The sequence below is a fragment of the Stenotrophomonas sp. STEN046 genome, from assembly GCF_056759755.1.
This window is the reverse complement of the sequence record NZ_JBRRDR010000007.1, coordinates 1-55,152: the sequence shown is the minus strand read 5'-3', so window position 1 is coordinate 55,152 and position 55,152 is coordinate 1. Positions and strand designations below refer to the sequence as shown.

52 protein-coding genes (1 of these 52 only partly in view) are annotated in these 55,152 nt (G+C 66.6%); 19 read left to right on the top strand and 33 right to left on the bottom strand.

What is annotated here, in order from left to right:
* From xerC to ACVOLJ_RS05535, 6 genes are all read right to left on the bottom strand, one after another.
* Positions 1-557, bottom strand: the 5' portion of a protein-coding gene (gene xerC, locus ACVOLJ_RS05560) for a tyrosine recombinase XerC (RefSeq protein WP_475278352.1). 325 nt of this gene lie to the left of the window's left edge; only the first 557 of its 882 coding nucleotides appear in the window; it begins with the start codon at positions 555-557; its stop codon lies off the left edge, out of view.
* Positions 558-570: 13 nt separating this feature from the next.
* A complete protein-coding gene (locus tag ACVOLJ_RS05555) occupies positions 571-1,245 on the bottom strand; it encodes a DUF484 family protein (RefSeq protein WP_475278353.1) in 675 nt (224 codons plus the stop codon).
* Positions 1,242-2,093 carry a diaminopimelate epimerase gene (gene dapF / locus ACVOLJ_RS05550; RefSeq protein WP_475278354.1) on the bottom strand — a complete coding sequence of 284 codons (852 nt, stop codon included), beginning with the start codon at positions 2,091-2,093 and terminating at the stop codon, positions 1,242-1,244. Before dapF ends, ACVOLJ_RS05555 begins: the two co-directional genes overlap by 4 nt.
* Positions 2,086-2,322: an LPS translocon maturation chaperone LptM gene (gene lptM, locus ACVOLJ_RS05545; protein ID WP_475278355.1), complete on the bottom strand. Its 237-nt coding sequence runs from the start codon at positions 2,320-2,322 to the stop codon at positions 2,086-2,088. The genes dapF and lptM overlap by 8 nt, the downstream gene beginning before the upstream one ends.
* Before the next feature lie 100 nt (positions 2,323-2,422).
* Positions 2,423-2,845, bottom strand: a complete 423-nt coding sequence (locus ACVOLJ_RS05540; RefSeq protein ID WP_481563660.1) for a YbaN family protein — start codon at positions 2,843-2,845, stop codon at positions 2,423-2,425.
* A 55-nt stretch (positions 2,846-2,900) separates the two neighbouring features.
* Positions 2,901-5,033: a S9 family peptidase gene (locus tag ACVOLJ_RS05535; RefSeq protein WP_481563659.1), complete on the bottom strand. Its 2,133-nt coding sequence runs from the start codon at positions 5,031-5,033 to the stop codon at positions 2,901-2,903.
* 181 nt (positions 5,034-5,214) lie between these two features.
* On the opposite strand from ACVOLJ_RS05535, the gene ACVOLJ_RS05530 reads away from it, so the two are divergent.
* Positions 5,215-6,402, top strand: coding sequence for a pyridoxal phosphate-dependent aminotransferase (locus tag ACVOLJ_RS05530; RefSeq protein WP_475278358.1), 1,188 nt, complete (start codon positions 5,215-5,217; stop codon positions 6,400-6,402).
* Positions 6,403-6,731: 329 nt separating this feature from the next.
* Here the strand turns inward: ACVOLJ_RS05530 and ACVOLJ_RS05525 are convergent, their stop codons facing one another.
* Both ACVOLJ_RS05525 and ACVOLJ_RS05520 read right to left on the bottom strand, forming a co-directional pair.
* Complete coding sequence (locus tag ACVOLJ_RS05525) at positions 6,732-8,828, bottom strand: prolyl oligopeptidase family serine peptidase (RefSeq protein ID WP_481563658.1); 2,097 nt, start codon at positions 8,826-8,828, stop codon at positions 6,732-6,734.
* Positions 8,829-8,897: 69 nt separating this feature from the next.
* The gene (locus ACVOLJ_RS05520; RefSeq protein ID WP_481563657.1) at positions 8,898-9,215 is read right to left on the bottom strand and encodes a hypothetical protein; all 318 of its coding nucleotides are present in this window, start codon (positions 9,213-9,215) and stop codon (positions 8,898-8,900) included.
* Between the two features lie 126 nt (positions 9,216-9,341).
* Here ACVOLJ_RS05520 and ACVOLJ_RS05515 point away from each other — a divergent pair, with 126 nt between their 5' ends.
* Positions 9,342-9,944, top strand: coding sequence for a lipocalin family protein (locus ACVOLJ_RS05515; protein ID WP_475278361.1), 603 nt, complete (start codon positions 9,342-9,344; stop codon positions 9,942-9,944).
* Between the two features lie 66 nt (positions 9,945-10,010).
* Here ACVOLJ_RS05515 and ACVOLJ_RS05510 read toward each other — a convergent pair whose 3' ends face one another.
* The 3 genes from ACVOLJ_RS05510 to ACVOLJ_RS05500 form a co-directional block, all read right to left on the bottom strand.
* Entirely contained in the window at positions 10,011-10,700 is a 690-nt protein-coding gene (locus ACVOLJ_RS05510) for a methionine ABC transporter permease (RefSeq protein WP_475278362.1), read from the bottom strand.
* Positions 10,697-11,704 (bottom strand): methionine ABC transporter ATP-binding protein, encoded by a 1,008-nt coding sequence (locus ACVOLJ_RS05505; RefSeq protein WP_475278363.1) that lies wholly within the window; start codon positions 11,702-11,704, stop codon positions 10,697-10,699. The genes ACVOLJ_RS05510 and ACVOLJ_RS05505 overlap by 4 nt, the downstream gene beginning before the upstream one ends.
* Before the next feature lie 164 nt (positions 11,705-11,868).
* Positions 11,869-12,765: a DMT family transporter gene (locus tag ACVOLJ_RS05500; protein ID WP_475278364.1), complete on the bottom strand. Its 897-nt coding sequence runs from the start codon at positions 12,763-12,765 to the stop codon at positions 11,869-11,871.
* A 141-nt stretch (positions 12,766-12,906) separates the two neighbouring features.
* Here ACVOLJ_RS05500 and ACVOLJ_RS05495 point away from each other — a divergent pair, with 141 nt between their 5' ends.
* Positions 12,907-13,389 (top strand): YajQ family cyclic di-GMP-binding protein, encoded by a 483-nt coding sequence (locus ACVOLJ_RS05495; RefSeq protein ID WP_475278365.1) that lies wholly within the window; start codon positions 12,907-12,909, stop codon positions 13,387-13,389.
* 35 nt (positions 13,390-13,424) lie between these two features.
* Here the strand turns inward: ACVOLJ_RS05495 and ACVOLJ_RS05490 are convergent, their stop codons facing one another.
* The 3 genes from ACVOLJ_RS05490 to ACVOLJ_RS05480 form a co-directional block, all read right to left on the bottom strand.
* Positions 13,425-14,522, bottom strand: a complete 1,098-nt coding sequence (locus tag ACVOLJ_RS05490; protein WP_475278366.1) for a helix-turn-helix domain-containing protein — start codon at positions 14,520-14,522, stop codon at positions 13,425-13,427.
* 166 nt (positions 14,523-14,688) lie between these two features.
* Entirely contained in the window at positions 14,689-15,816 is a 1,128-nt protein-coding gene (locus tag ACVOLJ_RS05485; RefSeq protein ID WP_481563656.1) for an NAD(P)-dependent alcohol dehydrogenase, read from the bottom strand.
* A 17-nt stretch (positions 15,817-15,833) separates the two neighbouring features.
* A complete protein-coding gene (locus ACVOLJ_RS05480; RefSeq protein ID WP_481563655.1) occupies positions 15,834-17,300 on the bottom strand; it encodes a benzaldehyde dehydrogenase in 1,467 nt (488 codons plus the stop codon).
* Between the two features lie 194 nt (positions 17,301-17,494).
* On the opposite strand from ACVOLJ_RS05480, the gene ACVOLJ_RS05475 reads away from it, so the two are divergent.
* Both ACVOLJ_RS05475 and ACVOLJ_RS05470 read left to right on the top strand, forming a co-directional pair.
* Positions 17,495-18,061 (top strand): DUF1415 domain-containing protein, encoded by a 567-nt coding sequence (locus ACVOLJ_RS05475; RefSeq protein WP_475278369.1) that lies wholly within the window; start codon positions 17,495-17,497, stop codon positions 18,059-18,061.
* A complete protein-coding gene (locus ACVOLJ_RS05470; protein ID WP_475278370.1) occupies positions 18,058-18,858 on the top strand; it encodes an SDR family oxidoreductase in 801 nt (266 codons plus the stop codon). The genes ACVOLJ_RS05475 and ACVOLJ_RS05470 overlap by 4 nt, the downstream gene beginning before the upstream one ends.
* Before the next feature lie 127 nt (positions 18,859-18,985).
* Here the strand turns inward: ACVOLJ_RS05470 and ACVOLJ_RS05465 are convergent, their stop codons facing one another.
* Entirely contained in the window at positions 18,986-21,016 is a 2,031-nt protein-coding gene (locus ACVOLJ_RS05465) for a M3 family metallopeptidase (RefSeq protein WP_481563654.1), read from the bottom strand.
* Positions 21,017-21,186: 170 nt separating this feature from the next.
* Here ACVOLJ_RS05465 and ACVOLJ_RS05460 point away from each other — a divergent pair, with 170 nt between their 5' ends.
* On the top strand, positions 21,187-21,591 hold the full coding sequence (locus tag ACVOLJ_RS05460) for a hypothetical protein (RefSeq protein WP_475278372.1): 405 nt from the start codon (positions 21,187-21,189) through the stop codon (positions 21,589-21,591).
* 101 nt (positions 21,592-21,692) lie between these two features.
* On the opposite strand, the gene ACVOLJ_RS05455 is transcribed toward ACVOLJ_RS05460, so the two are convergent.
* Positions 21,693-22,805 carry a PLP-dependent cysteine synthase family protein gene (locus tag ACVOLJ_RS05455; RefSeq protein WP_475278373.1) on the bottom strand — a complete coding sequence of 371 codons (1,113 nt, stop codon included), beginning with the start codon at positions 22,803-22,805 and terminating at the stop codon, positions 21,693-21,695.
* A 126-nt stretch (positions 22,806-22,931) separates the two neighbouring features.
* Here ACVOLJ_RS05455 and gloA point away from each other — a divergent pair, with 126 nt between their 5' ends.
* The gene (gene gloA, locus ACVOLJ_RS05450; RefSeq protein WP_475278374.1) at positions 22,932-23,450 is read left to right on the top strand and encodes a lactoylglutathione lyase; all 519 of its coding nucleotides are present in this window, start codon (positions 22,932-22,934) and stop codon (positions 23,448-23,450) included.
* Positions 23,451-23,520: 70 nt separating this feature from the next.
* Complete coding sequence (locus ACVOLJ_RS05445; protein ID WP_475278375.1) at positions 23,521-23,949, top strand: VOC family protein; 429 nt, start codon at positions 23,521-23,523, stop codon at positions 23,947-23,949.
* 94 nt (positions 23,950-24,043) lie between these two features.
* Here ACVOLJ_RS05445 and ACVOLJ_RS05440 read toward each other — a convergent pair whose 3' ends face one another.
* Together ACVOLJ_RS05440 and glmS are read right to left on the bottom strand one after the other, a co-directional pair.
* Positions 24,044-24,475 (bottom strand): CBS domain-containing protein, encoded by a 432-nt coding sequence (locus tag ACVOLJ_RS05440; RefSeq protein WP_475278376.1) that lies wholly within the window; start codon positions 24,473-24,475, stop codon positions 24,044-24,046.
* Positions 24,476-24,933: 458 nt separating this feature from the next.
* Positions 24,934-26,772 carry a glutamine--fructose-6-phosphate transaminase (isomerizing) gene (gene glmS, locus ACVOLJ_RS05435; RefSeq protein WP_475278377.1) on the bottom strand — a complete coding sequence of 613 codons (1,839 nt, stop codon included), beginning with the start codon at positions 26,770-26,772 and terminating at the stop codon, positions 24,934-24,936.
* Positions 26,773-26,986: 214 nt separating this feature from the next.
* On the opposite strand from glmS, the gene ACVOLJ_RS05430 reads away from it, so the two are divergent.
* The 7 genes from ACVOLJ_RS05430 to ACVOLJ_RS05400 all read left to right on the top strand — a co-directional run bounded on the left by ACVOLJ_RS05430 (position 26,987) and on the right by ACVOLJ_RS05400 (position 34,816).
* Positions 26,987-28,264: an efflux RND transporter periplasmic adaptor subunit gene (locus ACVOLJ_RS05430; RefSeq protein WP_481563653.1), complete on the top strand. Its 1,278-nt coding sequence runs from the start codon at positions 26,987-26,989 to the stop codon at positions 28,262-28,264.
* A 24-nt stretch (positions 28,265-28,288) separates the two neighbouring features.
* Positions 28,289-29,011 (top strand): ABC transporter ATP-binding protein, encoded by a 723-nt coding sequence (locus ACVOLJ_RS05425; RefSeq protein ID WP_475278379.1) that lies wholly within the window; start codon positions 28,289-28,291, stop codon positions 29,009-29,011.
* Positions 29,012-29,021: 10 nt separating this feature from the next.
* A complete protein-coding gene (locus tag ACVOLJ_RS05420; protein ID WP_481563652.1) occupies positions 29,022-30,326 on the top strand; it encodes an ABC transporter permease in 1,305 nt (434 codons plus the stop codon).
* 21 nt (positions 30,327-30,347) lie between these two features.
* Positions 30,348-31,562, top strand: a complete 1,215-nt coding sequence (locus tag ACVOLJ_RS05415; RefSeq protein WP_481563651.1) for an ABC transporter permease — start codon at positions 30,348-30,350, stop codon at positions 31,560-31,562.
* Between the two features lies 1 nt (position 31,563).
* The gene (locus ACVOLJ_RS05410) at positions 31,564-31,971 is read left to right on the top strand and encodes a PDZ domain-containing protein (protein ID WP_481563650.1); all 408 of its coding nucleotides are present in this window, start codon (positions 31,564-31,566) and stop codon (positions 31,969-31,971) included.
* Positions 31,972-32,111: 140 nt separating this feature from the next.
* Complete coding sequence (locus ACVOLJ_RS05405; RefSeq protein WP_481563649.1) at positions 32,112-33,458, top strand: sigma-54-dependent transcriptional regulator; 1,347 nt, start codon at positions 32,112-32,114, stop codon at positions 33,456-33,458.
* Positions 33,455-34,816 (top strand): sensor histidine kinase, encoded by a 1,362-nt coding sequence (locus ACVOLJ_RS05400; protein WP_481563648.1) that lies wholly within the window; start codon positions 33,455-33,457, stop codon positions 34,814-34,816. The genes ACVOLJ_RS05405 and ACVOLJ_RS05400 overlap by 4 nt, the downstream gene beginning before the upstream one ends.
* A 111-nt stretch (positions 34,817-34,927) precedes the next feature.
* Here ACVOLJ_RS05400 and ACVOLJ_RS05395 read toward each other — a convergent pair whose 3' ends face one another.
* Entirely contained in the window at positions 34,928-35,461 is a 534-nt protein-coding gene (locus ACVOLJ_RS05395; RefSeq protein WP_481563647.1) for a GNAT family N-acetyltransferase, read from the bottom strand.
* Positions 35,430-36,797: a bifunctional UDP-N-acetylglucosamine diphosphorylase/glucosamine-1-phosphate N-acetyltransferase GlmU gene (gene glmU, locus ACVOLJ_RS05390; protein ID WP_481563646.1), complete on the bottom strand. Its 1,368-nt coding sequence runs from the start codon at positions 36,795-36,797 to the stop codon at positions 35,430-35,432. Before glmU ends, ACVOLJ_RS05395 begins: the two co-directional genes overlap by 32 nt.
* Positions 36,798-36,878: 81 nt before the next feature.
* Between glmU and ACVOLJ_RS05385 the strand changes: the two genes are divergently transcribed.
* Complete coding sequence (locus ACVOLJ_RS05385; RefSeq protein ID WP_475278388.1) at positions 36,879-37,262, top strand: GtrA family protein; 384 nt, start codon at positions 36,879-36,881, stop codon at positions 37,260-37,262.
* 4 nt (positions 37,263-37,266) lie between these two features.
* Here the strand turns inward: ACVOLJ_RS05385 and ACVOLJ_RS05380 are convergent, their stop codons facing one another.
* The 10 genes from ACVOLJ_RS05380 to ACVOLJ_RS05335 all read right to left on the bottom strand — a co-directional run bounded on the left by ACVOLJ_RS05380 (position 37,267) and on the right by ACVOLJ_RS05335 (position 46,723).
* A complete protein-coding gene (locus ACVOLJ_RS05380; RefSeq protein ID WP_481563645.1) occupies positions 37,267-39,483 on the bottom strand; it encodes a hypothetical protein in 2,217 nt (738 codons plus the stop codon).
* A 74-nt stretch (positions 39,484-39,557) separates the two neighbouring features.
* On the bottom strand, positions 39,558-39,980 hold the full coding sequence (locus tag ACVOLJ_RS05375; protein WP_005411127.1) for a F0F1 ATP synthase subunit epsilon: 423 nt from the start codon (positions 39,978-39,980) through the stop codon (positions 39,558-39,560).
* A 113-nt stretch (positions 39,981-40,093) separates the two neighbouring features.
* Positions 40,094-41,500, bottom strand: coding sequence for a F0F1 ATP synthase subunit beta (atpD, locus tag ACVOLJ_RS05370; RefSeq protein ID WP_089237045.1), 1,407 nt, complete (start codon positions 41,498-41,500; stop codon positions 40,094-40,096).
* A gap of 38 nt (positions 41,501-41,538) precedes the next feature.
* A complete protein-coding gene (gene atpG / locus ACVOLJ_RS05365) occupies positions 41,539-42,402 on the bottom strand; it encodes a F0F1 ATP synthase subunit gamma (protein ID WP_475278390.1) in 864 nt (287 codons plus the stop codon).
* 95 nt (positions 42,403-42,497) lie between these two features.
* A complete protein-coding gene (gene atpA, locus ACVOLJ_RS05360; RefSeq protein ID WP_089237049.1) occupies positions 42,498-44,045 on the bottom strand; it encodes a F0F1 ATP synthase subunit alpha in 1,548 nt (515 codons plus the stop codon).
* A 44-nt stretch (positions 44,046-44,089) separates the two neighbouring features.
* Positions 44,090-44,617 (bottom strand): F0F1 ATP synthase subunit delta, encoded by a 528-nt coding sequence (locus tag ACVOLJ_RS05355; protein ID WP_475278391.1) that lies wholly within the window; start codon positions 44,615-44,617, stop codon positions 44,090-44,092.
* Between the two features lie 2 nt (positions 44,618-44,619).
* Positions 44,620-45,090 (bottom strand): F0F1 ATP synthase subunit B, encoded by a 471-nt coding sequence (locus tag ACVOLJ_RS05350; protein ID WP_025877365.1) that lies wholly within the window; start codon positions 45,088-45,090, stop codon positions 44,620-44,622.
* 113 nt (positions 45,091-45,203) lie between these two features.
* Complete coding sequence (gene atpE / locus ACVOLJ_RS05345) at positions 45,204-45,506, bottom strand: F0F1 ATP synthase subunit C (RefSeq protein WP_089237053.1); 303 nt, start codon at positions 45,504-45,506, stop codon at positions 45,204-45,206.
* A gap of 64 nt (positions 45,507-45,570) precedes the next feature.
* Positions 45,571-46,359, bottom strand: a complete 789-nt coding sequence (atpB, locus tag ACVOLJ_RS05340) for a F0F1 ATP synthase subunit A (RefSeq protein WP_475278392.1) — start codon at positions 46,357-46,359, stop codon at positions 45,571-45,573.
* 31 nt (positions 46,360-46,390) lie between these two features.
* Positions 46,391-46,723, bottom strand: coding sequence for a hypothetical protein (locus tag ACVOLJ_RS05335; RefSeq protein WP_032952006.1), 333 nt, complete (start codon positions 46,721-46,723; stop codon positions 46,391-46,393).
* Between the two features lie 497 nt (positions 46,724-47,220).
* Between ACVOLJ_RS05335 and ACVOLJ_RS05330 the strand changes: the two genes are divergently transcribed.
* The gene (locus ACVOLJ_RS05330; protein WP_475278393.1) at positions 47,221-48,039 is read left to right on the top strand and encodes a hypothetical protein; all 819 of its coding nucleotides are present in this window, start codon (positions 47,221-47,223) and stop codon (positions 48,037-48,039) included.
* Positions 48,040-48,259: 220 nt separating this feature from the next.
* On the opposite strand, the gene lpdA is transcribed toward ACVOLJ_RS05330, so the two are convergent.
* The 3 genes from lpdA to ACVOLJ_RS05315 form a co-directional block, all read right to left on the bottom strand.
* Positions 48,260-50,068, bottom strand: coding sequence for a dihydrolipoyl dehydrogenase (gene lpdA, locus ACVOLJ_RS05325; RefSeq protein WP_481563644.1), 1,809 nt, complete (start codon positions 50,066-50,068; stop codon positions 48,260-48,262).
* A 108-nt stretch (positions 50,069-50,176) separates the two neighbouring features.
* The gene (aceF, locus tag ACVOLJ_RS05320) at positions 50,177-51,877 is read right to left on the bottom strand and encodes a dihydrolipoyllysine-residue acetyltransferase (protein ID WP_481563643.1); all 1,701 of its coding nucleotides are present in this window, start codon (positions 51,875-51,877) and stop codon (positions 50,177-50,179) included.
* Positions 51,878-52,044: 167 nt separating this feature from the next.
* Positions 52,045-52,560: a DNA-deoxyinosine glycosylase gene (locus ACVOLJ_RS05315; RefSeq protein WP_481563642.1), complete on the bottom strand. Its 516-nt coding sequence runs from the start codon at positions 52,558-52,560 to the stop codon at positions 52,045-52,047.
* A gap of 186 nt (positions 52,561-52,746) precedes the next feature.
* Between ACVOLJ_RS05315 and ACVOLJ_RS05310 the strand changes: the two genes are divergently transcribed.
* Together ACVOLJ_RS05310 and glpD are read left to right on the top strand one after the other, a co-directional pair.
* Positions 52,747-53,382, top strand: a complete 636-nt coding sequence (locus tag ACVOLJ_RS05310; protein ID WP_475278397.1) for an OmpW/AlkL family protein — start codon at positions 52,747-52,749, stop codon at positions 53,380-53,382.
* A gap of 184 nt (positions 53,383-53,566) precedes the next feature.
* Positions 53,567-55,045, top strand: coding sequence for a glycerol-3-phosphate dehydrogenase (gene glpD / locus ACVOLJ_RS05305; RefSeq protein ID WP_481563641.1), 1,479 nt, complete (start codon positions 53,567-53,569; stop codon positions 55,043-55,045).
* The last annotated feature ends 107 nt before the right edge of the window (positions 55,046-55,152 follow it).

Here is a 55,152-nt window from a genome sequence, read left to right as displayed (position 1 = left end):
GCCAGCAGTGCCTCGCGCGCCTGCCGTCCGACCGGGACCCGACGCTGGCGGTTGCCCTTGCCGGTCACGTTGACCAGGCCGCTGGCGAAATCGAGGTCCCGCCAGATCAGCGCGCACACTTCGCTCAGGCGCAGGCCGGAGGAATAGAACAGCTCCAGCAGCGCGCGGTCACGACGGCCGAGCTCGCCTTCCGGTTCCAGCTCGACCAGCTGCACCGCTTCGTCGGCATCCAGTACCTGCGGCAGGCGCCGCGGCGCACGCGGCGCCTTCAGCGTTGCCGCCGGGCTGGCCTCGATGCGGCCATGCTTGAGCAGCCAGGCATAGAAGCTGCGGCAGGCCGACAGCCGGCGCTGCAGGCTCTTGGCCGACAGGCCGCGGCGATGTTCATCGGCAACGAACTGGCGCACGGCATCGGCATCAAGCGCTTCCACCGCCACGCCACGCGGTTCGGCCCACACGGTCAGGGCATCCAGGTCGCGCCGATAGGCGTCGAGCGTATGCGCCGACATCCGCCGCTCCACCTGCAGGTGCTGCAGGAACGCCTGCACCGCGCTCATCGTCGTGTCCTGTTCAGTCCGCGAAACGCTTCAGTCCAGTAACCAGGGCTTCGCCCATCATGCGCAGGAACAGCGTTCCCATGCCGGGGTAGAAGCGGTTCGGATCGTGGCTGCCGACGGCAATCAGCCCCACGCCCGGCAGTGGCAGCAGTGCGGTGGTCTGCACTTCCTCGCTGCGCGCGCCGTACAGCACGGCGTTCTTTTCAGCCTGCAGGCGGCCGCAGATCGGCTCGCCATCCTTCAGGCAGTCGCGGAACGGGCCAAGCGTCGCATCGTCGGCGGCCAGCACCTGCAGCCATTCGGCCTGCTCCAGGCCGGCCACCGGCGCATGCACCACCAGCCGCACCAGATCGCCGGCGAAATCTTCCTGCAGCGATGCAGCCATCGCCCGCAGCGTGTCAGCCGCGTTGTCCTGCTTCATCAGGGCCAGGGTCAGCTGGTGGGTACGCACCGCCAGCCGTTCGTTGACCTGGGCGGTGGCGCCCAGGTCGGCCAACCGTCGCGCCAGCTCGCGGTTCTTCTCACGCAGCACGTCCAGCTGGTAGCTGGCCAGCGATGCGGTGGGACCGTCATCGCGTGGCACCACCAGGGTCAGGGCCAGGTCCGGGAACTGCTTGAGGAAGCCCGGATGACGCCGCAACCACGCGGCCACTTCATGGGCACCGAGCTTGTCGACGGTCTCAGTCATGCGATCCACTCCCCTTCGAAGACGAATGCGGTCGGGCCGGCCATCACCACCGGCTGGCCATCGCCCGGCCACTGGATGCGCAGGTCACCGCCGGGCAGGCTGATGCGCGCATCGCGCTGCAGGCGGCCGCGCTGCATCAGGGTGACAGCGGCAGCACAGGCGCCACTGCCGCAGGCCAGGGTTTCGCCGACGCCGCGCTCGAAAACGCGCAGGCGCGCATGCGCCGGGCCCATCACCTGGGCGAAGCCCACGTTCACCGATTTCGGGAACGACGCATGCTGCTGCAACAACCCGCCAACGCGTTCGACCGGTGCGGCATCGATCAGGCCGACTTCGATCACCGCATGCGGGTTGCCCATCGACACCGCGGCGAAACGCACGGTCTCGCCCTGCAATGGCAGCAGGTATTCATCGCGCGGGTGGGCGAAGCCCACCAGCGGCACCTGTGCCGGTTCGAACGCCGGCACGCCCATCGCCACCGCGAACTGGCCATCGCCCAGTACGTCCACGGCGTGGCTGGACAGCGGGCTGTCGATGACGAAGCGATCGCCCTGCGCACTGCCCTCGCGCACCAGCCAGGCGGCGATGCAGCGCGCGCCGTTGCCGCACTGCTCGGAGTTGGAGCCGTCGGCGTTCCAGATGCGGTAGGACGCCACCGAGCCTTCCGCACGCGGCGGCTCGATGGTCAGGATCTGATCGCAGCCGACGCCGGTATGGCGGTCGGCCAGGCGGGCGGCCAGTTCCGGGGTGGGCGGCGGGGTGCCGTCGCGCAGGTCGATCACTACAAAATCGTTGCCTGCGCCGTGCATCTTGCTGAAGCGCAGGCCGTTGGAACCGGCCTTACTCATTCCCGTCGTCCACCTTCTTGACCGGGTCCGGGGTGACCGACGGGCTGCCGTCGTTCACGTCCTGGGTGGCAGCGGGGGTGGCGTCGTCGGCCGCCGGTTCGACGGTCTCTTCCACCGGCACCGGCTTCTGCGGCAGCACCAGCGGGCCCTTGTTGCCGCACGCGGCGAGGAACAGCAGCGAGGCCGCTGCCAACGGAATCAGGATGACATTGCGATGGGGGATGCTCATGCCCCGAGTATAGCCATTGACGGCTGAGCGGTTGGTGCAGGGATAGCGCCGCGCGGAGCGCTCACCGGGCATGGCCCGGCGCTACCGTGCGTGAGGGACGTTATCCGGGCGGCGGCAACGGCCGGGTCCACAGCCAGGCCGCCACCACGGCCATGCTGCCGATCGAGAACCACTTCACCCAGGCGATCGGCACGCACCACAGCATGATGCCGGCGCAGACGGCCATGGTGATCGTGGCCATCCACTTGCCATGGCGGCTGACCGCACCGTGTGCCTGCCAGTTGGCGATGGCCGGGCCGAAGCGCGGGTGCTGCAGCAACCAGGTGTGCAGGCGCTCGGAGCCGCGCGAGGCGGCCCAGGCCGAGATCAGGATGAATACGGTGGTCGGCAGCCCGGGAACGAAGATGCCGACGATGCCGGTACCCAGGCTGACGTAGGCCAGCAACCACCACGCCCAGCGGAAGCGCACCGGCCGGACCGGCGCAGGCGATGCTTTGGCAGCGGGAGGGTCGGGCTGGCTCATCGCACAAGGATACCCAGAGCGGTGGCGGCAGCGGTATCACCGCCGCCACCGTGCGTCATTCCGCCGCAGCGGCGCCGGCCGGGTCCTGGATGCCCAGCTGCTGCAGCACGAACGCGTAGGACTCGGACAGTTCGCGGTAACGCTGGAAGCGCCCGGACTTGCCGCCGTGGCCAGCCTCCATGTCGGTACGGAACAGGATCGGGTGATGGCCGCTGTTGTCGTCACGCAGCCTGGCCACCCACTTGGCCGGCTCCCAGTACTGCACCTGCGAATCCCACAGGCCGGTGCCCACGAACAGCGCCGGGTAGGCCTGCTTCTTTACGTTGTCGTAGGGCGAGTAGGACAGCATGTAGTCGTAGAACGGCTTCTGCTCCGGGTTGCCCCACTCGTCGTACTCGTTGGTGGTCAGCGGGATGGTCGGGTCGAGCATGGTGGTGACCACATCGACAAAGGGCACCTGCGCCACCAGCACGCGGTAATCCTGCGGCGCCTGGTTGGCGATGGCGCCCATCAGCAGGCCACCGGCGCTGCCACCGGAAGCGGCCACGCGATCCTTGGCGGCCCAGCCCTGTGCAACCAGGCCACGGGTGACGTCGATGAAATCGTTGAAGGTGTTCTGCTTGTGCAGCAGCTTGCCGGTCTCGTACCAGTCACGGCCCATTTCCTGGCCACCACGGATGTGCGCGATGGCGTACACCACGCCACGATCGAGCAGGCTCACCGCGGTCTGGTTGAAGTACGGGTCCATCGACATGCCGTAGCTGCCGTAGGCGTACTGGAACAGCGCGCCCTTGCCGTCCTTCTGGTAGCCCTTGCGGTAGACCAGCGACACCGGCACCTTCACCCCGTCGCGCGCGGTGATCCACACACGGTCGGTTTCGTACTGGGATACGTCATAGCCGATCACCGGCTGCTGCTTCAGCTGGCGACGCTCGCCGGTGGCGGTGTTCAGTTCGTACACCGTGGTCGGCGTGGTCATCGAGGTGTAGGCGTAACGCAGCCAGGGCGTATCGGCTTCGGTGTTGTCGCCCAGGCCCATCGAGTAGGCCGGCTCGTCCGCCTTGACGTAGTCGTTGCGGCCGTCCTTGAACAGCAGGCGGATACGCTCCAGGCCTTCGGAGCGTTCGGCGATGGCGGTGTAGGTATCAAACAGCTCGAAGCCTTCGATGAACACCGCATCGTCGTGCGCGATCCAGTCCTGCCACTGCGTGCGCGATGTGGCATCGGTAGGTGCGGTGACCAGCTTGAAGTTCTTGGCACCATCGTTGGTGCGGATCACCCAGCGGCCATCGTAATGGTCGGCGTCATATTCCACGTCGCGCTGGCGCGGGGCCAGCACGGTGAAATGGGTCGGATCGCTGGCGGGGGCGTAGCGCTCCTCGGAAGACACGGTGCTGTGCACGCCGATGGTGATGAAGCGGTCATCGCGGGTGCGGCCGATGCCCATGTAGAAGCTGTCGTCCTCTTCCTCATAGACCACCGTGTCGGCGCTGGCCGGGGTGCCCAGCACATGCTTCTTCACGCGCACGGTCAGCAGGGTTTCCGGATCGTTCTCCACGTACAGCACGGTGCGGTTGTCATCGGCCCAGACCAGGTCGCCGGAAGTGCCGGTGATGGTGTCGGGCAGCACCTGGCCGGTGCGCAGGTCCTTGAACCGGATGACGTACTGGCGACGACCGACATCGTCATCGGCCCAGGCCAGCAGATGGTTGTCCTGGCTGACATCCATCGAGCCGACGCTGAAATAGCCCTTGCCGGCGGCCATCGTGTTGACGTCCAGCAGGACTTCTTCCGGTGCTTCCATCGCCCCCTTGCGGCGCGCGTGGATGGGATAGTCCTGGCCGGTCTGGTAACGGCTGTAGTACCAGTAGCCGCGCTCGCGCGCCGGCACGCTGGAATCGTCCTGCTTGATGCGGCCGACGATCTCCTTGTACAGCGTGTCTTCCAGCGGCTTCAGCGGTGCCAGCAGCTGGTCGGCGTAGGCGTTCTCGGCCTGCAGGTAACCCAGCATGGCCTTGTCTTCGCGCTTGTCGTCGCGCAGCCAGTAATAGTCATCGTTGCGGGTCGCGCCGAAGGGCGCCTTGACCACGTGCGGGCGCTTCTCAACGTCCGGCGGAACGGGCGGGGTGGCGGCGGTGGCAGTGCTGGTCATCAGGCTCGCAAGCAACAGGCAGAGGGTAGGTTTCATGAGATAAGGCTCCTTGATCGGCAATGCAATGGCGTCCTTTTCCTGAGTCTGGGTGGCGGAAGGCCAGCGGGCAACCCTGCCGGTGGTGCCGCCGCTGGCCGGCAACCCGATTCACCCCGAAGATCGTGAGGTTGCCGGCCAGCAGCCGGCACTGCCAGGACCGGCGGCGTACCATGGCGGCATGAGTACCCTGCCCCACACGCCGGGCTACAGCCGGCGCAGCCATGAAATCGCCCCGTTCCACGTGATGTCCCTGCTGGCCCGCGCACAGGCGCTGGAACAGGCCGGCCATGATGTGATCCACCTGGAGATCGGTGAACCGGACTTCACCACCGCCGAGCCGGTGGTACGTGCCGGCCAGGCCGCACTGGCCGCCGGCCACACCCGCTACACCGCCGCACGCGGCCTGCCTGCGCTGCGCCAGGCGATCAGCGGCTTCTACCGCAGCCACTACGGGCTGGACATCGACCCAGAACGCATCCTGGTCACCCCGGGCGGCTCCGGTGCATTGCTGCTGGCCAGCAGCCTGCTGGTCGATCCGGGCCGTCATTGGCTGCTGGCTGATCCCGGCTATCCCTGCAACCGCCATTTCCTGCGCCTGGTGGAAGGCGGCGCACAGCTGGTGCCGGTCGGCCCGGAAACGGCGTACCAGCTGACCCCTTCGCTGGTGCAGCAGCACTGGAATGCTGACAGCGTCGGCGCGCTGGTGGCGTCGCCGGCCAATCCCACCGGCACCGTGTTGTCAGCCGATGAGCTGGCTGCGTTGTCGGCCGCGCTGCGCGCACGTGGCGGCCATCTGGTGGTCGATGAGATCTACCACGGCCTGACTTACGGGCTGGATGCAGCCAGCGTGCTGCAGGTCGATGACAGCGCCTTCGTGCTGAACAGCTTCTCCAAGTACTTCGGCATGACCGGCTGGCGGCTGGGCTGGCTGGTGGCTCCGCCGGCGGCCGTGCCCGATCTCGAAAAGCTGGCGCAGAACCTGTACATCAGCGCATCGAGCATTGCCCAGCACGCCGCACTGGCGTGCTTCAGCGAGGAAGCGATGGCGATCTTCGAACAACGCCGGCAGGCCTTCCAGCAGCGCCGCGACTACCTGCTGCCGGCCCTGCGCGCGCTCGGTTTCCGTATCGATGTGGAGCCGCAGGGCGCGTTCTACCTGTACGCCGACGTCAGTGCCTTCACCGATGACGCGCAGGCGTTCTGCAACCACTTCCTGGAAACCGAGCACGTGGCGTTCACCCCGGGCCTGGATTTCGGCTTCCACCGTGCCAACCAGCATGTGCGGCTGGCCTATACGCAGGAAGTGCCGCGACTGCAGGAGGCGGTGGCGCGCATTGCGCGTGGGTTGCAGCGCTGGGGGGCCTGATCGCCCGCGCGAACGGCATCCACGCATGGCGTGGATCTACTGCTGACAGGCTGCAGGAGGCGGTGGCGCGCATTGCGCGTGGGTTGCAGCGCTGGGGGGCCTGATCGCCCGCGCGAACGGCATCCACGCATGGCGTGGATCTACTGCTGACAGGCTGCAGGAGGCGGTGGCGCGCATTGCGCGTGGGTTGCAGCGCTGGGGGGCCTGATCGCCCGCGTGAACGGCATCCACGCATGGCGTGGATCTACTGCTGACAGGTAGATCCACGCCATGCGTGGATACGTGGCCGGTAACGAAAAACGCCGCCCGAAGGCGGCGTTTTTCATTCCTCACTTACCGCCCAAGCGTTCCCACAGGAAGCTGTAGGCCAGTGCGGACATGTGCGCGGCCTGCGCATTGTTGGCTGCACCGCCGTGGCCACCTTCGATGTTCTCGTAGTAGGTCACGTCCTTGCCGGCGTCGATCATCTTCGCCGCCATCTTGCGGGCATGGCCCGGGTGCACGCGGTCATCGCGGGTGGAGGTAGTGAACAGCACCGGCGGGTAGGTCTTCTTCGCGTCGAACAGGTGGTACGGCGAGAAGGTCTTGATGAACTCCCAATCGGCGGTGTCCGGGTTGCCGTACTCGGCCATCCACGAGGCGCCGGCCAGCAGGTGGCTGTAGCGCTTCATGTCCAGCAGCGGCACCTGCACCACCACCGCCCCGAACAGTTCCGGGTACTGGGTGAGCATGTTGCCGGTGAGCAGGCCACCGTTGCTGCCGCCCTGCACGCCCAGGTGCTTGGCCGAGGTGATCTTGCGGGTGACCAGATCCTGCGCCACGGCGGCCATGTCTTCATAGGCCTTGTGACGGTTCTGCTTCAGCGCCGCCTGGTGCCAGCGCGGGCCGTACTCGCCACCGCCACGGATGTTGGCAACCACGTACACGCCGCCCTTCTCCAGCCAGGCGCGGCCCATGCCGCCGGAATAGGCCGGGGTCAGCGAGATCTCGAAGCCACCGTAGCCGTACAGCAGGGTCGGGTTGGAACCGTCCAGCTTCATCGCCTTGTCGTGCACCACGAAGTACGGCACGCGGGTGCCATCCTTGCTGGTAGCGAAGTGCTGTTCGATGACCTTGCCATCGGCGTCGAAGAACGCCGGCATGGTCTTGAGCACTTCCGGCGCCTTGCCGATATCGGCGATGGCCAGCGTGGTCGGGGTCAGGTAGTCGGTGGCGGTCAACCACACCGCATCACTGTCGTTGCTGTCGACCGCGCTGACACCCAGGGTGCCGAACGCTGGTGCGCCGACGAAGTCGCTCTTCTGCCAGCCCTTTGCGCCCGGGGTCAGCACCGACAGGCGGTTCTTGACGTCGTCCAGCACGTTCAGCACCAGGTGGTTTTTCGTCCACGAAGCGCTGGCCAGCGAGGTGGTCGCGGTCGGGGTGAACAGCACCTCGAAATCGCGCTTGCCGGCCAGGAAGTCGTCGAGCTTGGTGGCCAGCAGCGAACCGGAGGCATAGGTCTTGCCACCGACGGTCCAGGCGTCGCGCAGCTCCAGGGTCAGCCACTGCTTGTGCAGGCCCTTCTCGGCCGAGTTCGGCGCATCGATCTTGGTCAGCGTGCCATCGTCGCCACGCAGGTAGACCTCGTTGTTGTAGAAGGCCAGCGTACGGCTGACCAGGTTGCGTTCGAAGCCGGGGGTGTCATCGTGCATGGCCGCGATGTACATGTCTTCCGGCTTGCCTTCATACACCACGCTGGCCGAGGCCATCGGCGTACCGCGCTTCCACAGCTTGGCCACGCGCGGGTAGCCGGAGGTGGTCATCGAGCCGGCACCGAAATCGGTGTAGACGAACACGTTGTCGCGGTCGATCCAGCTCAGGCCGCCCTTCGATTCGGGGCGGAAGAAGCCGTCCTTGATCCAGCTCTTGCTGGCCAGGTCGAATTCGCGGGTGACATCGGCGTCGGCACCACCACGCGACAGCGCGATCAGGCAGCGGCTGTAATCCGGACGCAGGCAGTCGGCGCCGTGCCAGACCCAGTTTTCGTTCTCGGTCTTGTTCAGCGCATCCAGGTCGAGCACGGTCTCCCACTGCGGCGAGGCCTTGCGGTACTCGGTCAGGGTAGTGCGCCGCCACAGGCCGCGCTCGTGCTGCTTGTCCTTCCAGAAGTTGTAGTAGTAATCGCCGATCTTCTGCACGCCGGGAATCTTGGCGTCGGAATCGAGCACCTCGCGGATGCTGCTCTCCATCTGCTTGAAGGCCGGGGTCTGCGCCAGGCGCGCCTCGGACTTGGCATTCTGTTCCTTGACCCAGGACAGCGGCTTGTCGCCGGTGACGTCCTCCAGCCAGGCGTAACGGTCGGTGTCTTCAGCAGCCACGGCGGTCCCCACCGAGGCAGCGGTCATCATGCCGGCCAGCAGGCAGGCGGAAGCGAATCGGGACATTGCAGCTCCAGGCAGTCATTAGCCGTGGAACGCTAGCATGGATCACCGCGGCCGCCCCTGTGTCGAAGGTCAGGCTGCGGCAGCGCGCGCCTTGCGGGTACGGGCTGCCGGCAGGCGCCGGGCCTGACCGCTGCGGCGGCGCAGCCGGCGGGCCAGCGCCCGGATCGGCAACGGGCAGCGCAGCAGCGCCCACCAGGCCGCCAGCGGCATGCCCACCAGCCACAGCGGCAACCAGCCCAGCCAGGCACTGCTGCCACGCGCAGCCGGCCACACCAGCACCACCGCCAGCCCGGCCAGGGCGATCTGCGGCACAACCCGCAACAGGCGCGGATCGGCGCCTTGGCTGACGCGTTCAGTTGGCGAACGATGGCGGGAACGTGTGCGCATGTGGATTCTCCGGTGGTCGATGGCGGCCAGCTTGGCTGCGGTGCTTCTCATCGGCTGCGACACCATTGACGGATCGCGTGCACACAGTGACCATGCGCTGGCAAGCCCACTGGAGCCCGCTCCCGCATGTCCTCGATCCGCCCGTTCTGCGCTGTGATGCTGGCCCTATCCCTGGGCGGTCCTGCTTTGGCTGCCAGCGATCCACCGTCGCCGCGCACCACGGCGGCTGAATCCACCGATGCCGGCGCAGCGATCGACCTGCAGCGCTTCATGGGTACCTGGTACGTGATCGGCCGCGTGCCGAACTTCATCGAACGCGGCCATGTGGCCAGCGTCAACCAGTACGAGCTGCGCGAAGACCACAAGGTCGCCATCACCTACCGCTACCGCGATGGCTTCGGTGAACCGCTGCAGGAGCTGCGTGCACGTGCCAGCGTCGATCCGGACAGCGGCAACCACGGCTGGCGCACCTGGTTCTACCGGGTCGTGCCGACGCATTCGCGCGTGCTGGAAGTGGCCCCGGACTATTCCTGGGCGCTGATCGGCTACCCGGGCCGCGAAATGGCCTGGATCTTCGCGCGCACGCCGGACATGGACAAGGCGCTGTACAAGGATCTGGCCGAGCGCCTGCGTGACGAGTACGGCGTGAACACCGACAAGCTCAAGCGCGTGCCGCAGCACGCTGACCAGGTCGGCAAGCTGGGCTACGAAGTGCCGAACGTGCGTTGATCGTACGTTGGATTGCCGGCCAGCGGCCGGCACGACCCGAATGATGCCGGGCGCCGCCCGGCATACTTATCTGCGGCTGTAATGCGCGACCAGGCGGTCGCCCAGCATCTGCAGCAGCTGCACCAGTACCAGCAGCACCACTACCGTCACCAGCGCCACATCGGTGCGGTTGCGCTGGTAGCCTTCGCGCAGCGCCAGATCACCCAGGCCGCCGGAACCGATCGCACCGCCCATAGCAGTGAATCCGACCAACGCGACGGTGGTCACGGTGGCCGCTGCAATCAGGCCCGGGCGCGCTTCGGGCAGCAGTACCCGGCTGACCAGCTGCCAGGTGGTGGCCCCCATCGACTGCGCGGCCTCGACCACGCCGCGGTCGACCTCACGCAGCGCGGTCTCGACCAGCCGCGCGTAGAACGGTGCGGCGCCGATCACCAGCGCCGGCAACGTGCCCAGCACACCGATCGACTGGCCCATCAGCCACAGCGATACCGGAATCAGCACCACCATCAGGATGATGAACGGCACCGAGCGCAGCAGGTTCACCACCACCGCCAGCACCGCATAGGCCAGCGGGCGACGGCGCATCTGCGGGGCACCGAAAAGATAGAGCAGCACGCCCATCGGCAGGCCGATGGCCAGGGTCAACGGCAGCGAGCCGGCCATCATCAACAGCGTCTCGATGGTCGCCTTGCCGATGTCGGCCCACTTGTCAGCGTCCAGGTGGCGGAAGAAGCCGCCGGCGGTTGCAACGATCATCGACGCAGTTCCTCAACGTGCACGCCGGCAGCCACGAACGCGGCCTGCGCGGCGGGCTGGTCGCCGCCCACCAGGGCAACCACCAGCTGGCCATACGGGGTGTCCTTGATCCGGTCGATACGCCCGGACAGGATGTTGTAATCGACCCCGGTCTGCCGCGCGACGCTGCCAAGCAACGGCTCGTAGGTATCGGCACCAAGGAAGGTCAGGCGCACGACGCGGCCACCGACCGCATCGAAATCGCGGTGCAGCGCGCCCTCGTCCAGATGTTCCGACTCGCTCACGAAACGGCGCGTGGTCGGGTGCTGCGGGTGCAGGAACACCTGGGTGACCGGGCCGGTCTCGACCAGATCGCCGGCATCGAGCACGGCAACGCGATCGCAGACACGGCGGATCACATCCATCTCGTGGGTGATCAGCACGATGGTCAGGCCCAGCTCGCGATTGATCTTCGACAGCAGCGCCAGCACCGAGGCCGTGGTCTGCGGGTCAAGCGCGCTGGTGGCCTCATCGCACAGCAGGATCTGCGGGCGCGTGGCCAGTGCACGGGCGATGCCTACGCGCTGCTTCTGGCCGCCGGACAGCTGCGCCGGGTACTTGTCTGCATGGGCCTCCAGGCCGACGGTCTGCAGCAGTTCGGCCACGCGGGCGTCCACGTCGGCCTTCGGCGTACCGGCCAGCTCCAGCGGGAAGGCAACGTTGCCGGCCACCGTGCGCGAGGACAGCAGGTTGAAATGCTGGAAGATCATGCCGATGCGCCGGCGCAGCGCGCGCAGCCCATCCGGGTCCAGTGCGGTGACATCCTCGCCGCCGATCAGCAGACGGCCACCGCTGGGCTCTTCCAGGCGGTTGATCAGGCGGATCAGGGTGGATTTGCCGGCGCCGGAATGACCGATGATGCCGAACACCTCGCCGGCCTCGATGGTCAGGTCCAGCGGCTGCAGCGCGCTGACCGCGCGGCCGCCAACGGCATAGGATTTGTGCAGGCGCTGGAACTCGATCACGGGAGCGGCTCACCGGCAGGGCGATGGAAGGGGCGTGCAGCCTACCAGCGCCGACGCTCGCGCGCAGGCGCCATGGGCGAGAATGTTATTCCTTTTGGTTCTAAGGACGCTGTGAACACAGCATCGGCTGCCGCCGGCCGGCGCTCGGCGCTACCGCGCCGGGCTCACGGATGGTCCAGCGGCTTCGGTGGCTGCTGCCGGTTCACCCGCTCCCGATGCAGCAGGTACAGGCCAGAGGCGACAATAATCGCCGCGCCCGCCCAGGTGTAGCCATCCGGCAGCTGGCCCCAGAATGCCAGGTCCCAGCCGATTACCCAGACCAGTCCGCTGTACTCGAGCGGGGCGATCATCGAGGCCTCGCCCAGCTGGAAGGCCTTGGTCAGGGCGATCTGGCCCAGCGCGCCGGCCAGGCCCATGCCGGCAATCAACGGCGCATGCGCCAGCTGCAGCGGCACCCAGCCGGGGATTGCCAGCAGGCCAGCGCCGATGGCCATGATCACCAGGAACCAGACCACCATCGACTGTGACGTATCGGTGCGGGTCAGCAGGCTGACGGTGATCGCAGCGATGGCATAGGCGGTTGCGGCGGCCAGCACCATCAATCCCGGCACTGAAATGAAACCGTCCACACCCGGGCGCAGCACCACCAGCACGCCCACCAGGCCGATGCCGATGGCGACCCAGCGCCGCGGCCCCACCCGCTCGCCCAGCAACGGCACCGACAACGCGGCAATCAACAGGGGCGCGACGAAATAAATGGTGTAGGCGGTGGACAACGGCAGATCGCGCAGGGCGAAGACGAAGCAGCCGATCATCGCCATGCCCAGCCCGCCACGCAGCAGATGCAGGCCCCAGCGGCGCGGAATCAGCGAGCGCGGGCCCGCACTGGCCAGCACCCAGACCAGCACGAAGGGCAGCGACGCCGCGCCGCGCAGGAAGGTCACCTGCAACGAGGGATAGCTGGCCGCCAGCTGTTTCATGCCGGCGTCCATCAGTGAGAAACAGGCGACGGCGGCCACCATCCAGGCCACCGCGTGCGAAGGGGAGCGTTGCAGGTTCATGCCCCATTATCGCCGACCGCACCCGCCTGTAGCGTCGAACCCGGCTCGGCTGCCGCCTGCAGCGTCGCCGGGCATGGCGCGGCGCTACGAAGGGACCGGCGCGATAGAATGGCCGCCACTGAATTCTGCGGAGCAACGCCCATGCCTTCTTTCGACGTCGTGTCTGAAGTCGACACCCACGAGCTGACCAACGCACTGGACCAGGCCAACCGCGAGCTCGCCACCCGCTTCGATTTCAAGGGCGTGGATGCCAAATTCGAACGCGAGGGCGAGGTGATCACCCAGATTGCCCCGAGCGAATTCCAGCTCAAGCAGATGAACGACATCCTGCGCGCCCGCTTGTCCGCGCGTGGCATCGACACGCTCAGCCTGGAGTTTGGCGACATCGAGACCAACCTGGCCCAGGCCCGGCAGAAGATCACCGTCAAGCAGGGCATCGAGCAGAAGATCGCCAAGAAGATCGCGGCCGCGCTGAAGGAAGCGAAGCTGAAGGTGGAAAGCCAGATCAACGGCGACAAGCTGCGTGTGCAGGGCAAGAAGCGCGACGACCTGCAGGACGCCATCGCCGTGCTGAAGGCGGGCAAGTTCGAGCTGCCGCTGCAGTTCAACAACTTCCGCGATTGATGGATGCCGCCGGGCATGGCCCGGCGACCTGCCGGTCAATCGCGCAGCAGCTTGTACAGCGTGGTGCGCGAAATACCCAGCTGGCGTGCGGCCAGGCTGAGATTGCCGTCCGCGGCCTGCGCCGCACGGCGCGCCGCCTCGCGCTGCTGGTCACGCAGCAGCGGCGCACCCACGTTGTGCAGGGCGGCCCGCTGCATGGCCTGCCGCGATGCGGTGCGCGGCGCCCGCAGATGCTGCAGGTAGACCGCACTGCCCTCCCCCAGGCGCACCCGATGCGGCGCACCCGGTTGCAGCAGGCGCCGCCGCTGCGCCGCACTGGCTCCGGCAAACAGCATGTCCACGCCCAGCAAGGGCAGCGGCCCACGCCGTGGCAGGCCCAACAGGCGCCGCGCAACGCGGTTGGCCGCGCGCAGCTGGCCATCTTCCTGCACCGCAAGCAGCCCCTGCAGGGGTGACGCCAGCCAGCGCGGATCGTGCTGCACGGCCAGCAGGTGCACATCGGTGAGGGTGTGGAAGAGGCGATTCTCGCTGGCCAGTGCGGCCTGCCGGAAATAGCCCTGCAGCAACGACGGATCGCGCTCGCCCAGGCCGGTGATGTCGATCACCCCGCAGACCCGGCCGTCGAGATCATGCAACGGCTCACTCAGGCAGAACACCGGGGCGAAACGCTGCAGGTAGTGCTCGTTGCCACGCACCAGCGCAGGCAGGTCGTCGGCCAGGCTGAGCGCGGGCGCGGTGGTGCCGATCTCGGTTTCGCCCAGCCGCCGCCCGACCTGGATCGGTCGCAGCAGAGGCGCATCTTCCAGGCCGTGTGCCTGCTGCGCGATCACCATGCCATCGCGGTTGGCGCAGAACATCGTCCAGCCCCGCCCACCGAACGCGGCCCAGAGCTGTTCCAGTTCCGGCTGTACGCAGCGCGCCAGACGGCGATCATCAGGATGGGACAGCCGGCGGCCATCGCCCAGCAGCGGCCGGTAATCCGGTTCCTGCCCCGGCTGCAGGCCGGCTGCGCGCGAGCGTTGCCACGACTGCTGCAACGGCAAGGGCAGCAGGGCCAAAGACTGCGCATCGCCCTCGGCGAAGGCGGCGCGTGCCGCCACCAGCTGCTGTTGCCCGACTGTCGTGGCCATCATCGGCGCAGATTACACCTGCCAGCGGCAACATCGCGTCATGTCACGACAACGGAGCGTTCCCGTTGCCGTGAGGGATGCATCCACGCAGGGCGTGGATCCACAAGCGGCAGGGGAACCTTCGTCGGGGGGTGCCCGGCCCACCCCAGCCCCCCACCCCACCCTGCCCTTACGCCGCGATGCGCAGGATCGGTTTCAGCGTGATGCCACGGGTGCTGTCTTCGGCCGCCTGGTTGATCTGTTCCAGCGGATAGAACTTCACCAGCTTGTCGAACGGGAAACGACCCTGCTGGAACAGTGTCACCAGCTGCGGAATGAACACCTGCGGCACGCTGTCGCCCTCGACGATGCCGCGGATGCTGCGGCCGCCGAGCAGCAGGTTGTTCACATCGAAACTGGCGGTGGTGCCCAGCTTCGGCGCACCGACCACGCCCATCATGCCAAGCCCGCCGAGCGCTTCGATCCCGGCGGAGAGCACCTCCGGGCGCCCGGTCGATTCCAGCGCGAAATCGGCACCACCGCCGGTGATCGCGCGCACCGCTTCGACCACATCGGTGTCGCGGCTGTTGATCACGTGGGTGGCCCCCAACTCCAGCGCCAGCTCCAGTCGCGAGGGCACCACGTCAATGGCGATGATGGTGGTGGCGCCGGCGACCTTGGCCGCCATCACCGCACTCAGCCCGACCGCACCAGCGCCATAGCTGGCGAAGCTGCTGCCAGATCGCACCTGCAGCGAATTGAGCACGGCGCCTGCGCCGGTCTGGATGCCGCAGCCCAGCGGGCCGAGCAGTTCCAGCGGTGCATCGTCGGGCACCTTGATCGCGTTGATCTCGCGCGCCAGCGCATAGGTGGCAAACGAGGACTGCGCGAAGAAATGGTCATGCAGCGGCTGGCCCTGCGCGTCGGTGATGGCGGTCTGGCCATGGCCATCGTCGCCGCCGAAGTTGAGCGCGAAGAAATCGCGGCAGTACGCGCCGTGGCCGCCGCGACAGGGATTGCAGTGACCGCAGGCACCATAGGTCAGCACCACGTGGTCGCCTGCCTGCAATGCCTTCACGTTGGGGCCGACGGCTTCGACGATGCCGGCACCTTCGTGGCCAAGCACCGCCGGCAACGGCACCGGATAGTACTGGTCACGCACGATCAGGTCGGTATGGCACAGGCCGGTGGCCACCACCTTCACCAGCACTTCGTCGTCCTGCGGCCCACGCAGCCGCGCCTGCTCGATCACGAACGGTTGTTCCTTGCCGCGTACCACCGCGACGGTGATGTCGCGCGCATCAAGACTGCTGCTCATCGTTGTGTGCTCCTCGATCAGATCGGATAGGCCGGGGCTTCGCCCTTGACCGTCAGCCATTGCCATTGGGTGAATTCTTCTGCGTTGGCCGGGCCGCCGATGCTGCTGCCATTGCCGGATGCGCCCACGCCACCAAACGGATTGATCACTTCATCGTTCACCGTCTGGTCGTTGATGTGCAGCAGGCCGGTACGCAGCCGCTCGCCGAGCTTCAGCGCGCGCCCGACGTTGCTGGAGACAATGCCCATCGACAGGCCGTACTCGCTGTCATTGGCCAGTTGCACTGCGTGGTCGTCATCATCGAATGGCACCACCACTGCCACCGGCGCGAAGATCTCTTCGTTGAAGGCGGGATTGCCGGCGCTCACGTTGCCCAGCACGGTCGGGGCGAAGAACAGCGCCTGGTGGGTGCCGCCGGTTTCCAGCGTGGCACCGGCCTTCACCGCCGCATCGACCACGCGTGCGGCATGGTCGCGCTGCGCCGCGTTGATCAACGGTCCCAGCGCCACGTCCTCGCGCGCCGGGTCGCCGACCTTCAGCGATTGCGCCTTGGCCACCAGTTTCTGCAGGAACGCCTGGTGGATGCTGCGCTGGACCAGCACGCGGCCGGTGGCCATGCAGATCTGGCCCTGGTGCAGGTACACGCCCCAGGCCGTATTGGCGACGGCCAGCTCCAGATCGGCGTCATCCAGGATGATCAGCGAGTTCTTGCCGCCCAGTTCCAGCGAGACCTTCTTCAGGTGCTTGCCCGCCGCCTCGCCCACCTTGCGCCCGGCCGCGGTGGAACCGGTGAACTGGATCATCGCCACATGCGGATCGCTGGTCAGCGCCGCGCCTGCCGCGCCATCGCCGGGCAGCATGTGCAGCACGCCCTCCGGCAGGCCTGCCTGTTCGAACAGGCGCGCGATCACCACCCCGCCGCAGACGGCGGTGCGCGGGTCGGGCTTGAGTACCACCGCGTTGCCCAGTGCGATCGCCGGTGCCACCGCGCGCATCGCCAGGTACAGCGGGAAGTTGAACGGCGAGATCACCCCGACCACGCCGAGCGGACGGCGCCGCGCCAGATTCAGCCGGCCCGGCTCGGACGGCAGGATCTCGCCGACGCTGCGCGCGGGCAGCGCGGCGGCCTCGTGCAGCGCCTTGATGGTCACCTTGGCCTCGAAACCGGCCTTCAGGCGGGTCGAGCCGCTTTCGCGGACCAGCCATTCAACGAGGGTATCGATGTTCTCCTCGGCCAGCCGCGCGGCCTTGCGCAGCACCTCGGCGCGCTGTTCATACGGTGCGGCGGCCCACGCCTGCTGTGCCTGCGCGGCGGCGGCCGCCGAACGTGCCACCTGGGCCGGGTCCGCCAGGCCGATCTCGCCGAGCGGCTGGCCGGTGGCCGGTTCGATCACCGGCTGGCGCTGTGCGCTGGCGCGCCAGTGCCCGTCGAAGCAGGCGCCGGACCAGAGCTCGGTCGGCAACCATGGGGAAGATGCAGTCATGTGGAGTCCTCCTGTGTCGTGCGGTCATTGCACGCCCGCCGCGCGCGGGCGGCAATCGGCCATCGGTGCGGTCGTGGCAAGGGATTGAATCAACGAGGGTTTCCAGCTTGGCCGGTGTCCAGTTCGTGGACAGTGAACGGTGCGTCGGTGTCCACGCGCCTACAATGGCCGCCCTGCCAGCCGATGCGCCCGCCATGACCGACACCACCCTGCCTACCGATGATCCGATCGCCGCCACCCGTCTGTGGCTGGAGCGCATCGTCATCGGACTGAACCTGTGCCCGTTCGCCAAGGCGGTGTACGTGAAAGACCAGGTGCGCATCGTGCTCAGCGACGCCACCACGCCCGAGGCGCTGGTGGAGGAACTGGCCGAAGAACTGGTGCTGCTGCGCGACACCCCCGCCGAGCAGATCGACACCACCCTGATCGTACATCCGCAGGTGTTGACCGACTTCCTGGAGTACAACGATTTCCTCGACAACGCCGATGCGGCGATCGAGGCGTTGGACCTGCAGGGCATCCTGCAGGTGGCCAGCTTCCATCCGGACTACCAGTTCGATGGCGTGGCCGCCGATGACGCCAGCAACTACACCAACCGCGCCCCCTTCCCTACCCTGCACCTGCTGCGCGAAGACAGCGTGGCGCGTGCGGTGGATGTCTACCCGGACCCGGACGTGATCGTCGAGCGCAACATCCAGACGCTCGATCGCATCGGTGTGGAAGGCTGGCACCGCCGCCTGCGCGGCGACGACCTGTCATGAGCACGGTGCCGCCGATAGCGGCCTGGCCGGCAGCGCCGCTGCACGGCAAGGTGGTGCTGGTCACCGGCGGCGCCAACGGCATCGGCCGCGGCATCGCCCAGGCGGTGCTCGGCGCCGGTGGCCGCGTGCTGATCGGCGATCTCGATGAGGAGGCGGGCCACGCCTGCCTGCACGAATGGCAGCGCGGCCAAGATGCCGCCTTCCAGCGCGTGGACATTGCCGACGAAGCCAGCGTAGGCGCGTTCATTGCCGACGCGCTGCAGCGTTTCGGGCGCATCGATGGACTGGTCAACAACGCCGGCATCGCCGGACCCCACGGCACGCTGCTGCAGGAGATGGACTGGGAAGAGTGGCAACGCCGCCTGTCGTCGCTGCATGGTGCGTTCCTGTGCAGCAAGCATGCCTTGCCGGCACTGTCGGCCGGTTCAGGGGCGATCATCAACATCGCCTCGACCCGCGCCTGGCAGTCCGAAGCACACAGTGAGGCCTACGCGGCTGCCAAGGGCGGGCTGCTGGCCTTCACCCATGCGCTGGCCATCAGCGCCGGTCCGGCGGTGCGGGTCAACAGCATCAGCCCGGGCTGGATCAGCACCGACGCCTGGCAGGCACCCGCACGCCGGCACGCACCGCAGTACTCGGCCGAAGACCACGCGCAGCATCCGGTGGGGCGTGTTGGCCAGCCCGAGGATATCGGCGCGCTGGCGGTGTACCTGCTGTCGTCGCTGTCCGGCTTCACCACCGGCCAGGATTTCATCGTCGACGGCGGCATGACCCGGAAGATGATCTACGCCGATTGAAGGCGGGACGCCCCGGTAGAGGCCAACCTTGGTTGGCCTGGGCCTTTCGCCAACCAAGGTTGGCGCCTACCAGGGCGTTACGCCGTCTCCAGTAGATCCACGCCATGCGTGGAGGGCGGTAACGTGTTTACGCCATGCCCGAATGCCGCAGCAGCGCGTCGATCTGCGGCGCGCGACCGCGGAAGGCCCTGAAGTTCTCCGCCGCCGGACGGCTGCCACCACGCGACAGGATCTCATCGCGGAAGCGTGCGCCGGTTTCAGCCAACGCCTGCGGGGCTTCTTCGAATGCGGCATACGCATCGGCACTCAGCACTTCAGCCCACTTGTAACTGTAATAGCCGGCCGCGTAGCCGCCGGCGAAAATGTGGCTGAACTGATGCGGGAAGCGATTCCAGACCGGCGGATGGTTCACCGCCACTTCCGCGCGCACCCGGTCCAGCAGTGCCAGCACATTATCCTGCGCCGGCTCGAACTGGCTGTGCAGCAGCATGTCGAACAGGCCGAACTCCAGCTGGCGAACCGTCGCCATGCCGCTATGGAAATTGCGCGCGGCGAGCATGCGCTCGTACAGCGCGCGCGGCAGCGGCTCACCACTGTCCACGTGTGCGGTCATGCCCTGCAGGTGGTCCCATTCCCAGCAGAAGTTCTCCATGAACTGGCTGGGCAGCTCCACCGCATCCCATTCCACGCCATTGATGCCGGCCACGCCCAGCTCACCGATACGGGTCAGCAGCTGATGCAGGCCATGGCCCATTTCGTGGAACAGGGTGGTCACTTCGTTGTGGCTGAAGGTGGCCGGCTTGCCATCGGCACCGCGGCCGAAGTTGCAGACCAGGTACACCAGCGGCGTCTGCACGCTGCCATCGGCGCGCGCGCGGCGGTTGCGGCAGTCATCCATCCATGCGCCACCACGCTTGCCTTCGCGCGCGTACAGGTCCAGGTAGAACTGGCCCACCAGCGCACCCTGCGCATCGACCAGGCGGAAGAAACGCACATCCTCGTGCCAGACCGGCGCGCTGTCTTCCTGCACCTGCAGGCCATACAGCTGCTCGATCACCGAGAACAGGCCGCCAAGCACCTTCGGTTCGGTGAAGTACTGCTTCACTTCCTGCTCGGAATAGCTGTAGCGGGCCTGCTTCAGGCGATCGGCGGCGAACGCCAGGTCCCAGGCCTGCAGTGTGTCGATGCCCAGCTGTTCACGGGCGAACTGTTCCAGCTCGGCGCGGTCCTTGCCGGCGAACGGCTTGGCGCGCGCGGCCAGGTCACGCAGGAAGGCCAGCACTTCGGCCGGGTCCTGCGCCATCTTGGTAGCCACCGAATAGTCGGCGTAGGACGCAAATCCCAGCAGCGCGGCCAGTTCGGCGCGCAACGCTAGGATGCGGTCGATGTTGCCGCCATTGTCGAGCGCGTCGTCGCCGAATTCGGACGCACGCTGCGCACTGGCGCGATACAGGATCTCGCGCAGGTCGCGGTCCTCGCCCCAGGTCTGTACGGGCAGGTAGCACGGCATCTGCAGGGTCAGTTTCCAGCCCGGGACACCGTCTTTTTCCGCCGCCGAACGCGCCGCTGACTTCACATCATCGGGGATGCCGGCCAGACGTGCCGGGTCTTCGACAATCAAGGACCAGGCATCGGTGGCATCGAGGACGTTCTGCGAGAATTTCGCCGACAGCGCCGACAGTTCTTCCTTGATCGCCGCGAAGCGCTGCTGTGCCTGTGGGTCCAGTTCGGCACCGCCCAGGCGGAAGTCACGCAGGGTGTTTTCCAGCACCTTGCGGCGGGCGTCATCGAGTCCGGCAGCGTCGGCACTGGCGGCCAGTGCCTGGTACTGACGGTACAGCGCCAGGTTCTGGCCCAGCGCGCTGGCGAAGCGGGTGACGCGCGGCAGATTGCTGTTGTAGGCCTCGCGCAGTTCCGGTGTGTTGACCACACCCTGCAGGTGGCCCACCACGCCCCAGGCACGCCACAGGCGCTCGGTCGCGTCATCCAGTGGGGCCACGAAGGTCTGCCAGCTGACCGGCTGCACCTGCTCGGCGGCACTGACGGCCGCTTCGGCCTGCGCCAGCAGCACATCCAGCGCCGGTGCCACGTGCCCGGGCTGGATCGCCTCGAAGCGCGGCGGTCCGGAAAAATCGAGCAGGGGGTTGGCAACGGTCACGGCAGGTCTCCAGGATACGGGCCCGGCAAGGCGGGCAGCCTGGTGGATATGGCGCTGGCCCGGCCGGCAGTCAAGGGGGCCGGCGCCTTCGTTCACGTCGGCCTTACGGCAGCCGGTCGAAGCTGGCGGCGCGGGGGAGACCGCAGCGGAACGTGTCGAGGAGGCCCCACATGGAAGGTCTGGCTCCAGTTGCATCCGCAGTACGTTCACCATCGCTGGCGCTGTCGGCCAGCACCACCGAACTGGCCTGGATCGCCGCGCTGTGCGATGCCGGCGACGACGCCCCGCGCCACCTGCAGCAACTGCAGGCATTGCAGCACCAGGGCGGGCAGTTCACCGACGCGCAGGAGTGGTATCCGTTCGAGGTGATCGAACGCGGTGCCAGCCGGTTGCAGCTTGGCCACGAGCGCGAGTTCGTGATCTGCGTGCTGCTGTGGCTGCAGGCCCTGGCCCAGGGCCGCGCCAGCAGCCTGGACCCACGCCTGCACCTGGATGACCGTGCCGTGGAGATCGAGGGGCTGCCCGATGCCCTGCGTGATGCGGTGCTGGACGCGTTCATGGCCGCGGGGTATTGAGCGGCCGCTGATCGGCCGCTGCGCTCGCCGGGCATGGCCCGGCGCCCCCCTGCGGTGGGTTCCGATAGCGCCGGGCCGTGCCCGGCGGATGGTTGGCGAACCTACAGCGCTTCCAGGCTGCACCACGGCAGATCGGGCAGGCCCTGGCCGGCCACGGCCGCGGCCACCTGCACATCGGCCGATTCCACATCGATGCCCTGCCGCCCATACCAGGCCGGGTCGTAATAGCTGTGCGCATAGCGGTCACCGCTGTCGCACAGGATGCTGACGATGCTGCCCTGATGACCGGCCTGGCGCATCCACTGCGCGGCCTGCAGCACGCCGATGAAATTGGTGCCGGTGGAGCCACCGACACGGCGCCCCAACTGGCGGCTGACGTGACGCATGGCAGCCAGGCTCAGCGCGTCAGGCACTTTCACCATCGCATCGACGCTGGTCGGAATGAAGCTCGATTCAACGCGCGGCCGGCCGATGCCTTCCACCCGCGAACCACCGCTGCAGGTCAGCTCGCGCCAGCTGTTCTCGCCGGCCACGGCCGCCTGGTAGCCGTCGAAGAACACCGACACTTCCGGATCGGCGCACAGGATGCGGGTGTCGTGCCGGCGGTAGCTGACGTAGCGCCCCAGGGTCGCTGCCGTGCCACCGGTGCCGGGGCTGCATACGATCCATTCGGGGATCGCACTGGGCTCTTCGGCCATCTGCTTGAAGATCGATTCGGCGATGTTGTTGTTGGCGCGCCAATCGGTGGCACGCTCGGCGTAGGTGAACTGGTCCATGAAGTGGCCGCCGGTTTCACGGGCCAGCTTTTCCGAGTCACAGTTGAGGTCACAGGCACGCTCGACCAGATGGCAACGGCCGCCATGGAACTCGATCGCCGCGATCTTCTCCGGCGAAGTGGTGGCCGGCATCACGGCAATGAACGGCAGTCCCAGCAGGCGCGCGAAGTAGGCTTCGGACACCGCGGTCGAGCCACTGGATGCTTCGATCACCGGCCGTCCTTCACGCAGCCAGCCATTGGCCAGCGCGTACAGGAACAGCGAGCGCGCCAAGCGGTGCTTGAGGCTGCCGGTGGGATGGCTCGATTCATCCTTCAGGTACACGTCGATGCCGTCGAACCCGGGCAGCGCCAGCGGAATCAGGTGGGTATCGGCGGAGCGGTTGAAATCGGCTTCGATCTTGCGGATGGCCGCGGCCACCCATTCACGCTGCGACATGGCGGGCAATGCTCATCAGAACGGAACGGTGCGATCCGCCCATTGTACGTCGCAGTGCCGTCAGCTGCCGGGTCGTAGAATGGCACGCATCCGGCCGGTAGCGGCCTTGTCTGAAGGACCTCCCCCATGACCATTCCCGCCCTGCGCGATGTCCCCGGCGTCGCCGCCCAGGCCCCGGCCGAAACCACCGGCTTCGTGTTCAACCACACCATGCTGCGGGTGAAGGATGCCACCGCCTCGCTGGACTTCTACACCCGCGTGCTGGGCTACCAGCTGATCGACAAGCGCGACTTCGCCGAGGCCCAGTTCAGCCTGTACTTCCTGGCCTACGTGCCGGCCGGCGCCGTGGTACCCGAAGACGACGACGCCCGCCGCCTGTGGATGGCCGGCCTGCCGGGCGTGCTGGAGCTGACCCACAACCACGGCACCGAGGCCCAGGACGGCGCGGTCTACCACGACGGCAACAGCGACCCGCGCGGCTTCGGCCACATCTGCGTGTCGGTGCCGGATATCGAAGCGGCCTGCCAGCGCTTCGAGGACCTGGGCGTGACCTTCCAGAAGCGCCTGAGCGACGGCCGCATGAAGAACCTGGCCTTCATCAAGGACCCGGACGGCTACTGGGTCGAGATCATCGCCAACGCCTGACCGGCCGCGCCAGGCGCTCGCCGGGCATGGCCCGGCGCTACCACAGCGGTCCCCTTCTGAAGAGGTACGCATGGAAACGATGGAACTGCACCGTGGGCGACTGATCGACCACATCCAGCTGGTGGTGCGCGATCTGGCCGCCAGCCGCCGCTTCTACCAGGCCGTGTTCGATACGATCGGCATTCCGATCGCCGGTGAAGGCGAGGACTACTTCTGGGCCGATGAGCTGTTCATTTCCAGCGCCAGCAGCGAAGCCGCGGCCGGGCAGTTGACCGGCCGCCACCACCTGGCCTTCCAGGCCCGCGATACCGCCACCGTCGATGCCTTCCACACAGCGGCCATCGCCGCCGGCGGCAAGGACAACGGCGCGCCGGGCGAACGCCCCTACCATCCCGGTTACTACGGCGCCTTCGTGATTGATCCGGATGGCAACAACATCGAGGTCGTCTACCACGGTCCGGCCAGCTACAGCGCCGATTCGGTGAAGGTGAGCTTCTGATTCACGCGCTGCGCGCTCGGCGGGCATGGCCCGGCGCTACCAAACGACGAAGCCGGGCATTGCCCGGCTTCGTTTCATCATCACTGCGCGCGCCTTAGTGGGCGGCCATGTAGATGTCCTGCAGCACGGCTTTTTCCAGTTCCAGCTCACCCAGCAGGTTCTTCACGATGTCGCCCAGGCTGAGGATGCCGACCAGCGTGCTGCCGTCGGTGACCATCAGGTGGCGACGACGCGAGTACGTCATGAGCGACATGGCCTGCTTCAGCGTGGCCTCCGGTGCGATGCCTTCCAGGCCGGTCGACGGCAGGCTGGAAATCACGCGGCGGCCAGCCTGCGGGCCGTCATCGGCCAGGCTGCGGACGATGTCCTTCTCGGAAATGATGCCCACCGGCACATCATCCTTCATCACCACCAGCGCGGCGATCCTGTTCGCGCTCATCTTGTGCGCGGCGGCACCGATGGTGTCTTCGGTGTCGATGGTGATGACAGCTTCTTTCTTCGATTGCAGGAGCTCACGGACGTTCATTCTTGTTTCCTGGTGCAGGTCACTCAAGTCAGAAAAGTGTGCTCTGCCGATTCGCCCCCTCCCCGGGAACAGACCCTTCAGCGCACGTCTGGCGCAGGTTGCTGCCATCGGGAAGAGACCGGCAGGCAACGTGCTGCAACGCGAACGGGGCAGGGTTCAAACGCTCAACCCGGACCTCGGTCAACTCGATTCTACGACTGCGACCATCGGTCACTAGCGGCATCGATGGGACAGTTCATCGTGGGAACCTTTCGACGCTTCTGAGAATCGCACCCGGCCTGAAACCGGGGCTGAATGCAGCGCCCGCACGGCGCTAAAGTTCGGGCCCGGGCGGCCGGTGTACGCGCAACCGCCTCACCGTGCAAAGTCCGGCGGTCAGGCGGCGCCGGCTGCAGAACGAAAAAGGGTGGCCGCGATGGGCCACCCCTGCATGCATCAGCAGCCAGGCACGTCCGGCGTCATTCCACCGTAACGCTCTTGGCCAGGTTGCGCGGCTTGTCCACGTCCGTGCCGCGTGCCAGCGCAGTGTGGTACGCCAGCAGCTGCACCGGGATGGTGTGCACGATCGGGCTGAGCACGCCGGCGTGGCGCGGGGTGCGGATCACGTGCACGCCCTCGGACTCGTTGAAGTTGCTGTCCTGGTCGGCGAACACGAACAGCTCGCCGCCGCGCGCGCGCACTTCCTGCATGTTGGATTTGACCTTCTCCAGCAGGCTGTCGTTGGGCGCGATCACCACCACCGGCATGTCCTCGTCCACCAGCGCCAGCGGGCCATGCTTGAGCTCGCCGGCCGGATACGCCTCGGCATGGATGTAGGAGATTTCCTTGAGCTTGAGCGCGCCTTCCAGTGCGATCGGGTAATGCAGGCCGCGGCCAAGGAACAGCGCACTGCTCTTGCGCGCGAAGCGCTCGGCCCAGGCGGCAATCTGCGGTTCCATGTTCAAGGCATGCTGCACGCTGCCCGGCAGGAAGCGCAGCTGTTCCAGGTAGTCGGCTTCCTGTGCGGCATCGACACGGCCCTGCAGCTTGCCCAGCACCACGGTCAACTGGAACAGCGCAGCCAGCTGGGTGGTGAAGGCCTTGGTCGAGGCCACGCCGATCTCGGCGCCGGCACGGGTGTAGCAGACCAGTTCACTGGCGCGCGGAATCGCGCTTTCCGGCACGTTGCAGATCGACAGCGTGTGGGTGTGGCCCAGCGACTTGGCGTACTTCAGCGCTTCCATCGTATCCAGCGTTTCGCCGGACTGGGAGATGGTCACGATCAGGTGCTTCGGGTTCGCATAGGCGGCGCGGTAGCGGTACTCGCTGGCGATTTCCACGCTGCACGGCAGGCCGGCGATGGCTTCGATCCAGTAGCGCGCGGTCAGGCCCGAGTAGTAGCTGGTACCACAGGCCAGGATCTGCACCCCTTCAATGCCCGACAGCACCGCTTCTGCATTCTTGCCGAACAGTTCGGCCGGAAAGCCACCGGCATCGATGGCCGCTTCGATGGTGTCGCCCAGCGCGCGCGGCTGCTCGTGGATTTCCTTCTGCATGAAGTGGCGGTACGGCCCCAGCTCCAGCGATGCCAGCGACACGTCGGACAGGTGCACCTCGCGCTCGACCGGCTGATCGTTGCCGTCGAAGATGCTGACGCCATCACGGCGGATCTCCGCGGTGTCGCCCTCTTCCAGGAAGATCACCGTGCGCGTGGCCGACAGCACCGCCGATACATCCGACGCCACGAAGTTCTCGCCCTCGCCCAGGCCGACCAGCAACGGGCAGCCCATGCGCGCGCAGACGAAACGTTCCGGCTCGGCGCGGCTGACCACGGCCAGCGCATAGGCGCCGGTCAGTTCCTTCACCGTGTGCTGCAGCGCGACCAGCAGGTCATCGCCATTCTTCAGATGGTGGTGGATCAGGTGCGCGATCACTTCGGTGTCGGTCTGCGACTCGAAGCTGTAGCCCATCGCGCGCAGCTTCTCGCGCTGTTCTTCGTGGTTCTCGATGATGCCGTTGTGCACCAGGGCCACGCCGTGGCTGATGTGCGGGTGCGCATTGGCCTCGGTCACCCCGCCATGGGTGGCCCAGCGGGTGTGACCGATGCCGAGGCTGGCAGCGAAGCCTTCGGCCTCGGCGGCGGTGGCCATTTCCGAAACGCGACCGGTGCGGCGCACGCGGCGCACGTCGGGCCGTTCAGCCTGGTCGATCACTGCAATGCCGGAGGAATCGTAGCCACGGTATTCCAGTCGCTTCAGTCCTTCGATCAGCACCGGTACCACATCGCGATCCGCGATCGCACCCACGATTCCACACATGTCGCGCAATTCCTTGAAGACGGTCGGCGCATTCTAGCGTGGGTGTCCGCCAACCCCCTCCTGTCCGCTTAATGAAAGTGTCCGGAAAGGTGTCCGCGGACACCCGGACAGTGGGGGCAAGCGCGTAAATCATTGATGAAAAAGAAAATAAAGTTGGCACGCGGTGTGCTTTATCCCTGTCACCACTCTGGCACCACCGACAGGCACGAACCCGATGATCCGCGACACCTCCGCCCAGGACCAGATCGTTTCCTCCGCTTCGGCCAGTGCCCCCAAGGCCGCCTGGCACCGCTACCGCTGGCCGGCGCTGGCCGGTATCGCGCTGCTGGCCGGCATCGGCTGGGCGGTGCACGCCTGGTCCAACGCCAGCCGTTCGTTCGACAGCAGCCGGGTACGCGTGGCCGAGGTGCAGCGCGGCGACCTGGTGCGCGACATCGCTGCCGACGGCCGCGTGATCGCCGCCAACAGCCCGGTGCTGTACGCGATCTCCAGCGGCACGGTCGACCTGAAGGTGGTCGCCGGTGACGTGGTCAAGAAGGGCCAGGAACTGGCGATCATCGACAGCCCGGAACTGCGCAGCAAGCTTGCCCAGGAAGAAGCCACCCTTGCCGGCCTTGAGGCTGAAGCCAGCCGTGCCAACCTGGACGCCACCCTGGCCCGGGCCAAATCGCGCAAGGAAACCGACCAGGCCAGCATCGAGCGCCAGGCCGCCGACCGCGACCTGCAGCGCTACCAGCGCGGCTTCGATGGCGGCGCGGTGCCGCAGATCGAACTGGCCAAGGCCCAGGACAGCCTGAAGAAGGCCGACATCAACCTGGCCAACGCCACCACCGACTCCCGCCTGCAGAGCCAGGGCGCCGACCTGGACGCGCGCAACAAGCGGCTGCTGGCCGACCGCCAGAAGTCGGTGGTTGCCGAGGTGCAGCGCCAGGTGGATGCGCTGACCCTGCGCGCACCGTTCGATGGCCAGGTCGGCCAGGTGCAGGCGACCCAGGCCACCAACCTGGCGGCCAACGCGCCGGTGCTGGGCGTGGTCGACCTGTCCAAGTTCGAGGTCGAGATCAAGGTGCCGGAAAGCTTCGCCCGTGACCTGGCGATCGGCATGCCGGCACAGCTGACCGGCGGCAACGGCCAGCCATTCCCCGGCGAGATCAGCGCGGTGTCGCCGGAAGTGGTCAACGGCGAGGTCAATGCACGCGTGCGCTTTGCCGCCAGGCAGCCCGAGGGCCTGCGCCAGAGCCAGCGGATGTCGGTGCGGGTGCTGCTGGACACGCGCAGGAACGTGCTGAAGGTCGAGCGCGGCCCGTTCGTCGAACAGGGCAACGGCGTGGCCTACGTGATGGACGGACGCACCGCCGTGCGGCGTCCGGTGGAGCTGGGCGTCAGCAGCCTGGGCGAAGTGGAAATCAAATCGGGTGTGCAGCCGGGGGACCGCATCGTGGTCTCGGGCAGCGACCTGTTCAAGGACGCCGAACGCGTCACCGTCAACTGATATTTCCTGGAGAGAGGACACCCCATGTACATGCTCGAAATGCGTTCGGTCGCCAAGGTCTTCCGTACCGAACAGGTGGAAACCCATGCACTGCGCTCGCTGGAACTGCAGGTCAAGGAAGGCGAGTTCGTCGCTGTCACCGGCCCGTCCGGTTCCGGCAAGACCACCTTCCTCAACATCGCCGGCCTGCTGGAGACCTTCACCAGCGGCACCTACATGCTCGATGGCCAGGACGTCAGCACGCTCGGCGATGATGCGCGCAGCCGCCTGCGCAACCAGAAGATCGGTTTCATCTTCCAGGGCTTCAACCTGATTCCCGACCTGAACCTGTTCGACAACGTCGACGTGCCGCTGCGCTACCGCAAGATGAGCGCCGGTGAACGCCGCGAACGCATCGAGAAGGCGCTGAGCCAGGTCGGCCTGGGTTCGCGCATGAAGCACTACCCCAATGAACTGTCCGGTGGCCAGCAGCAGCGTGCGGCGATCGCCCGCGCCCTGGCCGGCAGCCCGCGCCTGCTGCTGGCCGACGAACCGACCGGCAACCTGGATACGCAGATGGCGCGCGGCGTGATGGAACTGCTGGAGGAGATCAACGCCGCCGGCACCACCATCGTCATGGTCACCCATGATCCGGAACTGGCCGCGCGTGCGCAGCGCAACGTGCACATCGTCGATGGCCAGGTGACCGACCTGGTGCGTGAACCGGTGCTGGCCACCCCGCGCCGCATCGCCGCCGTCAACGAGTGAGGGCACGACCATGTTCGCCTACTACGCTCGACTGGCGGTACGCAGCTTCCGCCGCAACAAGGTACTGACCGCGCTGATGGTGGTGGCCATCGCACTGGGCATCGGTGCTTCGATGACTACCCTGACCGTGTTCCATGTGCTTTCTGGTGATCCGATTCCGGACAAGAGCGATCGCCTGTTCTACGTGCAGGTGGATCCACGCCCGCGCTCGGGTTACCTGACCGGCGAAGAGCCGGAGGAGCAGATGACGCGCTTCGACGCCGAGACCCTGCTGCGCGAGAAGCGTGGACAGCGCCAGGCGATGATGAGTGCCGGCGATGTCACCATCGAGCCGGAGGGCAGCACCTTGAAGCCGTTCACCATCGATACGCGCTGGTCGTCGGCCGACTTTTTCCCGATGTTCAACGTGCCGATGCAGTACGGTCGCGCGTGGACGGCCAGCGATGACGACAGCCGCTCGCGGGTCGTGGTCCTGTCCAAGACGCTCAACGACAAGCTGTTCCAGGGTGCCGACAGCGTTGGCCGGCAGATCCGGGCCAGCGGCCATTCGCTGCGGGTGATCGGGGTGATGCAGCAATGGAATCCCGAACCGCACTTCTTCGACCTGACCGTGGGCAACTACGGCCGCGAAGAAGACCTGATGATGCCGATGTCCACCGCGATGGATCTGAAACTGGGCAGCAACGGCAACATGAACTGCTTCGGCGACAGCACGCCCGGCGAAGACAGCAATTCGCTCAATGCACCCTGCACCTGGCTCCAGTACTGGGTGGAGCTGGAACCGTCCAAGGTCGATGACTATCGCCGCTACCTGACCAACTATTCCGACCAGCAGCGTGCCGCCGGCCGCTTCGAACGCCCGGCCAACGTGCGCCTGCGCACCGTGATGGAATGGCTGACCTTCAAGAATGCAGTGCCCAGCGATGTGCGCCTGCAGATGTGGCTGGCACTGGGGTTCCTCGGCGTATGCCTGGTCAACACGGTCGGCCTGCTGCTGGCCAAGTTCCTGCGCCGCAGCGGTGAGATCGGCGTGCGCCGTGCACTGGGTGCCAGCCGCGGACAGATCTTCCTGCAGTGCCTGGTGGAAGCCGGTGCGGTGGGTGTGGTCGGTGGTGTACTCGGCATCGCCCTGGCGCTGCTGGGCCTGTACGCGGTGCGTCAGCAGCCGGTGGACTACGCCAAGCTGGCCCACCTGGACGGCAGCATGCTGCTGCTCGCCCTTGGCCTGACCCTGCTTGCCAGCCTCGCTGCCGGTTTCCTGCCCGCCTGGCGCGCGATGCAGGTCACCCCGGCCATCCAGCTCAAGTCGCAGTAAGCACCAGAACGAGGACTTCCCATGGACATCCGCCCCATCCTCAGCACTCTGCGCCGGCACAAGACCGCGGCCGCACTGATCGTGCTGGAAATCGCCCTGACCTGCGCCATCGTCTGCAACGCCTTGTTCCTGGTCACCCAGCGCGTGGAAAAGATCAGCCTGCCCAGCGGCCTGGTCGAGAACGAACTGGTGATGATCCGGGTCAGCGGCATTGGTGAACAGACCAACGCCCTGGCCCGTACCAACGAAGACCTGGCGTCGCTGCGCGCCATTCCAGGGGTGACCAGCGTCGCCAAGGTCAACCAGTTGCCGTTCCGGCGCAATTCCAGCAACACCAGCATCTCGCGCGAGCGCGATCAGGAACGCCCGACCGCCTTTGTTTCGCAGTACATGGTCGGCGAGAATTCGCTGGCCACGCTGGGCCTGCAACTGGTCGCCGGGCGCGACTTCCAGCCCAGCGAGTACATCGATCTTGAAGAAGCACAGAAGTACCCCAAGCCTGACCGCGCTGCGCCGGTGATCATCAACCAGCAGGTTGCCGCCAAGATGTACCCGGACCAGAGCGCGCTGGGCAAGACGTTCTACATGGGCAACCAGGCCCTGCACGTGGTCGGCGTGGTCGCCCACCTGGCAGCGCCCACCGACTACAACGACAACAGCACGCTGTCGATGATCCTGCCGGTGCGTACCGACTTCACCCGCGGCCCGTACATGCTGCGGACCTCGCCGGAACGTCGCGATGAAGTGCTGAAGGGCGCGCTGGCCGCGCTGGAACGCAACGACCCCAACCGCCTGGTGCGCGAGAAGCTGACCTACGAGGAACAGCGCGCCGACTACTTCAAGAACGACCGCGCCATGGTCGGCCTGCTGGTCACCGTGTGCATCGCGCTGCTGGTGGTCACCGCGCTGGGCATCGTCGGCCTGGCCAGCTTCTGGGTGCAGCAGCGCAGCAAGCAGATCGGCATCCGTCGCGCACTCGGCGCCACCCGTGGGCAGGTGCTGCGCTACTTCCAGACCGAGAACTTCCTGCTGGCCACGCTGGGCATCGTGCTGGGCATGCTGGCGGCCTATGCCATCAACCTGGCACTGATGAACATGTACGAATTGCCGCGCATGCCGCTGCTGTACCTGCCGCTGGGTGCCGTGCTGCTGTGGGTGCTGGGCCAGATCGCCGTATTCGGGCCAGCCCGCCGCGCTGCGGCCGTACCACCGGCCGTCGCCACGCGGGGGGCGTGAGATGCGCGCTTCCGTGCTGACAGTGATGTTGGCCGTCTTCCTGCCGCTGCCGGCACTTGCCGGCACCAGCACCACCACCTCGCAGACGCTGGATTGGCGGCAGGATGACGCACGGTTGTCGCTGCGTTCCACCGAGGGCCAGGTGCGGGTGGACGCGGCCAGCCCCGAAGCACGCTTCGGCGTGCGCCGCGGCGACCGCATCCTGCGTGCCGACGACACGCCGGTACGGCAGATCGAGCAGCTCGGGCAGGCCATGCAGCGGACGTCCTCGCCCACGGTCTACCTGCTGCTGCGTCGCGACGGCCGCCAGTTGACGGTGCCGGTGGCGGTGTCGGCGTGGCGGGCGGCGCTGAACCCGCCAGCACCGCCACCGCCACCGCCGCCGCCACCACCGCCGCCACGGCGCTGAGTCCGGACGCCCCTGCGCTGCCGCTGGTTTCGCTATATTGCAGAGCGGCCCGGTAGCGCCGGGCCATGCCCGGCGGTTCCAGCCGCTGCAACTGCACCCGCCCCGCCGTGCACGGCCCGGCGCTACCCTCTTTGCGACCCATGCCCACGATCCTGATCATCGACGACAATGCCAGCGTGGGCACCGCGCTGGATGTGCTGCTCTCCCTGCACGACATCGACACGCTGCAGGCGCAGAGCCCGACCGACGGTCTGGCCCTGCTGGAATCGCAGCCGGTCGACCTGGTCATCCAGGACATGAACTTCAGCGAGGACACCACCTCGGGCGAGGAAGGCGAGGCATTGTTCGCGCAGATCCGCGCGCGTCATCCGGACCTGCCGGTGGTGCTGCTGACCGCCTGGACGCACCTCAGCAGCGCGGTGGACCTGGTCAAGGCCGGCGCCGCCGACTACCTGGCCAAACCCTGGGACGACCGCAAGCTGCTGACCACGGTCAACAACCTGCTGGAACTGTCTGAAGCCCGGCGCGAACTGGACCAGCGACGCAGCCGCGAACTGCGCCAGCGCCATGCACTGGAAGAAAAGTACGATCTGTGTGGCGCCGTGTTCGCCGACCCGGCCAGCGAGCGCATCATCGCCCTCGCCTGCCAGGTCGCGCGCTCGGACCTGCCGGTGCTGATCACCGGCCCCAACGGTGCCGGCAAGGAGAAGATCGCGCAGATCATCCAGGCCAATTCGCTGGCGGCCAAGGGCCCGTTCGTGACGGTGAACTGCGGCGCGCTGCCTTCGGAACTGATCGAGGCCGAACTGTTCGGCGCCGACGCCGGTGCCTACACCGGTGCCAACAAGGCGCGCGAGGGCAAGTTCGAGGCCGCCGACGGCGGCACCCTGTTCCTGGACGAGATCGGCAACCTGCCGCTGGGCGGGCAGATGAAGCTGCTGCGCGTGCTGGAAACCGGGCGCTTCGAGCGGCTGGGTTCCAACCGCGAACGCCAGGTCAAGGTGCGCGTGGTCAGCGCCACCAACGCCGACCTGCCGGCGATGATCCGCGATGGCAGCTTCCGCGAAGACCTTTACTACCGGCTCAACACCGTGGAGCTGGCATTGCCGCCGCTGGCCGAGCGGCCCGGCGACATCCTGCCGCTGGCCGAACATTTCCTCGGCAACGGCAAGCCGCTGGCCAGCACCGCAGCCAGTGCACTGCAGCGCCACCCGTGGCCGGGCAACGTGCGCGAACTGCGCAACGTGATCCAGCGTGCCGAGCTGCTGGCCACCGGCAACCGCATCGAGGTGGCCGATCTGAACCTGCCGCGTGCACCGGCTGCGCCGCGGCCGGCACCCAGCGCCGGCAATGATCCCGATCGCGCCCGCATCGAAGACGTGCTGGCGCGCAACCACGGGGTGATCGCGCAGGCCGCCGCCGAGCTCGGCCTCAGCCGCCAGGCGCTGTACCGGCGCATGGACCGGCACGGCATCCCGCGCGAATGAAACGGCGCTCCTTCACCTTCCGCCTGTTCCTGCGCCTGCTGCCGGTGCTGGCGCTGGCCGCCGCGCTGCCATGGCTGCTGGCGTACTGGATGGACCATGGCTGGGTGGTGACCACCGTCTCCACGATCGTCCTGTTGTCGCTGATGTGGTGGACGCTGCGCCGCGCCACCGCGCCGGTGCGCTCGTTGATGCGGGCGCTGTCCGGCACCACCAGCAGCTACCGCGATGGCGAGTACAACTTCGGCATCTACTGGCCCGGCAATGATGAGCTGGGCGACCTGGTGCGGGCCCATCGCGAGCTGGGCGAGGTACTGCGCGCGCAGCGCCAGGGGCTGGTGCAGCGCGAACTGCTGCTGGACACGATGGTGCAGAACACGCCGGTGGCGATGCTGCTGATCGCCGCTGGCGGTGATGGCATTGCGCGGGTGGTGTTCTCCAACCTGGCCGCACGCAAGCTGCTGCATGGTGGATGGAAACTGGAAGGACAGCGCCTGGAAGACGTGCTGGAACAGCTGCCGGTGGAGCTGCGCGATGCGATCGGGCGCGGCGGCGACAGCCTGTTCTCGGTGAAGGCGGAGAACGAAGACGGCGTGGAAGGCGACGAGGACGACGAGCAGGTCTATCACCTGTCGCGGCGTGCTTTCCAGCTCAACGGCCGACCGCATGACCTGCTGCTGGTGCGCCAGCTGACCGCCGAGCTGCGCCGGCAGGAAGTGCAGACCTGGAAGAAGGTGATCCGGGTCATCAGCCACGAACTCAACAACTCGCTGGCACCGATCGCGTCGCTGGCGCATTCGGGCGGCGAGCTGGTCAGGCGTGAGCGCTTCGACCGGCTGCCCGAGATCTTCAGCACCATCGAAGATCGCGCGCGCCATCTGGAGGGCTTCATCCGCGGCTATGCGCGCTTCGCCAAGCTGCCACAGCCGCAGCTGCAGACCGTGCAATGGGCGCCGTTCCTGTCCAGCCTGTGCCAGCAGATTCCGTTCACGATGCAACGCGAGCCCGACCCGGAACTGAGCAGCCGGATCGACATCGCGCAGTTCGGCCAGGCCCTGCTGAACCTGCTGAAAAACGCACACGAGGCCTGTGCCGAAGCCGATCCACCCAACGATGACGTGCAGGTGCAGGTGGCACGGCTGCCGCAGTGGTTGCGCCTGGATGTGCTGGACCGCGGCAAGGGCATGAACGAGCAGGTACTGCAGAACGCGTTGATGCCGTTCTATTCGACCAAGCGCAATGGCACCGGGCTGGGGCTGGCACTGACCCGCGAGATCGTCGAAGCGCACGGTGGCCGCGTATCGCTGCAGAACCGCACCGACGGCGGGCTGTGCGTATCGATCCTGCTGCCGGTGAGCTGAGCGGGTTTCGCTGTCCACACAGGGCGTGGATGATGCTCCGGCAGGTGCCGACCCTGGTCAGCCCGTCAGTAGATCCACGCCATGCGTGGACATGCCGACCAAGGTCGGCAGCTACCAGACGCGCCGCATCACCACCCGCAGCTGCATCGGAAATCCCAGCGCGGCTTCTTCGGCCATCACCGCGCGCAGGCCATCGCTCCACTGTGCCTGCGGCACGACCTCGAACCCTTCGCTGGCGTAGAAGGCGGCATTCCACGGCACATCCGTCAACGTGGTCAGCACCGCCGCCGGGTAACCGCGCGCGTTGGCCTCGCCCAGCGCATGCCGCAACAACGCACGCCCGTACCCGCGCCGTGCATATGCCGGATCGACGTCCATCTGCAGCACATGGAAGTCGCCATCCAGCGCATCGCCCAGCAGGTAGCCGGCAATGCCGCCGCCCGGTGCCTCGACCACCCACAGGTATCCGCGCTGCAGGCCGGCCTGCAGCGTTGCCAGATCCAACCCATGACCGGCAAAGACGGAATACGCCACGTGCCCACGCAGCAACTCGCCTGCGCGCCGCTCGATACCCGGCAGCGCGTCCAGCTCGTTGGCGCGCGCGTGTCTGGGCTCAGGGCTTCTTGACGGGACGATGCCAGCCATCGAGGGTTTCCTGGCGCGCGCGCGCCAGGGTCAGCTTGCCCTCCGGCGCATTGCGGGTAATCACCGAGCCGGCTGCAATGGTCGCCCCGTCACCGATCACCACCGGCGCCACCAGCGCGCTGTTGGAACCGATGAAGGCGTTGTCGCCGATGGTGGTGGTGGACTTGTTCACGCCATCGTAGTTGCAGGTGATGGTGCCGGCGCCGATGTTGACCTTGCTGCCGATCACCGCGTCACCCAGGTACGTGAGATGGTTGGCCTTGCTGCCGACCCCGAGGGTGACCTTCTTGGTTTCCACGAAGTTGCCCACGTGCACGCCATCGGCCAGCACCGTGCCCGGCCGCAGGCGCGCGAACGGACCGATCTGCGCCGCGCCTTCAGCGATGACGCCTTCGATATCGCAATGCGCGCGCACCTCGGTGCCGGCACCGAGGGTGACATCCTTCAAGCGCGTGAACGGGCCGATGGTCACCCCGTCACCCAGCACCACCTTGCCTTCCAGGATCACATCGACATCGATCAGCACGTCGTTGCCGACGATGACATCGCCGCGGATATCCAGCCGGGCCGGATCACGCACACGCGCGCCCTGGGTGCACAGTGCTCGCACTGCGCGGCGCTGCCAGGCGCGTTCGAGCTGCGCGAGCTGCCATGGATCATTGGCGCCTTCGGCATCCTGGGCATCGGCGACCAGCGCCATCTCCGCCGGGGTGAACTCGTGCGCGGCGAAGGCGAACACGTCGGTGAGGTAGTACTCGCCCTGCGCGTTGCTGTTGGACAGCTGTGACAGCCAACGGCGCAGCGCGGTCGATTCGGCGGTGATGATGCCGGTGTTGATGATGCGCACGCGGCGCTGCTCCTCATCGGCGTCCTTCTGCTCGACGATCGCCCCCACCTTGCCCTCGGCATCACGCAGCACGCGGCCGTAGCCGGTGGGGTCCTCGACATCGGCCACCAGTACCGCCAGACGGCCAGGCTGGGCCAGCAGGTCGCGCAGCGTCTGCGCGCGGATCAGCGGCACATCGCCGTACAGCACCAGCACCTGCGCGGCATCGGGCACCTCCGGCATGGCCTGGGCCACCGCGTGGCCGGTACCCAGCTGCTGCGCCTGCTCGGCCCACAGCAGATCCGGCTGGTCTGCGAAATACGCCCGGACCCGTTCACCGCCGTGGCCATACACCACGTGGATGGCGGCCGGCTGCAGCTCACGCGCCGTGGCGATCACGTGGGCCAGCATCGGCTGCCCGGCGATCGGCTGCAGCACCTTGGGCAGCACCGACTTCATGCGCTTGCCAGCGCCGGCAGCGAGGATGATGACGTGCAGGGGTTGGGTCATGGAGCGGCAATCCGTCGTTCGTTGCCGCTGATTCTAGAACGAGGGCCGTTAACATGGGGGCCCGTCCGCCACGCCGCCGCAATGACCCTGCTACGCCAAGGCAGCTCGTACATCGTCATCGGCCTGGTGCAGCTGCTGCTGGACTGGCTGGTGTTCGTCGGCAGCACCGCGCTGGGGCTGCCGGTGGTCCCCGCCAACATCGCCGGGCGCGTGGCAGGCATGCTGCTGGGTTTCTGGCTCAACGGCCGCTACACCTTCGCCGCCGCCGGCCAGCACCGTCTTGGCTGGCGGCGCTTCGCGCGCTTCCTTCCGCTGTGGCTGCTGCTCACCGCAGCCAGCACCGTGCTGGTGAGCGCGGCCGACCACACGCTGGGGCTGCAGTACGCATGGCTGGCCAAGCCGCTGGTGGAGGGTGGCCTGGCGCTGGTGTCGTTCCTGCTGCTGCGCCACGTGGTGTATCGCTGACCGGTCAGCGACGATCACCGTCGCGCCGCAGGTGCACGCCCAGGCCCTCACGCCACAGCTGCAGCGCGCTGTAGCGCAACCGCACCTGATGCTGCCCGGCCGGCACGCACAGTGCATGGAACAGGCCATTGCCGCGCAGCAGCGGCAGTGCCTGGCCATCCTCGAGCTGCGCCTGCCAGCCACGGCCGGTGGTTTCGTTGATCACCACCCATGCCGCTCGGTCGGCCACCACCGTCAGCTCGATGCGTCCCGGCTGGTAGTGCAGCACCTGCACCGTGGCCTCACCGGCATCCTGTTCGGCGCAGCCGCTGCTGGCGGCGGCCGGCAGCCACAGCTGCCGGTTGAAATCGGTCTGGTTGAACAGCGGCGCAGGCGGTAGACGCTCGCCATGGCGGCGCACCTGTCGCGGATTCAGTACACGTGGCAGCACACTGTCACGCCGCGCAAGCTGCACCTGGTCGCCCTGCGCGCTGGAGCCCGGGAACGGCTCCTGGGCCAGCAGCCAACGCACGCCCAGCAGGTCGTACAGGGGAGCGGCGGTGTCTGGCATCCAGGCGGTCGCGGCTTTCTGCTGGAAGGTATCCACCGGTTCGCCCGGCATCCCGGTCATCTGCAGATAGTCACTTGCCAGCAGCGGGTTGTAGCCGTTCGCCAGCGCAATGGCATGCACCGCCGCGCCATTGGTGAGTCCGCCGATGCCGAAGACCACCGCGCGTTCGGGTATGCCGTCATGCCGCTCTGCCGCCAGCAACGCATAGGCGCGCTGCGCGGGGCCCGCACGATCGGCGGTGAGCACCGATTTGGTGCCGCTGCCCGCGTTGAAGCTGGTGCCGACGTTGAACAACAGCAGGTCCAACAGCACCAGCGCCAGCACCCAGCGCGCAGGCGCCCGGTGGCGGCGCAGCACCTGCACCGCAGCCACGCCCAGCGCGGCGCTGACCGCAAGCCAGGCGAAGGCGAGCGGATGGCCATGATCGATCGCCAGCCATGCAGCACACGCAGCCAGCACCACCACGGCCACCACAGACACCCAATGCAATCGCAATGGCTGCCGCTGCAGGGCAACCTGCAGGGCATTGGCACCCAACCACGCCGCCGCAGGCACGGTAAGGAACAGCGCATCGGACGGGCGCCGGAACAGGTCCAGCCCCGGAAGCCAGCCAAACAGCCAGGGGAACAGTGGCGTCGCGCCTCCCACCGCGATCAGGATCGTCAGCGTCAGCGCGCCCAGTGCGATGCGGGTCGCCACCGGCTTGCGCCGCAGCACCTCACCGCCCCAGAGCAGCCACAGCGCCAGCGGCACCGCTCCCAGATAGAGATAGTCAGCGCTGATGTCACCGAAGGCCCAGCTGTCGCCGCGTCCCTGTGAAAACACATTGCCCGACAGCAGTGTCACCAGGGTCTGCCAATGGATGGCACCCGGCAGCGCGGCTTCCAGCGACAGACCATTGCGATTGGTCTGGTCCAGCCAGGCCAGCGTGGACAGCCACTGCGGCGCACTCACAACGCCGGCGAGAATGGCCACCGCACCCAGCTGCCACAGCAGGCGCACGCGCTGACCCCGTGCCAGCAGGACAGCACCCACGGCGTAGATCGCGCACGCGAGGATGATGAAATAGGTGACCTGGGTCAGTTGCAGCGCACACAGGCCGCCGGCCACACCGGCCAGCAGGATGTCGCGCATCCGTCCCCGCCGGCGGACCTGCTCCAGGCCCAGCCACAGCCAGGGCAGCAGGCAGTAGCTGATGATCATCGGCGTGTGCTGCAGGCGCGAAGCGGCCACGCCACCAAACATCAGCGTCAGTGCGAACAGCAGCTGCGTCGGCGGCGGCATGCCCTGCACGCGGCCCAGCCGCAGCGCACCCAGGCCGCCTGCCAGCACATGCAGCAGCACCACCACCGTGAACAGGTGCAGGGAGCTCGGCGCCAGCAGCATCGGCAGCAGCACCGTCGGCTGCAGCGTCATCATCTGCGGGTCGGCCACCTGCGGGTAACCACCGTAGAGATACGGATTCCACCAGGGGGCCTGCAGATGACGCAGCTGCTCGGCACTGAAGCTGACGGCCGGGAAGAACTGCTGCACGGCGTCGAAGGGAATGGTCTTGATGCCACTGAGCCATGGCAGGCACAGCACGATCCAGGCAATCAGGAACACGCCTGCCGGTGTGCGCCACTGGCGTTGCCAACTGCCGCCTGCAATCGCTGTCGAGTACTGCTGCATTCCCTGCTCCTGTGGAAAACAAACAAAAACGCCGGCATGCGAGCCGGCGTTTCTGCTTGATGACGCGCTGGACCTCAGTGCTTGAGGGTCTTGCGCAGGCGCTCCAGCGCCTGCAGCTGGACAACGGCTTCGGCCAGCTTCTGCTGGGCTTCGGCCACTTCCATCGCTTCACCGCGGTTGGCCAGGATGCGTTCGGCTTCTTCCTTGGCCTTGCGGACCGAGGCTTCGTCGATGTCCTGTGCGCGGATCGCGGTGTCGGCCAGCACGGTCACCACCTGCGGCTGCACTTCCAGGATGCCGCCGGAGATGGCGAAATCCAGCTGCTCGCCATTCGGCGTGGTCACCACCACCTTGCCCGGCTTCAGGCGGGTGATCAGCGGTGCGTGCTTGGGCGCGATGCCCAGTTCGCCCAGCTCACCGGTGGCCACGACCAGGGTCGCCTCACCACGGAAGATTTCCTGCTCGGCGCTGACGATGTCGCAACGGATGGTGCTCATGGAACTCTCTTCGCTAGGGGGCGGGTGTTACCCACCGCAGGGGTTTCCGCAGCGGTGGGCGCAGGCCCACCCCGTGTCACGGATGGGACAGGCCGAAGCCTGTCCCCGCCGCATCAGGCCTTCTCGGCCATCTTCTTGGCCTTCTCGACCGCTTCTTCGATGCTGCCGACCATGTAGAACGCCTGCTCCGGCAGGTGGTCGTACTCGCCATCGACGATGGCCTTGAAGCCACGGATGGTGTCCTTCAGCGACACGTACTTGCCCGGCGAGCCGGTGAACACTTCGGCCACGTGGAACGGCTGGCTGAAGAAGCGCTCGATCTTGCGGGCGCGCGACACGGCCTGCTTGTCTTCTTCGGACAGTTCATCCATGCCCAGGATGGCGATGATGTCCTTCAGTTCCTTGTACTTCTGCAGGGTCTGCTGGACGCGCTGGGCGGTGTCGTAGTGCTCGTGGCCGATGACCAGCGGGTCCATCTGGCGGCTGGTCGAATCCAGCGGATCGACGGCCGGGTAGATACCCAGCGAAGCGATCGAACGCGACAGGGTCACGGTCGAGTCCAAGTGGGCGAAGGTGGTCGCCGGCGACGGATCGGTCAAGTCATCCGCGGGAACGTAGACGGCCTGGATCGAGGTGATCGAACCGTTCTTGGTCGAGGTGATGCGCTCCTGCAGGACGCCCATTTCCTCGGCCAGGGTCGGCTGGTAACCCACGGCCGACGGCATACGACCCAGCAGTGCCGACACTTCGGTACCGGCCAGGGTGTAGCGGTAGATGTTGTCGACGAACAGCAGCACGTCCTTGCCCTTGCCGTTCTCGTCCTTCTCGTCGCGGAAGTACTCGGCCATGGTCAGGCCGGTCAGTGCAACGCGCAGACGGTTGCCCGGCGGCTCGTTCATCTGGCCGTACACCATCGCGACCTTGTCCAGGACGTTGGAGTCCTTCATCTCGTGGTAGAAGTCGTTGCCCTCACGGGTACGCTCACCCACGCCGGCGAACACGGACAGACCGCTGTGCGCCTTGGCGATGTTGTTGATCAGTTCCATCATGTTGACGGTCTTGCCGACGCCGGCGCCGCCGAACAGGCCGACCTTGCCGCCCTTGGCGAACGGGCACATCAGGTCGATGACCTTGATGCCGGTTTCCAGCAGCTCGGTGGCCGGGGACTGGTCTTCGTACGACGGCGCAGCGCGGTGGATTTCCCAGGTGTCGCTGGCGGCAACCGGACCGGCTTCGTCGATCGGACGGCCCAGCACGTCCATGATGCGGCCCAGGGTGCCAGCGCCGACCGGCACGGAGATGCCGCGCTCGGTGTTGGTGGCCACCAGGTTGCGCTTCAGGCCATCGGTGGAGCCCAGCGCGATGCAGCGGACCACGCCGTCACCCAGCTGCTGCTGCACTTCCAGCGTGATTTCGGTGTTGTCCACCTTCAGCGCGTGGTACACCTTCGGCACCGACTCGCGGGGGAATTCGACGTCGACGACGGCGCCGATGATCTGAACGATCTTGCCCTGACTCATTGCTGCATCCTCTAAATGTGTGCTTTTAACGAACGCGGTCAGACTGCTGCCGCGCCGCCGACGATTTCGGAGATTTCCTGGGTGATCGCTGCCTGGCGGGCCTTGTTGTAGACCAGCTGCAGGGTTCCGATCAGCTTGTTGGCGTTGTCACTGGCCGACTTCATCGCCACCATGCGCGCGGCATGCTCGGAAGCGACGTTTTCAAGCAGCGCCTGGTACACCAGCGACTCGATGTAACGCGTCATCACGTGCTCCAGCACGGTCGCGGCATCGGGTTCGTACAGGTAATCCCAGTCGTGGTGCGCAACCTGCTTCTCAGCCGGCGGCAGCGGCAGCAGCTGATCGAAGCTGGCCTTCTGCACCATGGTGTTCACAAAGCGGTTGTAGACCAGGTACACGCGGTCGACCTTGCCTTCGGTGAAGGCGTCGAGCATGACCTTGATCACACCGATCAGCGATTCCAGCTTCGGCGTGTCGCCGATGTGGGTCACCGTGCCGACCATGTTCACCTTGACCCGGCGGAAGAAGGTCGATGCCTTCTGGCCGATGGTCACCAGGTCCACTTCAGCGCCCTTGTCCTGCCAGGCCTTGGCTTCGCCAAGCATCTTGCGGAACAGGTTGTTGTTCAGGCCGCCGGCCAGACCGCGATCGGAGGAGATCACGATGAAACCGACCCGCTTGACCTGCTCACGCTCGACCAGGAACGGATGCTGGTAATCGGTGCTGGCCTGCGCCAAGTGGCCGATCACCTGCTTCATCGCCTGCGCGTACGGACGCGAGGTCTTCATCCGATCCTGCGCCTTGCGGATCTTGGAGGCCGAGACCATTTCCAGGGCGCGCGTCACCTTGCGGGTGTTCTGCACGCTCTTGATCTTGGTTTTGATTTCGCGTCCGCTTGCCATCTTTTATTCCCGTGGCGCGGGGCCTTGGCCCCGCGTTGTTCAACCGTTTGATCGTCTGGTCCAGCGGGGCATCGCCCCGCTCTACAGGACCTCGATTACCAGCTGCCGGTGGTCTTGAACTCGACGATGCCCTTCTTGAAGGCACCTTCGATGTCGTTGTCCCAACCGCCGGTGGCGTTGACCTTGCCGATCAGCTCGCCCTGGGTGTTGGCGAAGTGCGCGTGCAGGCCTTCTTCGAACGCCAGCAGCTTGCTGACCGGCACGTCGTCGAGGTAACCCTCGTTGACGGCGTAGATCGACAGCGCCTGGTTGGCGATGGACATCGGCGCGTACTGCTTCTGCTTCATCAGCTCGGTGACGCGCTGACCGCGCTCCAGCTGCTTGCGGGTGGCTTCGTCAAGATCCGAGGCGAACTGCGCGAACGCAGCCAGCTCGCGGTACTGGGCCAGCGAGATACGGATGCCGCCCGACAGCTTCTTGATGATCTTGGTCTGCGCCGAACCACCGACGCGCGACACCGAGATACCGGCGTTCACGGCCGGGCGGATGCCGGCGTTGAACAGGTCGGTTTCCAGGAAGATCTGGCCGTCGGTGATCGAGATCACGTTGGTCGGAACGAAGGCGGAGACGTCGCCGGCCTGGGTTTCGATGATCGGCAGCGCGGTCAGCGAACCGGTCTTGCCGGTGACCTTGCCTTCGGTGAACTTCTCGACGTATTCCTCGGACACGCGGGCAGCGCGTTCCAGCAGGCGCGAGTGCAGGTAGAACACGTCACCCGGGTAGGCTTCACGGCCCGGCGGGCGCTTCAGCAGCAGCGAGATCTGGCGGTAGGCAACGGCCTGCTTGGACAGATCGTCGTACACGATCAGCGCGTCTTCGCCGCGGTCCATGAAGTACTCACCCATGGTGCAGCCCGAGTAGGCGCTGATGTACTGCATCGCGGCCGATTCGGACGCGGTGGCAGCCACCACGATGGTGTGCGCCAGGGCGCCGTTCTCTTCCAGCTTGCGCACGATGTTGGCAACGGTCGAGGCCTTCTGGCCGATCGCTACGTACACGCACTTGATGCCGGTGCCCTTCTGGTTGATCACCGCATCGATGGCCAGCGCGGTCTTGCCGGTCTGGCGGTCACCGATGACCAGCTCGCGCTGGCCACGGCCGATCGGGATCATCGAGTCGACCGACTTGTAACCGGTCTGCACCGGCTGGTCGACCGACTTGCGCCAGATCACGCCCGGAGCAACGCGCTCCACCGGAGCGGTCAGGTCGGTGCCCAGCGGGCCCTTGCCGTCGATCGGCTCGCCGAGTGCGTTGACAACGCGACCCAGCAGTTCCGGACCGACCGGCACTTCCAGGATGCGGCCGGTGGTCTTGGCGACGTCACCTTCGCGCACTTTCTCGTAGCCACCCAGGACCACGGCGCCGACCGAGTCGCGCTCCAGGTTCAGGGCCAGGGCAAAGGTGTTGTTCGGCAGTTCGATCATTTCGCCCTGCATCACGTCGGCCAGACCGAAGATGCGCACGATGCCGTCGGACACGCTGGTCACGGTGCCTTCGTTGCGCGATTCCGCGGCCAGCTTGACCTTCTCGATGCGGTTCTTGATCAGTTCGCTGATTTCGGAGGGGTTGAGCGTGGTTGCCATCGTCAAGTCCTAGTGCCGGCAGCGGGGCCGGACGTTAAATGAATTCAGTTAGCGAGCGCGGTCTGCAGACGGGCCAGCTTGCCCTTCAGCGAACCATCGATGACCACGTCGCCGGCGTCGATCACGGCGCCGCCGATCAGCGAGGCGTCAACTGCGGTAGCCACTTCGACCTCGCGGTTGAAGCGCTTGCGCAGCGCGGCCTTGATCGCGTCCAGTTCGGCAACCGACAGCTCGGCCGCAGAGGTCACCGTGGCCTTGACCACGTGCTCTGCCTCGGCGCGCAGGGCGTCGAACATGCCTGCGATTTCCGGCAGCAGCGGCAGACGATGCGATTCGGCAAGCACAGCCAGGAAGCGCGAGTAGGTCTCGCCGTGCGACTCCGGCGCCAGCAGGGCGACGGCGTCGTCACGACCCAGCTCCGGGTTGGCGAGCAGGGCCGCCACGCGCGGGTCGGCGGCGACGTGGGCGGAGAACGCCAAAGCGTCCGACCACGGCGCGAACGCGCCTTCGTCACGCGCGGTCGCGAAGGCGGCGCGGGCGTACGGGCGGGCAAGCGTGAGGGCCTGGCTCATCCTTAAATCTCCGAGGCCAGCTCGTCGAGCAGCGCCTTGTGGGCGTTGGCGTCGATTTCGCGCTTGAGCAGCTTTTCGGCACCGGTCACGGCCAGCGCGGACACCTGCTTGCGCAGATCTTCACGGGCACGGTTGGCGGCGGCGTCGATTTCGGCCTGGGCCAGGTCCTTCTGACGGGTGGCTTCGGCAACAGCTTCGTTGCGGGCCGCGTCGACGATCTGGTTGGCACGCGCGTGGGCCTGGTCGATGATCTCGTTGGCCTTGGTGCGGGCTTCCTTCAGCGCTTCATTGACCTTGTCCTGCGCCTGGGCCAGATCTTTCTGGCTGCGGTCGGCAGCAGCGAGGCCTTCAGCGATCTTCTGCTGGCGCTCTTCGATCGCGTTCATCAGCGGCGGCCAGATCTTGGTCGCGATGAGCCAGATCAGGGCGGCAAAGGCCAAGGCCTGGGCGATGAGGGTAAAACCGATATCCATGGGGTTCGCTCAGTCGGTGGTGACGGGGTGGACGCGCCGCCGCAGGGGCGGCGCACCCGAACCTTCATCCGCGACCAGGCGCCAAGGCGCCCGGTCGTTTCACTTTCGCTGGATCAGCCAGCGATTGCCGGCAGACGCGAGACGAACTCGCCGACCATCGGGTTGGCGAAGGCGAACAGCAGGCCCACGGCGACCGAGATGATGAAGGCGGCGTCGATCAGGCCGGCGGTGATGAACATACGGACCTGCAGGACCGGGATCAGCTCCGGCTGGCGCGCGGCCGACTCCAGGAACTTACCAGCCATGATGGCCAGACCCAGGCCAGCGCCCAGCGCGGCCAGGCCGATCATGATGCCGACGGCGAGGACGGTGGAGCTCTGAACTTGGGCGAGATTGGTCAGGACGGCGAAGTACATGGTTTTCTCCAGGAACTTGATTGCTAAGGGTTTAGAAACAAACGGATGAAGGGTGAAGCGAAACTCAGTGAGCGTCTTCCGACAGGCTCAGGTACACGATGGACAGCATCATGAAGATGAAGGCCTGCAGCGGGATCACCAGCAGGTGGAACAGCATCCAGCCGAAGCCGGCGAACGCGCCTGCAAACATGCCGGCGATACCTGCACCGCCCAGCACCCAGATCAGCAGGAACACGATTTCACCGCCGAACATGTTGCCGAACAGTCGCATCGCCAGCGAAATCGGCTTGCTCAGCCACTCGACGATGTTCAGGATCAGGTTGAACGGCATCATCCACTTGCCGAACGGTGCGGTCAGGAATTCCTTGGTGAAGCCACCAATACCCTTGGCGCGCAGCGCGAAGAACAGCATCAGGAAGAACACGCTGATCGACATGCCCAGGGTGGCATTGACGTCGGCGGTGGGCACCGGCTTCCAGTACGGCACGCCCATCAGTTCCAGCGGCATGGCGATGAAGTCGGCCGGGATCATCTTGATGAGGTTCATCAGGAGGATCCAGAAGAAGATCGTGATCGCGATCGGGGTCACCAGCTTGCTGGTGCCGTGGTAGGTGTCCTTGGCCTGGCGGTCAACGAACTCCAGGCAGATCTCGACGAATGCCTGCCACTTGCCCGGCACGCCGGCGGTGGCCTTGCGGGTCGCCAGCCAGAAGGCGACGACCATCACCAGGCCCATCAGCAGCGAGGTTACCAGGGTGTCCACGTGGATCGCCCACGGGGTGCCATGACCTGCCGTCAGATTGTGCAGGTGATGCTGGATGTAGGAGGTGGGTGTAAGCGCCTCGCCTGCCATGTGTCCGGAACCTTAAGTTAAATGAATTCGATTAGCGCCTGGCCATGGCCAGGACCTGGAACATCAGCCCGACGGCGATACCGGCCAACAGCGCCAATGCAGGCAGCTTGAAGACCAGGAACCCCACCATCAGGACACCAAAAACGAGCGCCCACTTGGCCACGATCGCCACGATCAGGCGTGCCATGGCCGAACCGGCCCCCAGCGCACCACCACCCAGTGCCATCCGTGCCGCCACCCAGCCACCGGCCGAAACCGCCACGCCGGATGCCAGGGCGCCGAGGGCATACTTCGGCCCCACCAGCAGGAAGGCCAGAGCCAGGACAGCCACTGCGGCCAGCGGGTAGACCGCGGCGCGCAGCATCAGTCGCCGACCCGTTTCTACGGAGTTCAGCACAGGACGTCCCGCGTGGTTACAAGTGAATGGCTGAGGCGCTACAGCAAGGGGGGGCCTCATCGAGCCGCCAAATTATAGCAATGGGACAATTTGCGAGACAACCGGTCCCTGTTCATATCGGAACAGCCCAAGTTGCGGTATGGGCAGGAATTTTACAGCCCACGGTGGGGACAATGCCGTCTGCGCGATGCTGCGGCGCAGCGCATTGAACTTTGGTCGCAGGCCGAGGAACTTTCCGCCGATGGCCACGGTCGGATCTTTCGACCTGCCTGCAGCTACCTCGTCGACGCTTCGCCCGCAGGTCCCACGATGGCCCCGAAGCCCCGCTCCGGGGCCATCTTTTTTCGCACGATTGTGACAGTGCTGAACCGTGCACATCGCGTGGACCATACGTTCACGCATGGTGGACGAGCGCGTCCGGCAAAGTGGCCTTCATTCCGATGAACCACTGCAAGGACTCTTCGATGCGCCCCGTACCCACCCTGCTCGCTCTCTCGCTCCTCGCTGCCGGTGCGTCGTTCGCTACCGCTGCCCATGCTGCCGAGGGCGACGACCGCTTCGCCCTGCGCCTGGGCGCGATGAACATCGACTCTGACAACACCCTGCGTGGCAACACCAATGTTGCCGGGCAGGACATCGGCTTCTCCGAGGACTTCAAGCTGGGTGGCAAGGAGTGGGAGCCGCGCATCGACGGCATGTTCCGCATCAGCAACCGCCAGCGCCTGCTGTTCAACTACTTCAAGTACGACAAGGACCGCCGCGAGACGCTGGGCCAGGACATTTCCTTCGGCAACGTGAACGTGCCGGCCGACAGCTTCGTCAAGGCCGAGCTGAAGTACCAGGTGGCCAGCCTGGTGTATGACTACTCGGTGGTGGACACCGAGAAGTTCGACCTCGGCCTGCAGCTGGGTGCCGAGTACGCCAAGGTCAGCACCAAGGGCTACGCCGACCTGGGTACCGTGTATGAAGGCCAGTTCCTGGACGAGAAGACCGATGGCGTGGCGCCGGTGGTCGGTGCACGCCTGAGCTTCACCCCGTCGGAAAAGTGGATGATCACCCTGCAGGGCCAGTACCTGAACACCCGCTGGGGCAGCTTCGACGACTACAAGGGCGACCTCAGCCGCGCCAACGCGATCGTCGATTACCGCTTCACGCCGAACTTCGGCGTGTTCGCCGGCTACGACTGGTTCAAGCTGGACGCCGACAAGAAGGGCAGCGACGGCACCATCGGCCTGAAGCAGGAATTCAAGGGCCCGGTGGCCGGTATCAGCGTCAGCTTCTAAGCCCTGCCTCCCCTTCCACAGCACTCTCTCTCCTGGCGCGGCCTCCGGAACATCGGAGGCCGCGTTTTTTCTTTGCATCGTCGAGCAGAAGCGGGGGTCGAGCGCTGGAGGCAGAGGTTGTGGCGTCCGCAGCGGCCCTACAGCTCGCCAAAATCCGGAGCGGAGAAACAAAAAAACCCCGGCAATGCCGGGGCTTTTCGTTCGCAAAGGCGCGGGCGCCTTATTTCTTCTTCGGCATGTACAGATCGGTGATCGTGCCGTCGTAGATTTCCGAGGCCATCGCCACCGATTCGCTCAGCGTCGGGTGCGCATGGATGGTGTGGCCGATGTCTTCGGCTTCGGCACCCATCTCGATGGCCAGGCCGATCTCGGCCAGCAGGTCACCGGCATGCACGCCGACGATGGCGCCACCGATGATGCGATGGGTTTCTTCGTCGAAGATCAGCTTGGTGAAGCCCTCGGTACGACCGATGCCGATCGCGCGGCCGCTGGCGGCCCACGGGAACTTGGCCACGCCGACCTTCAGGCCCTTGGCCTTGGCTTCGGTCTCGGTGACGCCGACCCAGGCGATTTCCGGATTGGTGTAGGCCACCGACGGAATCACGCGGGCGACCCACTCCTTCTTGTGGCCGGCTGCCACTTCGGCGGCCAGCTTGCCCTCGTGCGTGGCCTTGTGGGCCAGCATCGGGTTGCCGACGATGTCGCCGATGGCAAAGATGTGCGGCACGTTGGTGCGCATCTGGCGGTCGACCGGAATGAAGCCGCGGTCGGTGACCTGCACGCCAGCCTTTTCAGCATCGATCTTCCTGCCGTTCGGCGAGCGGCCCACGGCCACCAGCACGCGGTCAAAGGTGCCCTGCGCCAACGCGGGCGACTGCCCTTCCTCGGCCGCTTCAAAGGTGACGGTGATGCCCTTGGCATCGGCGCTGACGCCGGAGGCCTTGGTCTTCAGGTGCACTTCAATGCCCTGCTTCTTCAGGCGGTCGGCCAGCGGCTTGACCAGGTCCTTGTCGGCGCCCGGCATCAGCTGGTCCATGAACTCGACCACGGTCACCTTGCTGCCCAGCGCACCGTACACGGTGGCCATTTCCAGGCCGATGATGCCGCCGCCGACGACCAGCAGCGAACCCGGCACTTCGGCCAGTTCCAGCGCGTCGGTGGAGTCCATCACGCGCTTGTCATCCCACGGGAAGTTCGGCAGCTTCACTGCCTGCGAACCGGCGGCGATGATGCACTTCTGGAAGCGCAGCAGCTGGGTGCTGCCGTCTTCGGCGGTGATCAGCAGTTCGTTGGCAGACACGAAGGTGCCCACGCCCTGCACGCTGCGCACCTTGCGCTGCTTGGCCATGCCGGCCAGGCCTTTGGTCAGCTGGCCGACAACTTTTTCCTTGTACTGGCGCAGCTTGTCCAGGGTGATGGTCGGCTTGCCGAACTCGACACCGAAGTCACCGGCGTGGGCGACTTCATCGATCACCGCAGCGGCGTGCAGCAGCGCCTTGGACGGAATGCAGCCCACGTTGAGGCAGACGCCGCCGAGGCTGGCGTAACGCTCGACCAGCACTGTTTCCAGGCCGACGTCGGCGGCGCGGAAGGCGGCGGTGTAACCGCCCGGGCCAGAACCCAGCACGACCATCTCGCATTCGATGTCGGCAGCCTTGCCACTGGCCAATGCCGGCTTCGGAGCGGCCGGCTCGGCGGGCGCGCGGTGCGAGGGGGTCACCGGCGGCTTGCTGGCCGGCGCCGCTGCAGCCGGTGCCGGGGCAGCGGCCTTGGCCGGTGCTTCAGCGGCACCTTCAGCCTCCAGCAGCACGACCACGGCACCTTCGGATAGCGTATCGCCGAGCTTGACCTTGATTTCCTTGACCACACCGGCCGCCGAGGACGGCACTTCCAGGGTGGCCTTGTCCGACTCCAGGGTCACCAGACCCTGGTCTTTCTTCACCGTGTCGCCGACGGCGACCAGCACTTCGATCACCGGTACATCGCTGTAATCGCCGATGTCGGGAACCTTGATTTCAATCGTGGCCATGGTGGGTTTTCCTCGTGCCCGCCCGGCGTGGCCGGCGGGCTGTCACTGCGTTTCGACAGGCGGCCGCGCCAGGGGCAGCGGCCGCACGATGGGGGCGAAGCGGATGCCTTACAGCAGCACGCGGCGCATGTCGGCCAGCACCTGCGAGAGGTACGTGGTGAAGCGTGCGGCCAGGGCGCCATCGATGACGCGGTGGTCGTAGCTCAGCGACAGCGGCAGCATCAGCTTCGGTGCGAACTCCTTGCCGTTCCAGACCGGCTGGATGGACGACTTGGAGACGCCGAGGATGGCCACTTCCGGTGCATTGACGATCGGGGTGAACGCGGTGCCACCAATGCCGCCCAGCGAGCTGATCGAGAAGCAGCCGCCGCTCATGTCGGCCGGGCCCAGCTTGCCGTCGCGCGCCTTCTTGGCCAGCTCGCCGGTTTCCTGCGCGATCTGCACCACACCCTTCTTGTCGACATCGCGGATCACCGGAACGACCAGGCCGTTCGGGGTGTCGGCGGCGAAGCCGATGTTGAAGTACTTCTTCAGGGTCAGGTTCTCGCCGCTGGCATCCAGCGAGGCGTTGAACTCGGGGAACTTCTTCAGCGCCGCGGCACTGGCCTTGATCAGGAAGGCGAGCATGGTCAGCTTGATGCCGGCCTTCTCGTTTTCCTTGTTCAGCGCCACGCGCAGGCCTTCCAGGTCGGTGATGTCGGCCTGTTCGAACTGGGTGACGTGCGGGATCATCGCCCAGTTGCGGGCCAGGTTCGCGCCGGAGATCTTCTTGATCCGCGACAGCGGCTGCACTTCAACGTCGCCGAACCTGCTGAAGTCGACCTTCGGCCACGGCAGCAGGTTGAGGCCACCACCGGCAGCCACGGCGCCACCAGCAGCTGCCGGTGCACCGCCGCTGAGGGCGGCCTTGACGAATTTCTGCACGTCGGCCTTGGTGATGCGGCCACCCTTCTCGGTGCCGCTGACCTGCAGCAGGTCCACGCCCAGCTCGCGGGCAAACACGCGCACCACCGGCGATGCGTACGGCACCTTGGCCGGCAGCACGCCGTCGGCGTTGAACTGCACCGGCGGGCTGCTCGGCGCACCGGCCGAGGGCGCGCTGGCGATCTCGCGGGCAGCCAGCTTGTCCGGCTGTGCCGGCACGGCGACCGGCTCGACCTTGGTCGCGGTTTCGGCGGCGACCGGCGCGGTGGCAGCCGCCGCCTGGGCCGGAGCCGGTGCGGCAGCGCCTTCGGCTTCGATGATGGCGACCACATTGCCCTGCGACAGATTGTCGCCCACCTTGACCTTCAGTTCCTTGACCACGCCGGCCACCGAAGACGGCACTTCCATGGTCGCCTTGTCGCTTTCCAGCGTGACCAGGCCCTGATCCTTCTTCACCGTATCGCCAACGGCAACCAGCACTTCGATGACCGGAATGCCGCTGTAGTCGCCGATATCGGGCACCAGCGCTTCCACTGCACCGCCACTGGCGGCGGGAGCGGCCGGGGCCGGGGCGGCCGAGGCGGCGGCCTTGGCCGGCGCCGGTGCGGCGGCGGCAGGCGCAGCAGGCTTGGCGGCCTCGCCTTCAGCCACTTCGATCAGCGCCACGACCTTGCCCTCGGACAGGGTGTCGCCGAGCTTGACCTTGATTTCCTTGACCACGCCGGCCACCGAGGACGGCACCTCCATGGTCGCCTTGTCGCTTTCCAGCGTGACCAGGCCCTGGTCCTTCTTCACCGTATCGCCGACGGCAACAAGCACCTCGATTACCGGGATGTCGCTGTAGTCACCGATATCGGGGACACGTGCTTCCTTGATTTCGGCCATGGGGAGAACTCCGGCAATCTGGTGTAGGGAAACGTCTATTGTGCGGCCAGCGCGGTCCTGCGCCAACCGTTACAGGTGTTTTCAGTACGCACGCAGCCGGGACACGCTGTTGCCCATGGGTCACCGGCATCTCCAGTGGGTAGCGTATTGTCCCGCCGATGTCCGCTTCATGTCGCCCGTGCGACGGCCACCGGCTGCCAGGCCTGGCGCAGCCGCGGCAGGGACCACGCCGCATTGGCCGGGCTGGTGGAAGGCAGCGACAGCACCGGCGGTGGCTGTTCCAGCTGCGGCAGCACCCAGCGCTGGAAGGCCTGCATCGCCGCCGCGCCATTGCAACCGATCAGCTGCAGGTCAGGCAGCGTGGCGATGAGTCCGGGCAGCGCATTGGCCACTTCCGTGCCACGCACGATGTCCGCATCCAGGCTGCCGCGCCGCTCGCAGCGGCCGATCACATCCCATATGCCGACGCCGGCGGCCTTGAGCGCCTGCAATCGCTGCGCGTACGGCAAGGCCGGATCGAAACCGCACAGTTCGGCCAGCAACGGCCAGAAGCGATTGCGCGGATGTGCGTAGTAGTGCTGGGCCTGCAGCGAGGCCACGCCCGGCATCGAGCCGAGCAACAGCACCCGGCAATCGGAGTTCACCTGCGCAGGCAGGCCGATGCACAACGTTGCGGCGCTCACACGTTCTCCAACTGCATGAATGATGCGAAACAGAAAAAACCGCATGAAAACAGGCGTTTCGCGCTGCCCGCTGAACAAGCCCAACCAATTTTTAACGCGCGTCGGATTCGATTCATGTTGGGGCGACTACGGTGTGCTCGCCCCGCAACCGGGGGCCCAAAACAAGAAACATTAGGAGATTCCCCCATGCGCTCCATCCGTATCCTGAGCCTCGCCCTGCTGACCTCCGCCGCGTTTGCACCGGCTGCCTTCGCGCAGGACAGCAGCACCACCGACACCGCCTCGGGCAAGCATTTTGCCGTGGTTGGCGGCGTGGCGCTGCTGCAGCCGAAGAATGACCCGATCGACGGCATCAAGAAGGTCGATGGCGGCCCGGCGCCGACCGTCAGCTTCAGCTACTACGTCAACGACAACTGGGCCGTTGAACTGTGGGGTGCCGCCGACAAGTTCGACCACCGCGTGAAGGGCCCGGGCAACACCCGCCTTGGCAGCGTCGAACAGCAGCCGGTCGCACTGAGCGGCCAGTACCACTTCGGCCAGGCCGACAACGTGTTCCGCCCGTTCGTGGGCGTGGGCTACTTCCAGTCGGCCTTCAGCAACGAGACGCTGGCTGATGGCAGCAACTCGGACATCCGCCTGAAGGACGCCAAGGGCGTGATCGGCACCGTCGGTGTGGACATGAACATCAACTCGACCTGGTTCGCCCGTGCCGACGCCCGCTACATGCGTTCGCGCCCGGACGTGAAGGTCGGTGGCGAGAAGATCGGCGAAGCCAAGATGGACCCGTGGACCGTCGGCTTCGGCATCGGTGCCCGCTTCTAAGCACTGAGCGGTTTCATTGTTGCAACGCGACGGGCCCTGCGGGGCCCGTCGTCGTTTCCGTCACCTGTGTTCTGTAGAGTCGACTGTCAGTCGACTGCTGTTGTAGAGCCCAGCGCCTTCACGGCTATAACGAGCCCAGCCCAGCCTTGGCTCGGCGATAAATGCACCCGAAAGCCGAGACGCGATGGACGAGGTCGACCTGCTGGTGATCGGGGGTGGCATCAACGGCGCCGGTATCGCGCGTGATGCCAGCGGCCGCGGCCTGAAGGTGCTGCTGTGCGAACAGCACGACCTGGCCGCGCATACCTCCAGTGCCAGCAGCAAGTTGATCCACGGCGGACTGCGCTATCTGGAACAGAACGCGTTCGGACTGGTCCGCAAGGCACTGGGCGAACGCGAGGTGGTGCGGCGGCAGGCACCGTTCCTGGTGCGGCCACTGCGCTTCGTGCTGCCATGGGAACCGCACCTGCGCCCACGCTGGATGCTGCGCATGGGGCTGTGGGTGTATGACCATCTTGGCCGGCGCAGCCCTGCCTTCCCGCCTTCGCGCGCCGTGGATCTGCACGATGATCCGCTGGGCGCGTTGCTGTCGGCACAGCTGCGGCAGGCCTACAGCTATGCGGATGCGCAGGTGGATGACGCACGGCTGGTGGTCCTCAATGCGCACGACGCAGCGCAGCGGGGCGCCCGCATCTTGACCCGGACGCGCTGCGTGGACCTGCACCGCGAGCCGGGGCACTGGCGGGTCTGCCTGGAAGCGGCCGACGGCCATCAGCGCAGCGTGCGTGCGCGTACGGTGGCAAACGCCGCCGGCCCGTGGGCCGGTGACGTGCTGGAGCGCATGCATGCCCGCAGTGGCAGGCCCGCCCTGCGCCTGGTCCAGGGCAGCCACCTGGTACTGCGCCGGCCGTGGCCGGAGCACAGTGCCTGCCTGCTGCAACAACCCGACGGACGGGTGGTATTCCTGCTGCCATTCCATGGCCGGTTGCTGGTCGGCACCACCGATACCGACTACCGCGGTGATCCGGCGCGCTGCAGCGTCCTGCCCGCGGAAGTGGAGTATCTGTGCAGCGCGGCCAACCGCTACCTGCGTGATCCTGTCTCGGCAGCCGAGGTGTGCTGGCAGTTCGCCGGCGTGCGCCCGCTGCTGGATGCGCCGGACCCACGCGCGGCCAGGCTCAGTCGCGACTACCGCCTTCAGCTGGACACCGACGGCGCGCCGGCCCTGCATGTGCTGGGTGGCAAGCTGACCACCTACCGCGTGCTGGCAGAAGAAGCGCTGGATCTGCTGTGTCCCCACCTGCCGCATGCGGGTCCGGCGTGGACCGCCAGCGGCGATCCGCTGCCCGGAAGCGACTGGGGCGATGCTGTGCAGGCGCAGCGCCGCCTGCAGCAACAAGCGCCGTGGTTGCCGATGGCCGTGTCGCAGCGTTGGGCCAGCGCCTATGGCAGCCGCAGCACAGAGCTGCTGCACGGCGCTCGCGGCCTGGTCGATCTGGGTGAAGACTTCGGCGCCGGCCTGCACGCACGCGAGGTGGCGTTCCTGCGGGATCAGGAATGGGCCTGCACCGCCGATGACATCCTGTGGCGACGGAGCAAGCTGGGCCTGCAGCTGGAGGCTTCGCAGGTGGCACGGCTGCAGGCATGGATGACGCAACGGTAGCGCCGGGGGCGCGGCCCCGCCGGGCGCCGGGGCCGCCCGGGCGCGCGCCGGCCGCGCGGCGTTTTGTTATTTGCAGCACCCCCCCGGCCGCGCCCCGCCCCCCCCCC

Excerpts from the sequence above, each read along its gene's own strand:
- ACVOLJ_RS05555 (WP_475278353.1), bottom strand. The coding sequence starts at position 1,245 with ATGACTGAGACCGTCGACAAGCTCGGTGCCCATGAAGTGGCCGCGTGG.
- dapF (WP_475278354.1), bottom strand. The coding sequence starts at position 2,093 with ATGAGTAAGGCCGGTTCCAACGGCCTGCGCTTCAGCAAGATGCACGGC.
- lptM (WP_475278355.1), bottom strand. The coding sequence starts at position 2,322 with ATGAGCATCCCCCATCGCAATGTCATCCTGATTCCGTTGGCAGCGGCC.
- ACVOLJ_RS05540 (WP_481563660.1), bottom strand. The coding sequence starts at position 2,845 with ATGAGCCAGCCCGACCCTCCCGCTGCCAAAGCATCGCCTGCGCCGGTC.
- ACVOLJ_RS05535 (WP_481563659.1), bottom strand. The coding sequence starts at position 5,033 with ATGAAACCTACCCTCTGCCTGTTGCTTGCGAGCCTGATGACCAGCACT.
- ACVOLJ_RS05530 (WP_475278358.1), top strand. The coding sequence starts at position 5,215 with ATGAGTACCCTGCCCCACACGCCGGGCTACAGCCGGCGCAGCCATGAA.
- ACVOLJ_RS05525 (WP_481563658.1), bottom strand. The coding sequence starts at position 8,828 with ATGTCCCGATTCGCTTCCGCCTGCCTGCTGGCCGGCATGATGACCGCT.
- ACVOLJ_RS05520 (WP_481563657.1), bottom strand. The coding sequence starts at position 9,215 with ATGCGCACACGTTCCCGCCATCGTTCGCCAACTGAACGCGTCAGCCAA.
- ACVOLJ_RS05515 (WP_475278361.1), top strand. The coding sequence starts at position 9,342 with ATGTCCTCGATCCGCCCGTTCTGCGCTGTGATGCTGGCCCTATCCCTG.
- ACVOLJ_RS05510 (WP_475278362.1), bottom strand. The coding sequence starts at position 10,700 with ATGATCGTTGCAACCGCCGGCGGCTTCTTCCGCCACCTGGACGCTGAC.
- ACVOLJ_RS05500 (WP_475278364.1), bottom strand. The coding sequence starts at position 12,765 with ATGAACCTGCAACGCTCCCCTTCGCACGCGGTGGCCTGGATGGTGGCC.
- ACVOLJ_RS05495 (WP_475278365.1), top strand. The coding sequence starts at position 12,907 with ATGCCTTCTTTCGACGTCGTGTCTGAAGTCGACACCCACGAGCTGACC.
- ACVOLJ_RS05490 (WP_475278366.1), bottom strand. The coding sequence starts at position 14,522 with ATGATGGCCACGACAGTCGGGCAACAGCAGCTGGTGGCGGCACGCGCC.
- ACVOLJ_RS05485 (WP_481563656.1), bottom strand. The coding sequence starts at position 15,816 with ATGAGCAGCAGTCTTGATGCGCGCGACATCACCGTCGCGGTGGTACGC.
- ACVOLJ_RS05480 (WP_481563655.1), bottom strand. The coding sequence starts at position 17,300 with ATGACTGCATCTTCCCCATGGTTGCCGACCGAGCTCTGGTCCGGCGCC.
- ACVOLJ_RS05475 (WP_475278369.1), top strand. The coding sequence starts at position 17,495 with ATGACCGACACCACCCTGCCTACCGATGATCCGATCGCCGCCACCCGT.
- ACVOLJ_RS05470 (WP_475278370.1), top strand. The coding sequence starts at position 18,058 with ATGAGCACGGTGCCGCCGATAGCGGCCTGGCCGGCAGCGCCGCTGCAC.
- ACVOLJ_RS05460 (WP_475278372.1), top strand. The coding sequence starts at position 21,187 with ATGGAAGGTCTGGCTCCAGTTGCATCCGCAGTACGTTCACCATCGCTG.
- ACVOLJ_RS05455 (WP_475278373.1), bottom strand. The coding sequence starts at position 22,805 with ATGTCGCAGCGTGAATGGGTGGCCGCGGCCATCCGCAAGATCGAAGCC.
- gloA (WP_475278374.1), top strand. The coding sequence starts at position 22,932 with ATGACCATTCCCGCCCTGCGCGATGTCCCCGGCGTCGCCGCCCAGGCC.
- ACVOLJ_RS05445 (WP_475278375.1), top strand. The coding sequence starts at position 23,521 with ATGGAAACGATGGAACTGCACCGTGGGCGACTGATCGACCACATCCAG.
- ACVOLJ_RS05440 (WP_475278376.1), bottom strand. The coding sequence starts at position 24,475 with ATGAACGTCCGTGAGCTCCTGCAATCGAAGAAAGAAGCTGTCATCACC.
- glmS (WP_475278377.1), bottom strand. The coding sequence starts at position 26,772 with ATGTGTGGAATCGTGGGTGCGATCGCGGATCGCGATGTGGTACCGGTG.
- ACVOLJ_RS05430 (WP_481563653.1), top strand. The coding sequence starts at position 26,987 with ATGATCCGCGACACCTCCGCCCAGGACCAGATCGTTTCCTCCGCTTCG.
- ACVOLJ_RS05425 (WP_475278379.1), top strand. The coding sequence starts at position 28,289 with ATGTACATGCTCGAAATGCGTTCGGTCGCCAAGGTCTTCCGTACCGAA.
- ACVOLJ_RS05420 (WP_481563652.1), top strand. The coding sequence starts at position 29,022 with ATGTTCGCCTACTACGCTCGACTGGCGGTACGCAGCTTCCGCCGCAAC.
- ACVOLJ_RS05415 (WP_481563651.1), top strand. The coding sequence starts at position 30,348 with ATGGACATCCGCCCCATCCTCAGCACTCTGCGCCGGCACAAGACCGCG.
- ACVOLJ_RS05410 (WP_481563650.1), top strand. The coding sequence starts at position 31,564 with ATGCGCGCTTCCGTGCTGACAGTGATGTTGGCCGTCTTCCTGCCGCTG.
- ACVOLJ_RS05405 (WP_481563649.1), top strand. The coding sequence starts at position 32,112 with ATGCCCACGATCCTGATCATCGACGACAATGCCAGCGTGGGCACCGCG.
- ACVOLJ_RS05400 (WP_481563648.1), top strand. The coding sequence starts at position 33,455 with ATGAAACGGCGCTCCTTCACCTTCCGCCTGTTCCTGCGCCTGCTGCCG.
- ACVOLJ_RS05395 (WP_481563647.1), bottom strand. The coding sequence starts at position 35,461 with ATGGCTGGCATCGTCCCGTCAAGAAGCCCTGAGCCCAGACACGCGCGC.
- glmU (WP_481563646.1), bottom strand. The coding sequence starts at position 36,797 with ATGACCCAACCCCTGCACGTCATCATCCTCGCTGCCGGCGCTGGCAAG.
- ACVOLJ_RS05385 (WP_475278388.1), top strand. The coding sequence starts at position 36,879 with ATGACCCTGCTACGCCAAGGCAGCTCGTACATCGTCATCGGCCTGGTG.
- ACVOLJ_RS05380 (WP_481563645.1), bottom strand. The coding sequence starts at position 39,483 with ATGCAGCAGTACTCGACAGCGATTGCAGGCGGCAGTTGGCAACGCCAG.
- ACVOLJ_RS05375 (WP_005411127.1), bottom strand. The coding sequence starts at position 39,980 with ATGAGCACCATCCGTTGCGACATCGTCAGCGCCGAGCAGGAAATCTTC.
- atpD (WP_089237045.1), bottom strand. The coding sequence starts at position 41,500 with ATGAGTCAGGGCAAGATCGTTCAGATCATCGGCGCCGTCGTCGACGTC.
- atpG (WP_475278390.1), bottom strand. The coding sequence starts at position 42,402 with ATGGCAAGCGGACGCGAAATCAAAACCAAGATCAAGAGCGTGCAGAAC.
- atpA (WP_089237049.1), bottom strand. The coding sequence starts at position 44,045 with ATGGCAACCACGCTCAACCCCTCCGAAATCAGCGAACTGATCAAGAAC.
- ACVOLJ_RS05355 (WP_475278391.1), bottom strand. The coding sequence starts at position 44,617 with ATGAGCCAGGCCCTCACGCTTGCCCGCCCGTACGCCCGCGCCGCCTTC.
- ACVOLJ_RS05350 (WP_025877365.1), bottom strand. The coding sequence starts at position 45,090 with ATGGATATCGGTTTTACCCTCATCGCCCAGGCCTTGGCCTTTGCCGCC.
- atpE (WP_089237053.1), bottom strand. The coding sequence starts at position 45,506 with ATGTACTTCGCCGTCCTGACCAATCTCGCCCAAGTTCAGAGCTCCACC.
- atpB (WP_475278392.1), bottom strand. The coding sequence starts at position 46,359 with ATGGCAGGCGAGGCGCTTACACCCACCTCCTACATCCAGCATCACCTG.
- ACVOLJ_RS05335 (WP_032952006.1), bottom strand. The coding sequence starts at position 46,723 with ATGCTGCGCGCCGCGGTCTACCCGCTGGCCGCAGTGGCTGTCCTGGCT.
- ACVOLJ_RS05330 (WP_475278393.1), top strand. The coding sequence starts at position 47,221 with ATGCGCCCCGTACCCACCCTGCTCGCTCTCTCGCTCCTCGCTGCCGGT.
- lpdA (WP_481563644.1), bottom strand. The coding sequence starts at position 50,068 with ATGGCCACGATTGAAATCAAGGTTCCCGACATCGGCGATTACAGCGAT.
- aceF (WP_481563643.1), bottom strand. The coding sequence starts at position 51,877 with ATGGCCGAAATCAAGGAAGCACGTGTCCCCGATATCGGTGACTACAGC.
- ACVOLJ_RS05310 (WP_475278397.1), top strand. The coding sequence starts at position 52,747 with ATGCGCTCCATCCGTATCCTGAGCCTCGCCCTGCTGACCTCCGCCGCG.
- glpD (WP_481563641.1), top strand. The coding sequence starts at position 53,567 with ATGGACGAGGTCGACCTGCTGGTGATCGGGGGTGGCATCAACGGCGCC.